This is a genomic window from Chitinophaga sp. 9-1-y (assembly GCF_059511905.2).
This window is the reverse complement of record NZ_CM197955.1, coordinates 1,959,470-2,017,140: the sequence shown is the minus strand read 5'-3', so window position 1 is coordinate 2,017,140 and position 57,671 is coordinate 1,959,470. Positions and strand designations below refer to the sequence as shown.

The 57,671-nt window shown below is 45.1% G+C and carries 46 protein-coding genes (2 of these 46 running past the window's edge); 25 read left to right on the top strand and 21 right to left on the bottom strand.

Going from position 1 to position 57,671, the window contains the following annotated elements; all coding sequences use genetic code 11:
• Positions 1-121 carry the final stretch of a TfoX/Sxy family protein gene (locus AC5ZC7_RS07985; protein WP_496163006.1) on the top strand. The gene continues 224 nt to the left of window position 1, outside the view, so the window shows 121 of its 345 coding nt (coding positions 225-345); its start codon lies off the left edge, out of view; the stop codon is at positions 119-121.
• 119 nt (positions 122-240) lie between these two features.
• Entirely contained in the window at positions 241-1,473 is a 1,233-nt protein-coding gene (locus AC5ZC7_RS07980) for a cation:proton antiporter domain-containing protein (RefSeq protein ID WP_496163007.1), read from the top strand.
• 59 nt (positions 1,474-1,532) lie between these two features.
• Here AC5ZC7_RS07980 and AC5ZC7_RS07975 read toward each other — a convergent pair whose 3' ends face one another.
• Positions 1,533-3,695 carry a glycoside hydrolase family 3 N-terminal domain-containing protein gene (locus AC5ZC7_RS07975; protein WP_496163008.1) on the bottom strand — a complete coding sequence of 721 codons (2,163 nt, stop codon included), beginning with the start codon at positions 3,693-3,695 and terminating at the stop codon, positions 1,533-1,535.
• 146 nt (positions 3,696-3,841) lie between these two features.
• Here AC5ZC7_RS07975 and AC5ZC7_RS07970 point away from each other — a divergent pair, with 146 nt between their 5' ends.
• Positions 3,842-4,957 carry an aminotransferase class V-fold PLP-dependent enzyme gene (locus AC5ZC7_RS07970; protein ID WP_496163009.1) on the top strand — a complete coding sequence of 372 codons (1,116 nt, stop codon included), beginning with the start codon at positions 3,842-3,844 and terminating at the stop codon, positions 4,955-4,957.
• Positions 4,958-5,004: 47 nt separating this feature from the next.
• On the opposite strand, the gene AC5ZC7_RS07965 is transcribed toward AC5ZC7_RS07970, so the two are convergent.
• Positions 5,005-5,838, bottom strand: a complete 834-nt coding sequence (locus tag AC5ZC7_RS07965; protein WP_496163010.1) for an aldo/keto reductase — start codon at positions 5,836-5,838, stop codon at positions 5,005-5,007.
• A gap of 654 nt (positions 5,839-6,492) precedes the next feature.
• Between AC5ZC7_RS07965 and fusA the strand changes: the two genes are divergently transcribed.
• Entirely contained in the window at positions 6,493-8,568 is a 2,076-nt protein-coding gene (gene fusA / locus AC5ZC7_RS07960) for an elongation factor G (RefSeq protein ID WP_496163011.1), read from the top strand.
• 79 nt (positions 8,569-8,647) lie between these two features.
• Here the strand turns inward: fusA and AC5ZC7_RS07955 are convergent, their stop codons facing one another.
• Positions 8,648-9,220: a nuclear transport factor 2 family protein gene (locus AC5ZC7_RS07955; RefSeq protein ID WP_496163012.1), complete on the bottom strand. Its 573-nt coding sequence runs from the start codon at positions 9,218-9,220 to the stop codon at positions 8,648-8,650.
• Between the two features lie 97 nt (positions 9,221-9,317).
• On the bottom strand, positions 9,318-10,355 hold the full coding sequence (dusB, locus tag AC5ZC7_RS07950) for a tRNA dihydrouridine synthase DusB (RefSeq protein ID WP_496163013.1): 1,038 nt from the start codon (positions 10,353-10,355) through the stop codon (positions 9,318-9,320).
• A gap of 221 nt (positions 10,356-10,576) precedes the next feature.
• Here dusB and AC5ZC7_RS07945 point away from each other — a divergent pair, with 221 nt between their 5' ends.
• The 5 genes from AC5ZC7_RS07945 (at position 10,577) to AC5ZC7_RS07925 (ending at position 16,762) form a co-directional block, all read left to right on the top strand.
• The gene (locus AC5ZC7_RS07945; RefSeq protein WP_496163014.1) at positions 10,577-11,956 is read left to right on the top strand and encodes an FAD-dependent oxidoreductase; all 1,380 of its coding nucleotides are present in this window, start codon (positions 10,577-10,579) and stop codon (positions 11,954-11,956) included.
• A 45-nt stretch (positions 11,957-12,001) separates the two neighbouring features.
• A complete protein-coding gene (locus tag AC5ZC7_RS07940; RefSeq protein ID WP_496163015.1) occupies positions 12,002-12,943 on the top strand; it encodes an ATP-binding cassette domain-containing protein in 942 nt (313 codons plus the stop codon).
• A 9-nt stretch (positions 12,944-12,952) separates the two neighbouring features.
• Positions 12,953-14,521, top strand: coding sequence for a glycine betaine ABC transporter substrate-binding protein (locus tag AC5ZC7_RS07935; RefSeq protein WP_496163016.1), 1,569 nt, complete (start codon positions 12,953-12,955; stop codon positions 14,519-14,521).
• 11 nt (positions 14,522-14,532) lie between these two features.
• On the top strand, positions 14,533-15,687 hold the full coding sequence (egtB, locus tag AC5ZC7_RS07930; RefSeq protein WP_496163017.1) for an ergothioneine biosynthesis protein EgtB: 1,155 nt from the start codon (positions 14,533-14,535) through the stop codon (positions 15,685-15,687).
• Positions 15,688-15,775: 88 nt separating this feature from the next.
• Positions 15,776-16,762 carry an L-histidine N(alpha)-methyltransferase gene (locus AC5ZC7_RS07925; RefSeq protein ID WP_496163018.1) on the top strand — a complete coding sequence of 329 codons (987 nt, stop codon included), beginning with the start codon at positions 15,776-15,778 and terminating at the stop codon, positions 16,760-16,762.
• Between the two features lie 6 nt (positions 16,763-16,768).
• Here AC5ZC7_RS07925 and AC5ZC7_RS07920 read toward each other — a convergent pair whose 3' ends face one another.
• Positions 16,769-17,242, bottom strand: coding sequence for a DinB family protein (locus tag AC5ZC7_RS07920; RefSeq protein ID WP_496163019.1), 474 nt, complete (start codon positions 17,240-17,242; stop codon positions 16,769-16,771).
• 247 nt (positions 17,243-17,489) lie between these two features.
• Between AC5ZC7_RS07920 and AC5ZC7_RS07915 the strand changes: the two genes are divergently transcribed.
• Positions 17,490-20,198, top strand: coding sequence for an outer membrane beta-barrel protein (locus tag AC5ZC7_RS07915; RefSeq protein WP_496163020.1), 2,709 nt, complete (start codon positions 17,490-17,492; stop codon positions 20,196-20,198).
• On the opposite strand, the gene AC5ZC7_RS07910 is transcribed toward AC5ZC7_RS07915, so the two are convergent.
• On the bottom strand, positions 20,193-21,110 hold the full coding sequence (locus AC5ZC7_RS07910; protein ID WP_496163022.1) for a DsbA family protein: 918 nt from the start codon (positions 21,108-21,110) through the stop codon (positions 20,193-20,195). The two genes, AC5ZC7_RS07915 and AC5ZC7_RS07910, sit on opposite strands and share 6 nt — an antisense overlap.
• Before the next feature lie 155 nt (positions 21,111-21,265).
• Complete coding sequence (locus AC5ZC7_RS07905; RefSeq protein ID WP_496163023.1) at positions 21,266-22,126, bottom strand: OmpA family protein; 861 nt, start codon at positions 22,124-22,126, stop codon at positions 21,266-21,268.
• A 279-nt stretch (positions 22,127-22,405) separates the two neighbouring features.
• On the opposite strand from AC5ZC7_RS07905, the gene AC5ZC7_RS07900 reads away from it, so the two are divergent.
• The gene (locus tag AC5ZC7_RS07900; RefSeq protein ID WP_496163024.1) at positions 22,406-23,431 is read left to right on the top strand and encodes a substrate-binding domain-containing protein; all 1,026 of its coding nucleotides are present in this window, start codon (positions 22,406-22,408) and stop codon (positions 23,429-23,431) included.
• A gap of 230 nt (positions 23,432-23,661) precedes the next feature.
• Here the strand turns inward: AC5ZC7_RS07900 and AC5ZC7_RS07895 are convergent, their stop codons facing one another.
• From AC5ZC7_RS07895 to AC5ZC7_RS07885, 3 genes are all read right to left on the bottom strand, one after another.
• Positions 23,662-24,891 (bottom strand): alkaline phosphatase family protein, encoded by a 1,230-nt coding sequence (locus AC5ZC7_RS07895; protein WP_496163025.1) that lies wholly within the window; start codon positions 24,889-24,891, stop codon positions 23,662-23,664.
• Positions 24,892-24,997: 106 nt separating this feature from the next.
• Complete coding sequence (locus AC5ZC7_RS07890) at positions 24,998-27,169, bottom strand: DPP IV N-terminal domain-containing protein (RefSeq protein ID WP_496163026.1); 2,172 nt, start codon at positions 27,167-27,169, stop codon at positions 24,998-25,000.
• Positions 27,170-27,281: 112 nt separating this feature from the next.
• Positions 27,282-28,241 carry a hypothetical protein gene (locus AC5ZC7_RS07885; protein WP_496163027.1) on the bottom strand — a complete coding sequence of 320 codons (960 nt, stop codon included), beginning with the start codon at positions 28,239-28,241 and terminating at the stop codon, positions 27,282-27,284.
• Positions 28,242-28,389: 148 nt separating this feature from the next.
• Here AC5ZC7_RS07885 and AC5ZC7_RS07880 point away from each other — a divergent pair, with 148 nt between their 5' ends.
• From AC5ZC7_RS07880 to AC5ZC7_RS07830, 11 genes are all read left to right on the top strand, one after another.
• Entirely contained in the window at positions 28,390-29,655 is a 1,266-nt protein-coding gene (locus AC5ZC7_RS07880; protein ID WP_496163028.1) for a dihydroorotase, read from the top strand.
• A 5-nt stretch (positions 29,656-29,660) separates the two neighbouring features.
• Positions 29,661-30,197: a DUF4199 family protein gene (locus AC5ZC7_RS07875; protein WP_496163029.1), complete on the top strand. Its 537-nt coding sequence runs from the start codon at positions 29,661-29,663 to the stop codon at positions 30,195-30,197.
• A gap of 15 nt (positions 30,198-30,212) precedes the next feature.
• Positions 30,213-31,211, top strand: a complete 999-nt coding sequence (locus AC5ZC7_RS07870; protein WP_496163030.1) for a glycosyltransferase — start codon at positions 30,213-30,215, stop codon at positions 31,209-31,211.
• A 31-nt stretch (positions 31,212-31,242) separates the two neighbouring features.
• Complete coding sequence (locus AC5ZC7_RS07865) at positions 31,243-32,376, top strand: glycosyltransferase (RefSeq protein ID WP_496163031.1); 1,134 nt, start codon at positions 31,243-31,245, stop codon at positions 32,374-32,376.
• Between the two features lie 115 nt (positions 32,377-32,491).
• Positions 32,492-33,517, top strand: a complete 1,026-nt coding sequence (locus AC5ZC7_RS07860) for a GHMP family kinase ATP-binding protein (RefSeq protein WP_496163032.1) — start codon at positions 32,492-32,494, stop codon at positions 33,515-33,517.
• A 29-nt stretch (positions 33,518-33,546) separates the two neighbouring features.
• Entirely contained in the window at positions 33,547-34,122 is a 576-nt protein-coding gene (locus AC5ZC7_RS07855; RefSeq protein WP_496163033.1) for an SIS domain-containing protein, read from the top strand.
• Positions 34,122-34,817 (top strand): sugar phosphate nucleotidyltransferase, encoded by a 696-nt coding sequence (locus AC5ZC7_RS07850; protein WP_496163034.1) that lies wholly within the window; start codon positions 34,122-34,124, stop codon positions 34,815-34,817. The genes AC5ZC7_RS07855 and AC5ZC7_RS07850 overlap by 1 nt, the downstream gene beginning before the upstream one ends.
• Positions 34,814-35,335: an HAD-IIIA family hydrolase gene (locus AC5ZC7_RS07845; protein WP_496163035.1), complete on the top strand. Its 522-nt coding sequence runs from the start codon at positions 34,814-34,816 to the stop codon at positions 35,333-35,335. Before AC5ZC7_RS07850 ends, AC5ZC7_RS07845 begins: the two co-directional genes overlap by 4 nt.
• Before the next feature lie 26 nt (positions 35,336-35,361).
• Positions 35,362-36,333 (top strand): hypothetical protein, encoded by a 972-nt coding sequence (locus tag AC5ZC7_RS07840; protein ID WP_496163036.1) that lies wholly within the window; start codon positions 35,362-35,364, stop codon positions 36,331-36,333.
• A 178-nt stretch (positions 36,334-36,511) separates the two neighbouring features.
• The gene (locus AC5ZC7_RS07835; RefSeq protein WP_496163037.1) at positions 36,512-36,883 is read left to right on the top strand and encodes a VOC family protein; all 372 of its coding nucleotides are present in this window, start codon (positions 36,512-36,514) and stop codon (positions 36,881-36,883) included.
• Positions 36,884-36,891: 8 nt separating this feature from the next.
• The gene (locus AC5ZC7_RS07830; RefSeq protein WP_496163038.1) at positions 36,892-37,317 is read left to right on the top strand and encodes a MarR family winged helix-turn-helix transcriptional regulator; all 426 of its coding nucleotides are present in this window, start codon (positions 36,892-36,894) and stop codon (positions 37,315-37,317) included.
• Positions 37,318-37,450: 133 nt separating this feature from the next.
• Here the strand turns inward: AC5ZC7_RS07830 and AC5ZC7_RS07825 are convergent, their stop codons facing one another.
• The 4 genes from AC5ZC7_RS07825 to AC5ZC7_RS07810 all read right to left on the bottom strand — a co-directional run bounded on the left by AC5ZC7_RS07825 (position 37,451) and on the right by AC5ZC7_RS07810 (position 43,335).
• Positions 37,451-39,988 carry a DNA gyrase/topoisomerase IV subunit A gene (locus AC5ZC7_RS07825; RefSeq protein WP_496163039.1) on the bottom strand — a complete coding sequence of 846 codons (2,538 nt, stop codon included), beginning with the start codon at positions 39,986-39,988 and terminating at the stop codon, positions 37,451-37,453.
• Positions 39,989-40,005: 17 nt separating this feature from the next.
• Positions 40,006-40,410: a hypothetical protein gene (locus tag AC5ZC7_RS07820; protein ID WP_477076327.1), complete on the bottom strand. Its 405-nt coding sequence runs from the start codon at positions 40,408-40,410 to the stop codon at positions 40,006-40,008.
• Positions 40,407-41,303 carry a DUF1835 domain-containing protein gene (locus AC5ZC7_RS07815; protein ID WP_496163040.1) on the bottom strand — a complete coding sequence of 299 codons (897 nt, stop codon included), beginning with the start codon at positions 41,301-41,303 and terminating at the stop codon, positions 40,407-40,409. Before AC5ZC7_RS07815 ends, AC5ZC7_RS07820 begins: the two co-directional genes overlap by 4 nt.
• 124 nt (positions 41,304-41,427) lie before the next feature.
• A complete protein-coding gene (locus AC5ZC7_RS07810) occupies positions 41,428-43,335 on the bottom strand; it encodes a toprim domain-containing protein (protein WP_496163041.1) in 1,908 nt (635 codons plus the stop codon).
• A gap of 336 nt (positions 43,336-43,671) precedes the next feature.
• Here AC5ZC7_RS07810 and AC5ZC7_RS07805 point away from each other — a divergent pair, with 336 nt between their 5' ends.
• Positions 43,672-43,821, top strand: a complete 150-nt coding sequence (locus tag AC5ZC7_RS07805; protein ID WP_496163042.1) for a hypothetical protein — start codon at positions 43,672-43,674, stop codon at positions 43,819-43,821.
• A 336-nt stretch (positions 43,822-44,157) separates the two neighbouring features.
• Here the strand turns inward: AC5ZC7_RS07805 and AC5ZC7_RS07800 are convergent, their stop codons facing one another.
• Together AC5ZC7_RS07800 and AC5ZC7_RS07795 are read right to left on the bottom strand one after the other, a co-directional pair.
• Complete coding sequence (locus AC5ZC7_RS07800; RefSeq protein WP_079468073.1) at positions 44,158-44,826, bottom strand: response regulator transcription factor; 669 nt, start codon at positions 44,824-44,826, stop codon at positions 44,158-44,160.
• Positions 44,827-44,873: 47 nt separating this feature from the next.
• The gene (locus tag AC5ZC7_RS07795) at positions 44,874-47,975 is read right to left on the bottom strand and encodes a triple tyrosine motif-containing protein (RefSeq protein WP_496163043.1); all 3,102 of its coding nucleotides are present in this window, start codon (positions 47,973-47,975) and stop codon (positions 44,874-44,876) included.
• A 144-nt stretch (positions 47,976-48,119) separates the two neighbouring features.
• Between AC5ZC7_RS07795 and AC5ZC7_RS07790 the strand changes: the two genes are divergently transcribed.
• Together AC5ZC7_RS07790 and AC5ZC7_RS07785 are read left to right on the top strand one after the other, a co-directional pair.
• On the top strand, positions 48,120-49,226 hold the full coding sequence (locus AC5ZC7_RS07790; protein WP_496163044.1) for a WD40/YVTN/BNR-like repeat-containing protein: 1,107 nt from the start codon (positions 48,120-48,122) through the stop codon (positions 49,224-49,226).
• Positions 49,227-49,468: 242 nt separating this feature from the next.
• Positions 49,469-51,865, top strand: coding sequence for a TIM-barrel domain-containing protein (locus AC5ZC7_RS07785; RefSeq protein ID WP_496163045.1), 2,397 nt, complete (start codon positions 49,469-49,471; stop codon positions 51,863-51,865).
• Between the two features lie 687 nt (positions 51,866-52,552).
• On the opposite strand, the gene AC5ZC7_RS07780 is transcribed toward AC5ZC7_RS07785, so the two are convergent.
• From AC5ZC7_RS07780 to AC5ZC7_RS07760, 5 genes are all read right to left on the bottom strand, one after another.
• Complete coding sequence (locus AC5ZC7_RS07780; protein WP_496163046.1) at positions 52,553-53,155, bottom strand: toxin-antitoxin system YwqK family antitoxin; 603 nt, start codon at positions 53,153-53,155, stop codon at positions 52,553-52,555.
• Positions 53,156-53,260: 105 nt separating this feature from the next.
• On the bottom strand, positions 53,261-54,169 hold the full coding sequence (locus AC5ZC7_RS07775) for a DUF4382 domain-containing protein (protein ID WP_496163047.1): 909 nt from the start codon (positions 54,167-54,169) through the stop codon (positions 53,261-53,263).
• A 261-nt stretch (positions 54,170-54,430) separates the two neighbouring features.
• Complete coding sequence (gene glgB / locus AC5ZC7_RS07770) at positions 54,431-56,365, bottom strand: 1,4-alpha-glucan branching protein GlgB (RefSeq protein ID WP_496163048.1); 1,935 nt, start codon at positions 56,363-56,365, stop codon at positions 54,431-54,433.
• Positions 56,366-56,505: 140 nt separating this feature from the next.
• Positions 56,506-57,408 carry an IS3 family transposase gene (locus AC5ZC7_RS07765; RefSeq protein WP_496163136.1) on the bottom strand — a complete coding sequence of 301 codons (903 nt, stop codon included), beginning with the start codon at positions 57,406-57,408 and terminating at the stop codon, positions 56,506-56,508.
• A protein-coding gene (locus tag AC5ZC7_RS07760) for a helix-turn-helix domain-containing protein (protein WP_496163135.1) crosses the window boundary here: on the bottom strand, positions 57,324-57,671 show its 3' portion. 207 nt of this gene lie beyond the right edge of the window; 348 of the gene's 555 nt are visible here — the last part of the coding sequence; the start codon falls outside the window, past its right edge; the stop codon is at positions 57,324-57,326. Before AC5ZC7_RS07760 ends, AC5ZC7_RS07765 begins: the two co-directional genes overlap by 85 nt.

The window sequence follows — 57,671 nt, the reverse complement described above, 5'->3', positions numbered from 1 at the left end:
AGTAATGAAAGGATATATTTATATCCAGGAAGAAGCCCTACAAACAAAAAAACAATTACAGCCCTGGATTAAAATGGCATTAAATTTTAATGCAGATGCGAAGTCTTCGAAGAAAAAGTAAACCGAAGCGCCCAGTCAGATAATCATTTGCCACATTTTTTTCTATCTTTAAAGCCCTCCGGAAAAAACTGTAGCATCATTAGGAACCTGATTTTTTAACTGGCATTATTCGATTTGCTTATGAACACTTTTGCACTCATAACGGCTTTAGTCACCATTAGCGCGTTAATTTCCTACATCAATAACCGCTTCATTAAATTACCCGGAACTATAGGCGTGATCGTGGTTTCACTCCTGTTGTCCGTACTCATTCTGTTAACAGGTAAAATATTTCCCGGCGCATTTACCTTCATTAAAGACCTTACCAACGGCATCGATTTCACCGGTACCCTGTTGGATATTATGTTAGGCTTCCTCCTCTTTGCCAGCGCCTTGCATTTCGATTTCAATAAACTGAAAGAACAACGATATCCCGTACTGGTACTCAGTACGGTAGGTGTAATAGGTTCTACCTTCATTTTCGGATTCCTGCTGTATTGGGCTACAACGCTGATGCACATTGATATTCCCCTGGTATATTGCCTGCTCTTTGGCGCCTTGATTTCACCTACCGATCCGGTAGCGGTGCTGTCTATCCTGAAAAAATCAAAGGTCCCTCCTGCGCTGGAAACCATTATTGGTGGAGAATCCTTACTGAATGATGGTACCGGTATCCTCTTGTTTGTGATCCTCAAAGAAGTAGCCGGACAGGCAGATACCCATGTATCTTTATCTCATGCGGCAGCACTGTTTTCACAGGAAGTATTCGGTGGTATTTTATTGGGCGTAATTTCAGCCATCGTCGCTTACCGCACCATGAAACGGGTAGATGATTTCCAGATTATCGTAATGGTATCTTTATCCATGGTGATGGTAATTTCCGTGCTGGGGGCCATGTTACACGTATCTATTCCGCTGGCGGCCGTATCAGCTGGACTCATATTGGGAAATACTTCTCTCGGTACCAAACAGTCGGAAAATATGCAACACTATTTTCATAATGTTTGGAGCCTGATAGATGAATTGCTGAACACCATCCTGTTTGTGATGATAGGCCTGCAGATTGTCATCATGCCATTCTTAAAAAATTACTGGTTCACCGGCCTGCTGGCAGCCTTATTTGTGCTGATTGCCCGTGCACTGAGTATCACGCTACCGGCTATACTGTTAAAACGTAGCCTGGACATTAACTATAAAAGCATCTCTATCCTGGTGTGGGCGGGATTACGCGGGGGTATTTCGGTGGCCCTGGCGATGTCATTACCGGAATCTCCCTACAAAGAAATTATCCTTTCCGCCAGCTATTTCGTGGTATTGTTCTCTATCATCATACAGGGACTCACACTGAAAAAAGTAGTAGACCGCATGGTATAAATGAAGAAGGTTGTCTTATCCGGGATCAACCGGGTAAAACAACCTCTTCTCAACAACTATTAGTTGCCTGTTAAACTAAATGTCTGTGTCAGCACAAATTCCGCTGAACTCTTGCCTATATTAATTTGATAGTTGCCTTTATATATCTCCCATACATGTCGCGTTAAATCCCATTTCTGTAGTTCCGCTACCGGTATCTCCAATTGTACTGTTTCCTGGCCGCCCTGCTTTACATGCACCCGTTTAAATGCCTTCAATTCCTTTATGGGCATCCTGTCCATCTTAGGATAGGTGATATAAGCCTGTACTACTTCATCTCCATCACAGGCGCCGTTATTTTTTACGGATACGGATACACGAATAGTATCACGGTTATTATACTTCTTTGCAGGCATAGCTGCCCAGGCATAGTCAAATTTCGTATAGCTAAGTCCGTAGCCAAACGGGTAGGCTGCATTACCTTTGAAATAGCGGTAAGTGCGGTTTTTCATGCTGTAGTCCTGGTAGTCAGGCAGGTCGTTCAGGGAATGATAAAAGGTGACTGGTAGTCGCCCTGCGGGCGAATATTTTCCGAAGATGATATCCGCCAGGGCATTTCCTCCCTGTTCACCCGGATACCAGGCCAAAATAACGGCATCAGCATACGGTGCAATGGCAGACACGTCTACCGCACTTCCGGATGTAATCACCGCAATAATAGGTTTCTTATGCGCTGCACGCAGCTTCTGCATAAACAGGATCTGCGAGCGGGGCAAACTGAGCGTTTGCTTGTCGCCACCAGAGGCAGATAAAAAGGCATCACCTTCCTCTCCTTCCAGTAAAGGGGTTAAACCGATAACGGCCACCGTTACATCGCAGTTTTCCGAAGCCCAGATACCGCCAAAATGCAAGGTATCCGTAAAATCACATCCCTGGTCATATTGCATGGCCATACCCGGACCAGCAGCTTTTGCCAATCCGGCCGCAAAAGTCACCATATCGCCGGATACACCATGGTAATTGCCCATCAGCGCCTCCAGGGAGGCCGAATTGGACCCTGTTACCAGCATAGACGCATATTTGTCGGGCTGCAGTGGCAATACACCATCATTCTTGAGCAATACCATACTTTCCCGGGCGGCTTCCCGGGCCAGGCCGGCATGGTAAGCATTATTCACGCTGTCAATGCCATAGCGGCTGTAAGGACTTTCTCCAGGAGCATTATACAATCCCAGCTGCAACTGCGTGCGCAAACTGGCGCTCAGCGCGCTGTCTACGTCGGCCTGCGTGAGCCGGCCGTTTTTAATGGCATTCATCACATCATCCTGTAAAATATTGGCGCAGTCAAGGTTTACACCTGCTTTGATAGCCGCTGCCGCTACCTCTTCCCGGGTAGGAATGGCTTTATGCCTTAACCAGATATCATCCAGCGCCCAGCAATCTGTAACTACCTGCCCGCCAAACTTCCACTCATGCCGCAGGATATCCTGCAACAGGGTATTACCTGTACAACAGGGTTCACTGTTAACCCGGTTGTAGGCACACATAATTGAAGATACTTTCCCATCTACCAGCTTTTTAAAAGCATAGAGATAAGTTTCTCTCAAATCTTTCTCATCTATAATCGCATTAAAACTATGACGTCCCGCTTCCGGACCGCTGTGTACCGCAAAGTGTTTAGCGCAGGCGGCGGTTTTCAGCGCCCCCGGCACTTCCCCCTGCAAGCCTTTGACAAAAGCACCGGCCATGGTAGCGGTCAGGAAAGGATCTTCTCCATAGGTTTCCTGCCCACGCCCCCAGCGGGGATCACGGAAAATATTGATGTTAGGGGTCCAGAAATTTAACCCCATATATTGTACATGCCGGTGCTGCTGTACCGCCAGGTTATACTTGGCGCGGGCCTCCGTAGAAATGGTATTGGCCACTTCCTTTGCCAGCGCGGCATTAAAAGTAGCGGAAAGCCCTATGGCCTGCGGGTATACGGTAGCTTCCCCTCCCCTGGCAATACCATGTAGCGCTTCATTCCACCAGTTATAGGCCGGCAGTTGCAGTCGCGGTATAGCCGGACTATTATATCCCAGCAGTGAAATCTTTTCCGCCAGCGTCAGCGTATGCAACAGGTCATTGACCCGCTCATTCACCGGCGCAGCCGGATTTCTGAAAACCGGCTGCTGCTGGGCAACCGCTTTAATAACTGTCAGTAGTACAATTGAACAAAAAGTGAAAAGCTGTTTTCTCCTCATGCTAAAAACCTTGAAATAGTAATGAAATATAACCAACCCGGCTGCAATTTATCACATAAAAAAGATAATCATTCCTGCCCGACGGCTCACTGATTTAATTTGCTTAATATAGTATAGGATTTAATAAAATAGTATAACTCAATGATATGAATAAATGGGAAATAATCAGGGCAGACTATCCGGTAAATGAGAAAAGCGTTTACCTGTTCACCAACGGCGGTGGCCCTGTCAGCAAACCTTTTGTACAGTACGCCCATACCCTGCTCACCGAATTGAGCGAAAAAGGCCGTATGGTGATGCCGGGCTGGAATAACCAGGTAACGGAAGTGCGACAACTGATCGCTAACATGATCCGGGCCGAAGCCGATGACATCGCATTCGTGTCCAACACCGCACATGCCATGACCTTACTCCAGGGCATGTTTCCAAAACATTACGAAATCATCAGCATGCAGAATGATTTTCCCACCAGCTTTGTTGGATGGCTACACCACGGCCACCCGGTACACCTGGTCAATAGCGATGATAACGGTAACATTTCCCTGGAAGCCATCTCACAAAAAATTACACCGGCTACCAAAATACTGATCACCAGTCATGTAATGTTCAGAACAGGTTTCCGCCAGCAGTTGAAAGAAATAGGGGCATTATGCAAAAAACATCAGCTCATACACATCGTAGACGCCACCCAATCATTTGGCGTGAATGAGATCGATGTACAGGAGTGCAATATCGATGTATTGATTTTCCACGGCTATAAATGGGTAACAGCAGGCTATGGCAGCGGTGCTATGTATGTATCAAAACAACTTATAGAGAAATACCCGCCAGCGGCGTTAAGCTGGTATAGCGTAGACTATGAACGGCCTGATTTCGATCTTGTGCAGGACTACACGAAATTTACACCAAAGAAAAATGCACTGGTATTTGAAACCGGTACCCCTCCTTTCATCAACATCCTGTTGCTGGGCTATGCGCTGCAATACCTACAACGTATAGGCATTGCCGATATATCGGCTTACATAGATGAACTGGTTGACTACCTGGGGCAGCAGGCCAAAGCTCATCATATCAAATTATTATCTGATTATGCACCGGAAAACCGCTCTGCCATTCAATTACTGGAGATTACACCAGAGCAGTATGCTAAAGTACAACAGGCAAATATTATGGCGAGGTATAAAAATAACCGGTTAACCGTAGCGCTTAATTTCTATAATAACAAGGAAGACATTAACCGCCTGTTTGCGGCAATTTCCTGAAAAGAAAGATAGTTCCAGGCTGGTAAAGCAGCCTGGAACTGTCACTATTAAAAATCAAAATGATCCGGATCCGGCCCTACACGTTCTCCACGATCCAACGCGGAAATACGCTGCACATCTTCTTCACTGATATTGAAATGGAAAATATCGGCATTGGAAATAACCCGTTCCTTGCGGATACTTTTAGGAATAGTGACCACGCCTTTCTGCAGATCCCAGCGTAGCACCAGCTGAGCCACAGATACGTTGTATTTGGCGGCCAGCTCTTTCAACAACGGCACTTCAAAAGCTTTACCCTGCATTAATGGGCTCCAGGCTTCGTATTGTACCTTGTGCTGCTGGCAAAAGTCCAGCAATGACTGCTGTACCAGGTGAGGATGAAACTCCAGCTGATCTACCATCGGTATCACTTTAGCTGCCTGGAACAAATCTTCCAGGTGATGCTGCAAAAAGTTGCTGACGCCAATCGCTTTCACACGTCCGTCAGCATATAACTGCTCCAACGCCCGCCAGGTTTCTTTGTACTTTCCTTTCACCGGCCAGTGCACCAGGTAAAGATCCAGGTAATCTGTTTTCAATTTGGCCAGCGAAGTATCAAACGCTTTTAAAGTGCTGTCATATCCCTGGTCGGCATTCCATACCTTGGTAGTCAGGAAAATATCCTTACGGTCAGTAGCATTCTTCTCAATCGCGATACCTACGCCTTCTTCATTACCGTAAATGGCAGCGGTATCGATATGACGATAGCCTGCATCCAGCGCATAAGTAACGGAGTCTATTACTTCCTGTCCATCTTTCGTTTTGAAAACGCCTAATCCAAAATAAGGCATCTGTACGCCATTTGCGAGCGACACGGTGCCCTTAAGGTCTGTAATATTCATCTGGGAAGTTTTATGGTGATTAAAAATATAGTCCGATCATGATGAAACACGGCGCATCCGTATTTGTTCATATCATGTTATAAAATAACACGGGTAAATGTTAAAGCGCAAAGGTACATCCCATCTCCTCCGTTACACCTGTAAATAAGAAGGATTTTTTTGTAAAAAGACGTGAAAAAAAACGAGGTGATAACGGACCGTCCTTTGTATCATTGCGTACGAATTAGTTTTTTTCATATAATTAAAGTATCTTTGCGGAGCAATTTCAAAAACATGAAACGTACACTCACATATCAGACAACCAGGCACACAGCTACCGTTATCAGAGCGGTAATTGCAAGTACTTGTATTGTCTTAATTCAAGACGGGGAGGCAAATCCATCCCGGATATGAGAGGTTAATATATAACTCCTGAAATCTTTTCAAGAGGCCTCTTCATCCGAAGAGGCCTTTTTTATTTGCTTCCCCCACACCTCAATTTTCAAGAAAAAATTAATTATAAGTAATGAGCAACTACAACAGGAAATTTATTATTAAAGCATTGTTAGTTACACGGTTCTACCGGTAATGCAGGGCCTCCTGTTGCATGTTTGCAAAAGCCTCTCATTACCAGATGAGAGGCTTTTTTAATTCCCTTTTTAAACAGCAAATTATATGAAACGCTTAGCAGATTTTAGAAATATAGGTATCATGGCTCACGTTGACGCAGGTAAAACAACGCTCACCGAACGCATGCTTTACTTCACCGGCTTTACGCATAAACTGGGTAATGTAGACGAAGGCAATACCGTTATGGACAGCGATCCGCAGGAAGAAAAAAGAGGTATCACTATTTCATCTGCTGCAATTACCACTTACTGGAAACACCAGGATAATACCTGGCAGATTAATATTATTGATACCCCGGGCCACGTGGATTTCACGGCGGAAGTAGAACGTTCCCTGCGCGTGCTCGACAGCGCCATTGCTGTATTCTGTGCCCGCTCAGGTGTGCAACCACAGTCGGAAACAGTATGGCATCAGGCCAATCACTATAACATTCCCCGCATTGCGTTCATCAACAAAATGGACCGGCAGGGCGCCGACTTCCGCAGGGTCGTCAATGAAATACGGGAACGACTAAACGCAAATGCCTTACCCGTGCAAATACCGATTGGTGCAGAAGATGATTTCAGCGGCGTCATTGACCTCATTAACTGGAAAGCAATGATATGGGATACCGCCGACGGTAAAACATTCAACACCGTAGACATTCCCGAAATATTACTGCCCGCTGCCACCGCAGCCCGGCAGGAGCTGCTGGAAGAATTATCCCTGCTGGATGAGTCGCTGTTGAATAAATATACCGATGCACCAGGAAGCATTACGGCGGAGGACCTTTACGCCGCGCTTCGCGGCGCCACGCTCCGTATGGAAGCCGTACCCGTACTGGCCGGTGCAGCCTATAAAAATAAAGGCATACAACCACTGCTGGATGCAGTAGCATTGTACCTGCCCGCACCATCGGACATTGCTACCATAAAAGCCGTCAACCCGGATAATGATGAACCCGTGCTGATACCAGCGAGTGAAACATCTCCACTGGCAGCCCTGGCCTTCAAAATCATCACGGATGATTACGTAGGTAAGTTAACGTTAGTACGCGTATATGCGGGCATCCTGCGCGCTGGTGATACGCTATGGAACAGTCGCACCCAACGCAAAGTCAGGATCAGCCGCTTAATGCGTATCATGTCGGACAAATTTGAAAGCGTGGAAGAAATTGGCGCCGGCGACATTGGCGCCGTAGTAGGACTAAAAGATGTGAAAACAGGGGACTCCCTTTCACATCCGGATCACCCGGTACTATTATCGCCCATCAGCTTCCCCGAACCCATGGTTGGATATGCGATTGAAGCTAAATCGGCGAAAGACAACGACAAACTCGGTGAAGCGCTGGCCCGCCTGCTGGATGAAGATCCTACGCTCAGCGTGGCGGTAGATAACGCCACCGGGCAAACGATCCTGAAAGGAATGGGCGAACTCCACCTGGAAGTGGTGCTGGAAAAACTGGCGTCACAATACCACCTGGAAGTCAACAAAGGCAAGCCGCAGATTGCGTATAAGGAAATATTCACGAAAGCCGTTACCCACCGCGAAACGTATAGAAAACAAAATGGTGGCTCCGGTAATTTTGCGGAAATAGCCTTTGAATTGTCGCCAAAAGTGGATGATACACCCGGACTGGAATTCATCAACGAAATCAAAGGTGGCGCCATACCAAAAGAGTTCATTCCTTCCATCAGCAAAGGATTTGAATCGGCTATGTTCAACGGCGCCCTGGCGGGATACCCGTTGAAATCAATGCGGGTGAGATTACTGGACGGAAAAATCCATGATACCGACTCCCATGCACCGGACTTTGAACAGGTGGCCATCATCGGGTTTAAGAAAATTGCCAAACAGGCGGCTCCCCGCCTGCTGGAACCCTGGATGAAAGTGGTGGTAACCATGCCGGAAGAATATACCGGCGCCATTACCGGTGACCTGAACAGGCGCCGCGGGGTGATTAAACACATCGATATGGAAGCACAGTTGCAAACGATTACCGCCAAGGTGCCGCTGTCTGAATTATTCGGGTATATAACGGCACTGCGTACACTCTCTTCCGGCAGGGCATCCGCCTCGCTTACGTTTGAGGACTACCAAACCGTACCTGAAAACATCAGCAATGGCTTACTGGTGAAATAAAAATGAAAATGGTGAAGGAATTAAATCCTTCACCATTTCTTTTATTGCGAAAAAACCATGCACACTTTAATAACAGCCCTTACTCCGTATCATGATAAAACGCCTTCACCAAACGGCTGTCGGGCAATGAATTCAGCACCGCTATTAACCATTTACCGTCTTTCCGTATAGCCTTCCCTTTATAATAACCTACAGACATCAGCTGTATCTGCCCGGTGGTTAAATCCGTCCATAAACAGGAGCTGTACATACTTACTTTTACAGTATCATTTTCACCGCGAAAAAACTGCATATTCGTAATCATGTGCCGGGGCTGAAAATGCGTATTGCGGGTACTCATCACCAAAGAATCAATTTTGGCCGTCCAGTTCTTCTTCCCCCGCAGCTTCACCCCATCTATTTCTCCCCGGATACTGTCGTCCATAAATTCTACACATTTATCCAGGTTGCCATTATCGAAATGCTCGCAAAATCCGAGTACCACTTTTTCAATTTGGCGTTGCTCTTTAAATGATACATCCTTGTTTTCAAGCTCCTCCGGCACAACAGCCGGATTGGCAGTTACGGGTTTTTCTTTGGGAGATGAATTACAGGAAAAGAGGCTGGTTAAACTACAAACCAGCGCGATGGCAATAAGGGAATATCTGAACATCAGGAACGTTTTATGATATAACAAAACAAATGAATAATAAGTTTTGTCATATCATAAAAAAATCTTCCTATAAAAAAGTATAATAGATGGGAAATCCTTATAAAGGACAATTCTGGTGGTAGTCAATGAGTTCGATAGGTGTATCCGCCAGCTCAATGCCTTTGTAGTACACTTCAATTTCGTCCAGCACGGCTTCTACTTCTTCCACCGTTTTCAGGGTAACCAGGCGGCTCCTGAATTGCTTGATATCCGGCAATCCTTTCAGGTAATTAGCATAGCAGCCACGCATTTCATTAATACCCTGCACCGGTCCTTTCCATTCTACCGATAAACGCAGGTGCTTTTTACTCACGGCAATACGTTCTTCCAGGGTTGGCCCTGCCATCAACTCACCTGTTTTTACGTAGTGTTTGATTTCGCGGAACAGCCATGGATAACCAATTACGGCACGACCAATCATAATGCCGTCTACACCATAACGATTCTTGTATTCCAGTGCTTTCTGCGGACTGTTAATATCGCCATTACCAAAAATGGGAATATGTATACGGGGGTTATTCTTTACTTTTCCGATCAGGTCCCAGTCGGCCTGCCCTTTGTACATCTGGCAGCGGGTACGGCCATGAATAGCCAGTGCTTTAATACCCACATCCTGCAAACGTTCTGCTACTTCTTCAATATTCTTGGAATCTTCATCCCAGCCCAGTCTTGTTTTTACTGTTACCGGCAGCTTGGTGGCCTTTACACAGGCGGCGGTTAAACGCACCATCAGGTCCAGGTCTTTCAACACACCTGCACCAGCGCCTCTTCCGGCTACCTTCTTCACCGGGCACCCGAAATTGATATCCAACAAGTCAGGATTGGTGACATCTACGATTTTAGCGGCCATCGCCAGGCTATCCTCATCTCCGCCAAAAATCTGTATACCCACCGGACGCTCATATTCGAAAATATCCAGTTTCCTTCTGCACTTGATGGCGTCCCGAATCAATCCCTCACTGGAAATAAATTCCGTATACATCAGGTCAGCACCGGCATCCTTGCACACCGCCCGGAACGGGGGATCACTGACATCCTCCATAGGAGCCAGCAGCAAAGGAAAATCGGGGAGCGTTATGTTGTCAATCTTTACCAAAATCAATAATTTTTCGCAGCAGGCGCAAAGATAAGCATTATATAGCTTTTAGCCATTAGCATTTAGCTGTTAGCAAAATGTAGCGAAAATTACCATTTGTTGATCTTTGCTGCATTTTGCTAACAGCTAAATGCTAACGGCTAAAAGCTATTCGTAATTCCCAAATTTTGCCTACTTTCCATTGGTATAATCTTTGGCCTCCGCTCCTTAAAACACTCCATATGCAAAAATTTGATGCAATTGTCATTGGATCCGGTCAGGGTGGTAACCCACTGGCAAAAAAAATGGCAGCAAAAGGCTGGAAAACTGCAATGGTGGAACAACGCTACCCGGGCGGTACCTGTATCAACGACGGCTGTACCCCCACCAAAGCCATGATTGCCTGCGCAAAAGTAGCGCATACCGTTTTTCACAGCAAGCTATGGGGCGTACATAGCCACGGCCTCACCGTAGACCTCCCGTTTATTGTAGCCCGAAAAAATAATATCGTGGCAGAGTTTCGCGAATCAACCGCCAAAGGGTTACATACAAAAGGAGTGACCTTTTTCCACGGTACCGCTACTTTCACGGACCATAAAACCCTGAAAGTAACCATGGATAACAACGAAGAACAATTCCTCACCGCAGATCACATCTTCCTCAATACCGGCACTACACCGCATATTCCACCTATTCCGGGGTTATCAGACATCCCTTACCTCACCTCTACCACTATTCTCGATGAAGTGGTGATTCCCCGCTCGCTGATAATATTGGGAGGTAGTTACATTGCGCTGGAAATGGGGCAACTGTATCAGCGTTTAGGCAGCACCGTTACTATCATTGAAACATCGCCGCAGCTGGTATCCAAAGAAGATCCCGATGTTGCCGCTGTCATCAAAAAAATGCTGGAATCCGAAGGGCTGCAAATCTATACCGGCACCCAGGCTGAACGCATCACGCAAACAGGTAAAAACATCCGGGTAGATATTGTTACCGGCACCAACCGGGAAACACTCACAGGCACACATCTGCTGGTAGCTACCGGCCGTACCCCACAAACCGCTGCATTACAATTACAACACACGCAAATACTCACCGATGAAAAAGGTTATATCCAGGTAAATGATCGGCTGGAAACAACAGCGCCAGGCATTTACGCAATGGGCGATGTAAAAGGAGGCCCTGCTTTCACACATATTTCTTATAACGATCATCTTATTATTTACAAAAATCTGTTTGAAAATGGTACCTTTTCCGTCAAATCACGACAAGTACCTTATTGCATGTTTACCGATCCGCAACTGGGTCGTATAGGCATCACCGAAAAAGAAGCGATGAAAGCAGGCATTCCCATAAAAATTGCCAGCCTCTCCATGGATAAAGTAGCAAGAGCTATTGAAACCGGGCAAACAAGAGGCTTCCTGAAAGCACTGGTGCATCCGGAGACCGACGCAATCCTGGGCGCCGCCGTGATTGGAACAGAGGGCGGAGAAATTATGTCCTTGCTGCAAATGGCCATGTTGGGTGGCATTACGGCTACGCAACTACGTGAAATGGTGTTTGCGCATCCCTTGTATGCAGAATCGTTGAATAACCTCTTTATGACCCTGGAAAAATAGGCTTCAGATTGAGCAAGTTTTTCCCCATATTATCCTATCAAGCAAATGATTAAACTGGATCATGTCTCGAAAAGCTTTGGCCCGGAAAAAAAAGTGGTAAATGATATTTCCTTTGAAGTAGCAGCGGGAGAAACACTGGTATTACTCGGTACCAGCGGTTGCGGAAAAACCACTACCCTGCGCATGATTAACCGGTTACTGGAACCTGGTAGCGGCCACATCTATGTAAATGGAACAGAAGTAAGGCAACTGCCACCGGAAACACTTCGCCGCAGCATTGGCTATGTACTGCAAAATACCGGTTTGTTTCCTCACTATACCGTCAGTGAAAATATAGGCATCGTTCCTACGCTCCTGAAATGGGAGAAAGCACGTATACAGGAACGTACGGTCACGTTAATGAATAAACTACGTTTACCCGCCGCAGATTATGCCGACCTGTATCCACATCAGCTGAGCGGCGGACAACAACAACGCGTAGGCCTTGCCCGTGCACTGGCGGCAGATGCCCCTGCACTGCTGATGGATGAACCTTTCGGCGCACTCGATCCACTTACCCGCATCAGTGTACGAAAAGAATTCAAAGCCCTCGATGAAATCAACAACAAAACAATTATACTGGTGACCCATGATATAGAAGAAGCCTTTGAACTGGGTACCCGCATTTGTCTCATGAACGAAGGACGTATTCAACAAATAGGTGCGCCGGCAGCACTCCTGTTTCACCCCGCCAATGATTTTGTACGCTCTTTCCTCGATCCACAACGCCTGCAGCTGGAACTGAAAGCCCTTACCATAAAAGATCTATGGACATGGCTTCCGGCACATCCCGGCAATGGCAACACGGTAACCCTGACCGCAGACAACACCTGCTGGGAAGCCCTGGAAACGCTGACTTCCAGCCCTGCCACCGTAGTGTATCACCAGGAACAAAAAGTAATTGACGGGAATGGATTAATGGCCGCTATTGCTGCGCGCAAAAAATAATATTGCTGCATGGAAACACCGGAAACATTTTGGGATTTTATACAACAACAATCCGGCAAATTGCTGGAACAAACGCTCACGCATACCGGTCTTACTTTTATATCCGTACTGTTGGCAGTGGCCATCGGCGTGCCTGCCGGTATACTGATTACCCGCAGAAAAAAACTGGCTGCCTGGGTGTTGGGATTTGCCGGCGTTATGCAAACTATTCCCAGCATCGCCCTGCTGGGATTCATGATTCCATTGCTCGGCATAGGCCCCAAACCTGCTATCGTAGCGTTATTTCTCTATGCTTTGCTGCCCATTATACGCAATACCTTCACCGGTATCAACGGCGTAGATCCCAGTGTTACAGAAGCCGCTACCGGCATGGGCCTCAGCAAGCGACAACTCCTCTATAAAGTACAGTTACCACTCGCCCTCCCCGTGATCATGGCCGGCATACGCACCGCTACCGTGATCAATGTTGGTGTAGCTACGCTGGCTGCCTATATTGCCGCCGGCGGACTGGGAGAATTCATTTTCGGAGGCATTGCACTCAATAATACCCACATGATGCTGGCAGGCGCCATACCTGCCGCCTTACTGGCTATCTTATTCGATTGGCTACTGTCGCTGCTGCAACATATCAATGTCCGCAAAGCACGTAAAACATTATACCTGCTACCTGCTATACTCATTGGGCTATCCTCTTTCTATCTGCTGCCGGATACCTATCATTCCAAAATGCTGGCAGGATTTACGCCGGAATTCATGGGCCGGAAAGACGGCTACCTGGGGCTTAAATCCGTATACGGTTTACGTATACCCACACTCGTCATCAGCGATATGATCATGTACAAAGCGGCCTACGAAAAAAAGCTGGATGTGATCAGTGGTAGTAGTACTGATGGCCGTGTAAAGGCATTTGACCTGGTAGTGCTGGAAGATGATAAACATATTTTTCCGCCCTACTACGCCGCTCCTATTGTGCGCAATGAAACCCTGCTGAAATACCCGGAACTGGAACCCACACTTAATCGCCTGTCTGGTACAATTAATGATAGCATTATGACGGAATTAAACTACCACGTAGACTATCTGAAAGAGAATCCGGAGAAAGTGGCCAAAGATTTCCTGGTAGCACAGAAATTATGGAAACCGGCAGGCACCGGCAGCAAAGGCAGCATCCGCATTGGCTCCAAAATATTCGGCGATGGCTACATCCTCGCCAATATGTATAAAATGCTGATTGAAGGATACACGGATCTTTCTGCCGTTACCAAAACAGGACTGGGAGGCACCAAAATAGTATTCGATGCCCTGACTAATAACCAGATAGACATGTACCCGGAATACACCGGCACCGGCCTGCTGGTCATACTGCAAACACCACAACAGGTAACAGACAGTATTATCAGCAACCCGCAAAAGGTATACGATTATGTAAGCACAGGATTTGAAAAACAATATGCTATTAAATGGCTCAAACCCATCGGATTTAATAACACTTACGCATTGATGATGCGTAGAGCAGATGCAGAAAAACTACATATCAGCAGTATTTCCGCATTTACCCATTATGTGAACCAACAGTAACCACCTGTAATATGCTTTTGCAAAAAGAATACGAAACCGTGCGCAGGCGAACAGAAAGTATCTGCGCGCCACTGAAAACAGAAGACTACGTTGTACAGCCAATTGTAGATGTAAGTCCGCCCAAATGGCACCTGGGCCATACCACCTGGTTTTTCGAAACATTTATACTGCTTCCTAACGCTAAAGGATACACGGTATTTGATCCGCAATACAATTATGTATTCAACAGCTACTATGAATCAGTGGGTGCGCGGGTCATCCGCACGAACCGGGGAAATCTCAGTCGCCCGGCGGTAGAAGACATTATGCGTTACCGTAAATACGTAGATGAAGCGATGATGGCTTTCCTGGATAGCACAACGCTTACACCTGAGCTGACCGCGCTCTTTATATTGGGATTAAACCATGAAGAACAGCACCAGGAGTTGCTATATACCGATATTAAATATATTCTCGGGCATAACCCGCTATTTCCGGCGTATGACCCGGCACGGAAAGATATTGTCCCGGTGAACAATCAACCCGGTTCGTGGTTAAATATGAGTGCCGGTATATATGATATTGGATTTTCGGGAGATGGATTTTGTTTTGATAATGAACTGGGCAGACACAAAGTATATCTCGCGGATTACAGCATCAGTCAGGCCCTGGTTACCAATACGGAATACCTCGACTTTATCCAGGCCGGCGGCTACCAGGATTTCCGGTACTGGCATGCAGAAGGCTGGGATTGGGTAAAAAACAACCAGGTAACCACGCCCATGTACTGGTATAATATAGATGGCCAATGGATGCATTATACCTGGCAAGGTTTGCAACCCCTGATGCCGGATGCTCCTGTAACGCACGTAAACTATTATGAGGCTGCGGCCTATGCCGCATGGAAGAACGCCCGGCTACCCACAGAATTTGAATGGGAAGCAGCCGCCCCTCAGCTAAACTGGGGGCTTCGCTGGGAATGGACGGAAAGTGCCTATTTGCCTTATCCCGGCTTTGCCAAAGCACCGGGAGCAATTGGCGAATACAACGGTAAATTCATGGTAAGTCAGATGGTACTAAGAGGTGGCGCAGAAGTGACCTCTCCCAACCACAGCCGTATTACCTATCGCAATTTTTTCCATCCTTCACTGAGATGGCAATTTACCGGGATCAGATTGGCAAGATGATTGAAGCAACCGTTATGAAATGAAAAGAATTGTCTGAAACAAACAACTGTCATCAGGCCAATTCACTTTCGAACATCAAAACCCTTGTATGACTGTAATTCCAACAATGCTGACGTGTAAGCGGAAGCCTGCTACCGACACATTTTACCACGATGTAGTAAAGGGCCTCAGCGCACCGCAGAAATACCTGGACCCTAAATATTTTTATGACGCCACCGGCGATGCCCTTTTTCAACAAATCATGCAATGCCATGAATACTATCTGACTGGTTGCGAAATGGAAATTCTCCGTACCCAATCCGCTCAAATAGCTACCGCATTGCAAAACTATGCAGGTACTTTCGACCTCGTGGAATTAGGCGCCGGCGATGCTACCAAATCAGTACACCTGCTCCGGCAATTGCTCGACAACGGCGTAGATTATACGTATTTCCCCATAGATATTTCCGGGAACGTTATCCAGCAACTGGAAAAATCGCTCCCGGAAACACTACCAGGCCTACAGCTCCATGGCTTACACGGCGAATATTTTCATATGCTGCAACAGGCGAACCAGTTTACCAGCCGCAAAAAAGTGCTGCTGTTTATGGGCGCCAACATCGGCAACTTCAGCGTAACTGCTGCCAGTAATTTCTGCCAGCAGCTACGGCAATACCTTCAGCCAGGCGACTTACTGCTGACCGGGTTTGATCTGAAAAAACATCCGCAGGTAATTTTGAATGCATACAACGACAGCACCGGCATTACCCGCGCCTTTAACTTCAACCTGCTCCATCGCATTAACCGGGAACTACAGGCGGATTTTGATATCACAAAATTTGACCACTTCCCTACTTATGATCCGGGAACCGGCGCCTGTAAGAGTTTTTTAATCAGCCTGGAAGACCAGGTGGTACATATTGGCGATGACTTTGCGGTTAGTTTCGCAGAAAACGAAGCCCTTTATATGGAAATTTCTCAGAAGTATAGCCTGGACGAAATAGATCAACTGGCCGCCTTCGCAGGATTTAAACCAGTAGCCCGTTTCTTCGACAGGAAGCACTGGTTTTCAGATTGCCTCTGGAAATGTGTATAAAGCCGGCTAATGCCAGGCGCCCAACATACGGCGCAGGGTTACAATCTCACCGGTATGATAACTGGTATGATCCAATAACAAAATCGCTTCTCTGAATAAATGCTGCCCGTTTCCCCATGGAAACGGGCTAAATATATCTACCCCCGGCGCTTCCAATAACCCAATAAATGTATGGAGGTCTTTATCTACCTGGGCGACACTATGTTTCCAGGCAGCTTCATCTGCCGGGGCCTTGGCTTCAGGCCAATAAGCCTTGGGCCATTCCATTTCCTTATAATCAGGATTCCGTGAGAAATCAAGGATATCATATTGCGTAATGCGGATATGCTCCACCAGCTGCCAGATACTATACGGCATCTGAGGAGGCACTTCTCCTCTCAGGGCGGCAGGTACCGATTTTACTGCATCTGCAAAAGTTACGTGGGCATTTGCTTTGAGCAACATGTCCTTTAAAGATTTTACCAAAGTTGGAGTATTCATAAAAAATGGGTTTTGAGCCGGATTTTATCAAATAGGGTGTTTACGCTTTCCAAAAGTGAGGACTGTTAACAAAACAGCCCTATAACAATCAATTCCCTATAAAGTTGCTAACGACTTGTTAATCTGTTTTCATTTTCATTATGATTGTATTTTAATCATTTCTATAACATTACGTTTTGATTAACACATTCTCTCCTGCCAGGGATTATCATTGCATAAAAATACAATTCTCAACCAAATCCGTGCAATGGTAAAATTCGCCTTAACGTTAACCATCTTATTAACAAGTATTCATCTCACTTTATTTGCGCAGAGAGAGGTCAAAGGAATGGCGTATGATAAAGATACCAGGAAACCATTGGAAGGAGCGACTGTACTGCTGTTTACAGCTGAAAAATCGATTTTGAAGGGACAGAGTCAATCTGATAAAGCCGGTAATTTCCAGATAACAAATATTCCGCCCGGCAACTTCATGCTTACCATCAGTTATATGGGATATGTAGCAGCCACTATTCCATTATCCCTCACTGAAAAAGGAAAAGTGCATACACTTCCCCTGCAACAAACAGGACTGCAAAGAAACGCCATCAACCTGGCAGGTGTCAGTATTAAAATCATTAAACCCATCTACACTATTCGTAAAGACACCATAGAGTTTTCCGCAGGCGATTTCCAGACCGCAGAAAATGCCTCTCTGAAAAACCTGCTGCAGAAACTCCCGGGCCTGACGGTAGATAGGGAGGGAAATTTTTTCTATATGGGCAAACAAGTCCATGAGCTATATGTGGATGGCAGAGCCGTATTTCAATCATCAACCAACACCTCCGGCGACCCTAAAAAAATATCCAGGATGCTCCAGGCTAACCTGGTAGATAAAATACAGATAGCCGATAAAAAAGGCGTGGATGGCATGCTGGAAGGCGGAAAAAACGAAAAAGTAATTAACATCACGATCAAAAAAGAAATGAAGAAAGGTATCAATGGTGCCGTAGGAGCCGGATACGGCAACCATGACCGTTATAATATTGCCGCCAATGCCAACATGTTCCGCGACGACAAACAGGTAATCGCCAATACCCTGTTCAATAACATAAATGCCATGGCTGCTCCGTTTTCCACAGAAGAAACGCTTAACCAGGTCTCAGCGGGAGGAGGACGATCTAACATAAACAACAGCAACGCCAATATATCGCTGGATCTCACAAAAAAAATTAAACTATCTGCCAATTATACCCATGCGGGCGGCCAACTTGATAACGACCAGGCATTACAGCGCGACAACATTTTACCGGATAGTAATTTTCGCTATAATAGTCGCACAAAAGTCAACAACAAAACATCCATCAATACCTTATTCAGCAACCTTGCTATACAGCTCAATGAGCGCAACAACCTCTTCATTGATCTCGCGGGAGGGCAGGATCAAAAACATCTTCTCTCCGGGAATACATATACTTCGCTGGGAGGGAAAAGAAATGACATTATTAACAAGGGCAATACGATGAATGATGAAACCGAAAAAAATAAATACCTGAATATAGGTGCCATGTATATCCATATACTAAGCAAGAAACAGGGTAGTATAAGTGTCAATATTAATATAGATCATAATAATGCACAGAATAACCAGGGCAATCATAACCTGAATTTTGTAGCCGCATCCCAGCACACGGATACTGTCAATCAACAATTATCCAACCGGCTAAACACCCGGAAAATTGCTGCAAATGTGGGTTATACACGTCCCTTGAGTGATGAATTTTCCGTTAATACAGGCTACAAGTATACTAACAACCTTACAAAAAACAACCAGGAAGTATTTGATTTCGATAATATCAAAAATGGGTACGATATTGTCAATAAAGATTTGACTTATACGTTTCAAAACAGGTATATCGTCCATTCATTCAGCATGGGCCTTCTAATTAACAAAACTAAACTACAGGGGCAATTGCAAATTTCTTATAATAACGCCAAATCTGTCAGTAACATTTATTCAGACCAAAAAGAATATCAGCAGCAAATAAACTACTTCGCCCCCAACCTGAATTTGACTTATAAAATTAATAACTACAAATCCATTACCCTCAATGCCGCCCGCGAAACCCAGGTACCCAATACCGGCACCGCGCTCGTTCCGGTAATATCTGTACAAAATCCATTGTATGTACAACTCGGCAACCCGGATCTTAAACCAATCATTTATAACACAACCTCTTTCAGCTATCAATCTTATAGCGTAGAGGGCCTTACCTTCAATACAAATCTATCCCTGGCTGCACCTCAAAACGCTACCACCCCATCCATATCTTCCGATTCTACCGGCAAACAAATTTCCAGACCAATGAATGTAAATGGGAACTATGACATTGGTCACAGTATAACCATAGGAAAAAGATTTAAAAAGTCCGGACTCACTTTAAATTATACCCTGAACAACCACTACGGTTACTTCAAAAACATCATCAACCAACAAACCAGCAATACCTCAGACATCAACATCGGACAACAACTAAGCAGCTCCTGGACCTATAAAAAACTATTGGAACTGAACAGCTCCATGTACATGTCATATTTCGGGAACAAGTACGCCATTCAGAACAATACCTATTACGACTACACCATGTACCTCCTGTCGTTATCTGCCAATCTTTTTCTACCACTCGACATCAACTTCGGTACTGTTGCTAACTACATCAACATCACCAGCCAACGACAACAATATGTCATCGTAAACACCTGGATCTCCAAATCCTTTCTTCCCGATAAAAGTATCCTGTTAAAAGCATATATATATGACCTGTTCAGGAAAAATCAGGCGCTGCTTACGATGCAATCATTCACTTACATAGAACAACAACGCAACACTGTACTATCCCGCTATGGTTTGCTCAGTGCCACGTGGTTCTTTGGTAAGAAAAAAGCGGCTGCAACGCCTGGTTCCCCCACATTATAATGTACCCGTCAGCCCCCAGAGCTGCCCGCTCCCAATCGTATTTACCCACACCTTACTTCTCTCCAGGTAACCTTTTAATTGTGCTTCCGCAGCTTCAAAAGAAATGTCATTCAATACCGCATACTCTTTAGTGGTAAGCGTAGGGAAATAAGTAAACAATTCCAGGTTGCCGGCATAAGTCCTGGCCGTTGCTTCCGGCAATAACTTATGTAGGGCGGTGGTAAATACCTGGTAAGGCTTCGCGCCATATACCAATTCTGAGCGGCCGCTTTGATCAATAAAAAAGATAGATGGAAACCCACGCACCCCCAGTTGTCTGCCCAAAGCCAGATCAGCTTCAAACAATGCAGGCCCCTTTTGGTCAAAATCTTTCTGTAACTGCAAAATATCCAGCCCCGCAAACGCCGCTGATTTCAGCACCGGCTCCGGCTTACAGATGTTTTGCTTTTCCATAAACAACAGCTCCCGCATACGCCGTAAAAAGATCACCGCCCGGTGTTTATCCTGCAGCTGGGCCGCCTTAAACCAGATGGAGGGCGGATAAGAAGAGGGTAATGGATCTTCCAGCCACACATTACCATCTATAGGCATCTGGTAATGGCGACTTACCTCATCCCAGTGATGCGCTACATCCGACGGACCACTGATGCCCCCGGAATTATATACATCCCAGCCTGGCAACAAACCACCCATATGATAGCTGATATCCAGCACATGCCCGTATTCGAGTTTTAAGCGACGCCATTGCGGCTCTATTCCCCAGCAAGTGGAGCAGATCGGATCTGTAAAATAAATCAGTTTTAATGGCTTATCAGCCGACTGTAAGCCATTCGTTGCAGTAGCATCTGTAATAGCCAGTCCAGGGATTTCACAAACTCCGCTCACCGGATCACAAAACATAGGTTCTTTCATACTTATACATTTATGCCGGGCAAAGATAGCAGAAAGGATAAAGCTAAAAGCAAAAAGCTATAGTAGTGAATGATTGAAGCGTAGGATTAAATATCCGCTCTGACCATTCGCTACTATAGCTTTTTGCTTTTAGCTTACTGCTTTCTGCGCTATAATTAGTTCGCTGGTTTCTCCAGTAACTTGAAGAACTGATCCAACTGTGGTAATATCACGATCCTTGTTCTGCGGTTCGCTGCTTTACCTTCTGGTGTGTCGTTGGACGCTACCGGCAGGTATTCACTTCTACCAGCGGCAGTCATACGTGCCGGCGGAATGTTATACTGATTCTGCAGGATACGTACTACCGAGGTAGCTCTCTTCACACTCAGATCCCAGTTGTCCAGTAATACATTCGGACGGTAAGGAACATTGTCAGTATGACCCTCCACCATGAACTCAATATCAGGCTGCGCAATCAGCACCTTGGCAACTTTACCAAGTACTTCTTTTGCTCTCTCGTTGATATCATAGCTACCACTCTTAAACAACAGTTTATCAGAGATATCAATGTAAACCACACCTTTATCTACCTTAATATTGATGTCTTTATCATCCATATTACCAATAGCGCCTTTCAGGTTCATTACCAGTTGCATATTCAGGGAATCCTTACGGGCAATAGCTGATTGCAGGTCCTTGATATACGCGTCTTTTGCGCCAATATTATCAAGTGATTTCTTGATACTTTCTGCCTGGGAACTGGAGATTACAGACAACTCTTTCAGGTGATCCAGCATCTGGGAGTTGTTCGTTTTTAATTGTTCTTGCTGCTCTGTCAGATTGGTCACTTTATCTTTATACGAAGCAGCCGCGCGTGCAGCATCTTCTTCGCAATTTCTCAGCTTACCATAGGTAGCTCGGTAAAGACTATCCAATTGCGCATTTCTTGCTTGTGACTCCCGTAATTTCCGCGGAGCGGAACAAGAAGCGAGAATGGTTACTAAAGCTACCGGCAAGGCTAATTGTACGACTTTCATAAAAATGTTATATTTTAATAATCTAACAAAAAGGTATATATGATTTATCAGGGATGCAATGGAGATAGTCGCTGTACAGCAAATAACAGGCCGAAGCACCCATCAGTTCGTTATAAAGAGGTTAAAAAACAAGAAAAGTTGCACCCGGAAACATAGAAACATCCTCCACGCCTGTTAAATCATCTTTATTCATAAAAAAAAGTTAATGTTTTCCAATATCTAAGTAACTTGTCCGGCAGAGTACATGCTGTATCTATTTTCTATTAATTGCTGAAATGTATGAGAAAGGTGGTTTCTTCGGGTCAACCAACAATAAAGGAAATTGCAAAAAGGCTGAATATCTCTGTATCTACGGTATCTAGAGCGTTACATGATCATCACAGTATAGGGCTGAGAACCAAAACAAGGGTAAAAGAACTGGCCGCTGAACTGAATTATGAGCGCAATCAAACAGCTATCTATTTCCAGCAAGGTAAAACCTTCACCATAGGGATTCTTTTACCGGAACTGTCGGAAGCTTTTTTTGCCAGCGCTATCAGCGGTATTGAAGATACCGCCTATAGTAACAATTATACCGTACTGCTGGGCCAGTCGCACGACGATGAAGCCCGCGAAAAACAAATCATCCAAAGCATGAAACAGCACCGGGTCGACGGCTGCATTGTTTCTATCGGAAAAAATACCAGTAACTACGAACACTTTGAAATGCTGCAACAGGCACGCATCCCGGTGGTATTCTTTGACCGCATCCCGGATTTGCCGAACATGCATTCCGTGTCCTGCAACCTGGAATCCGGCACTGTTCAGGCCGTTGACTTCCTGCTGAAACAAGGCCATCGCGTCATCGGCATGATCAACGGACCAGAAACCATGGTCGCCAGTAAAGAACGTGCAGCCGGCTATAGCCGCGCACTACACAAGCATCGCCTGAAATATGATCCCAAACTGATCGTCAATGCCGATCTCACCGCTGCCGGCACCGAAGAAGCCATGCAATACCTGCTGTCGCTCAAAAGAAAAGTAACAGCCATCGTTACATTCAACGACTACGTAGCCATGGATGCTGTACAATACGCCCTGAAACAAAAATTGGAAATAAATAAGGATATAACTTTTGTATCTTACGCCAATACACCGGTAAGCGGTTATACGGCATTTCCTCCTGCTGCGTCTGTGGAGCAGTTCCCTTACGAACAAGGACAGGCCGCCACTAATATGTTATTGGCTATTTTGAATGGAGAACATGCGCTGAATGATTATCAACGCACCATCATGGAGTCGCAACTGGTGATTCATCACCGTTAAGGCTTATCGACAACCTTGCCACAGCAAACCACCATGGCACAGGTTTATCGACTTCATTGTTCGCTGTCTGTTATGCTGCTTTTCGGGCTAAATTCACTGTTCTAAAAAAGTTCACTGTTCTACTTAATTGCTACAACGATTCTACACGTTTTTTTTAACATTCCATGTACGCAAACGCTTGCGTTATCAGCGCAAGCGTTTGCGTAAAGCCCTTAAAATGCCTTTATCTGCTATTTCTGTACTACCCAACGATTAACCGTATTCAACGGCGCCTCCAGCACCACCTTGTAAAACCCTGCCGGCAAGCCTTTCACACTTATTGTTGCTTTTTCCGCTGATACTGGAACCGCTCCCAACAACTGATAGGTATCATGACCACCGGTTTTATAGTGATTGGTAGTGGTAACCCATATTTTCACCTTGCCCTTTTTATCATACGACTTCCACCCTAACTGCAACACATCCCCCGTGATACCCGCTGTTGGCTGCGCCAGCGAAATAGCACCTGTAAGTGGCACGCCATCCAGCTCCCTCAGATTCTCTACCGGGATCTTAATATCCATGAAACGGGCAATAGAAGGTAGTATATCAACAATACCAGGTTGCGCGGTCTTGAAATAAGTATTCAATCCTTTGGCGTTGGTAACCATCCAGGTAGTACGCTCGCGATCCGACTGCCCGCCATGGCCATGGCCTCCATGTGCATCACGCCCGTGATCAGTGGTAATATAAATCTGCCAGTCTTCATTAAAATGCTGACGGCGATATTCAATGGCATCCCAGATTTTTCCTACCATGTCATCTGTCATCCGCACTGCCGTATCCAATCGCTCTCCGGTGCCATAACGATGCCCCATATCATCACTGTATTCAAGATACACCCAGGTCATATCCGGTGCATCACGCTTTACATATTCCGCAGCTTTGGTTGCTACTGTTTCGTCAATCAAATGGGTATACCAGCTATCTTTATCATGCGGAAACTGCACCGTGTCATGCTCCAGTCCGTCCACGGCATGATCTATATGCAGTCCACCAGTTTGAGGTAATCCATCTCCCACCAACTTTGTTCTGTTATCTAACCACGTAGAAAAAATAGCCGTAGTGCCTTTTGGATAAGCCGATTTAAAAAAACGGAATATGCTGGGATAATTGTAATTCTGCGCCGCAATATCATTATCCCATACATTGTGTTTATTCACCCAGGTACTGGTGAGCAAACTGTTGTAACCTACTGCAGAAATGGTCGGTGTTTGCGAATACCCATCTTTCTCACCCCCTACATATGCCCTGCAATAGCCACCCTCTTTAGCAATACGTTTCAGATTAGGCGTAGGTTGCGATTCAATCACATCTGCGGGTATTCCATCTGCAATAATGAATAATACTTTGTGCTTCTTCTGTTGCGCACATAACGTAGAAAATGACAGCAAACCAACTGCCAGGAATAAATATTTCATTGTCGACTGTTTTTAGGTAAGACAAGATAATAAAATACCATAAAGCAAAAAGCTATTGTTGCGGGTAATCATCCGCGACAATAGCTTTTTTGCTTTATGCTTTCTGCTATTTCAACTGTGCATCAAAATAGTCCGTTATCTTCTGCATCAGGTGTACCCTGTCTTTTCCTAACACATTATGTAAATGTCCCGGGTATACGAAATAATCCACCTGCACCTCATTATCTACACAAGCCCTGATGAAATCGAGCGAATGTTGCCATACCACTACATCATCATTGGTACCATGAATCAGCATCAGGTGCCCCTGCAGATTTTTAGTTTTTGTGAGCAAATTAGCATTGGCATAACCTTCCGGATTTTCCTGGGGAGTATCCATGTAGCGTTCGGTATACATAATTTCATACATGCTCCAGTCAATCACCGGCCCGCCTGCTACTGCTGCCTGAAACACACCAGGATGGCGCAACATCAGGGAAGTAGTCATGAAGCCACCAAAACTCCAGCCATGCACGCCCATTTTCTTTTGATTAATATAAGGCAGTGATTTCAGGTAAGCCACGCCCTGTAACTGGTCATTCATCTCCACTGTTCCCAGCTGCCGGAAAGTAGCCTGTTCAAAGGCCTTTCCGCGGTTATCGCTACCACGACCATCCATCGTGAAAATAACATAGCCATGCTGCGCCATGTATTCGTACCAGAGATTACCACTGAATGGGAACGTGTTACGGATCAACTGTACATTAGGACCATTATACAGGTACACAATCACCGGGTAGTTTTTGGTAGAATCAAAGTTCACCGGCAATATCAGTTTGCCATACAAAGGCGTACCATCATCTGCCTTCAGTGTTACCTGCCTGATTTGAGGACGTTGAAAATCTTTCAGCGGGTCTGCGGCGGTAATCAGGTTTTGTTCCCATTTACCGGAAGTAGCAGCTATTCTCGCCACATAAGGAGTAGTACCGGAACTATAAGCATCCAATAGGTAACTACCATCGCTGCTCACCTGTACATCATGCCATCCGGCAGCTTTGTCAAGGCGCACATAAGGTGTGCCTTTGGAAGGTTTGCGGTAATTAGTGGCATAAATATGCTTTTCCATCGGCCCTTCTTTCGAAGCGGTAAAAATCACCTCGTTTTGTTTCACATCTACCAACTCATTTACTAACCACTCACCGGCAGTAATTTGTTTTAAGAGCTTTCCCTCGTTATTATAGAGATATAAATGTTGGTAGCCACTCCTTTCACTGAACCAGATAAATTCATCCGGCTTGCCTGGTACGAAAGTAAGAGGGTGCGTAGGATGTACATACTTCACATCCGTTTCTTCAAACAGCGTTTTCACCAAATCACCGGTACTTGCGTTGTACTGGTTCAACCACAGGTGGTTTTGCTCACGATTCAACAACCCAACATATACAGATTGCTGATCCGGCGACCAGGTCACGCAAGTCAGGTAATGATCTGCTGGGCCACCGGTTTTCAGGAAAATAGTTTTTTGGGTAGATGGCTGATAAACACCCAGTGTTACTTCATGAGATGTGCCACCTGCCATCGGGTATTTGATATTGTTGTTGTGCGCCGGGGTAACAGACCAGTCGATGATTGGATAATCCTTTACCATGCGTTGATCCATGCGATAAAATGCCAGCAGATCACCCTGGGGAGAAAAGAAAATTCCTTTGTCGATGCCGAATTCCTCCCGGTGTACACTTTTACCATTCACAATATTCTCATCTGCATCGTTGGTAACTGCCTGTACGGCGCCATCAGCTGTGCGGATAAAGAGATTATTTTTTACGGTCCAGGCAACCTGCCCGCTATTGGTGTTAACGGTAATATTTTCTGCTGTTTCAGGCAGTTCGCACCAGCGGGAGAATTGCATCGCGCCATTTTGCAAAGTGCCTTTATACAACACATTGCCCAGGGCAAACCAGGCATCACCAGCGGAAATCCAGTGCAGTGGTGGTAATCCACGCAGCGGCTTTGCCGCAAATAATTGTTGATTAAGATCTGCGAGGCGCAGTAAAGTATCTGTTTTAATGGCACTGCCAGTGAGGGTATTCTTCACCCAGGCCACATTCCCATTTGTTGCCACCATCTGGCTATAGGCATTTTGACCAGGCACCCACTCAAACAGTTTCAGTCGTTCCGGCGCCAGTTGTAGACGAAGCCCGTTGGTAGCTTCCGCCATGGTATACTGACGCTGTTGTGCTGTTACATACAAGCCACTTGTCATCCATCCTGTCAAAAGCAATAGAAAAGCTTTCTTCATCTCTCTTTTTGGGAAGCTAAATTAAGGCATTAGGTGTTAGCTTCCGGCCCTTAATAAAAAATGCAGCGAGGAAACAGGTCCCCCACTGCATTTTAGCTATCATTAGAAATGTTTATGCCTGTTGGTTACTTACCAAATGTCTTCTTACCCACTCTTTCTCTTCCGGGAGTAAATAATCCGCTCTCGTTTCCGTGATCCAGGAGAATGTTTTTTTGATTTCCGCTTTTGCGGTACGGAACCGGAATAGAAACTCCATCCCCAGCATCAGGTCAGTGAATCCATTTTTCACGGTTTCTATGGTCATACGGGCACTGCTTCTTCTTTTCGATAACAGCTCTGTAATCCGGGTAGTCACCGCCTGTATTGCCTTTTCATCTGCATATTTGTAGATGGCTTCCATGGCCTCAAACTTCAATTGCCCACGGAGGAGATAGCGCTGGTAAAACATGGCTTCTTTTTCCTTTTCAATATCAGCCATGGTGGCGAAAGCAAGACTTTTAACATCTTGCCGGTGATATTCCAGTAGCCTGCGTAAAGCCGGAACACTTTTTTGGGTACCTATCTTATGCAGTAATAAAGTAATATAGTAGATGTCGTATTCGTTGGATGTTCGTTTTAACAGGGACAATGCCCAGTCTTCCACTGCCGGGTTATGGGTTCCTCTAAGGGCCAGCAGGGCTGAACGGCGTATATTATTATTAACAGATAAAGTGTTATTGAACAACGGTTCCAGGTTGATATATCCCGGAATGGCAAGCCCCCGTTCAAGATCTTGTTGAATAGCCGTAATCATATCTGCATCCTGCTCAATTCTGAGGCGATCTAATAAAAACCGGATTACTTCAGGGTCATTGGTGTTCCTGGAGAGCTGGGAGATGATAAATAAAGCCGCACGGCGTTTATCTTTGTCGGATTCCTGGTCAATGTATTGGTACAGCAGGGGAATATATGCATGATTAGCGAGTTGTTCGGCTTCGCGAAGTGCCTGCCAGCTGATGGTCTGGCCATTATGCAATTGATCCGAGCGGTCGCATATCCGAGCTACGAGGTGAGTAAGATAGTCAATCATCATTAGTTATTTTGATCTGCTACCTCTGCATTTTCAATTATCATACCAACCTGAAGGAGACCCTGAAAAGTCCCGATGGTCCAACTTCATCAATTAACAGTTTTATGTTACATTTGCCCCTGTATTTTCGGACAGGTATAGAACGTAAAGCATGCACATACTACTCAAGAACGTAAAGATTATAGCGCCTTCCTCTCCCTTGCACGGGCAGCAAAAAGACATTTCTATTCAAAACGGCATCATTCAACAGGTGGCAAACAACCTTGAAGATGCCCGGGCAACGGTCATTTCAGGTAACAACCTGCATGTTTCCGCCGGATGGATGGATGTTTTCGCACACTTCTGCGACCCCGGACAAGAACACAAAGAGGATTTGCAAAGCGGTATCAAAGCAGCAGCTACTGGTGGGTATACAACCGTAATGATTGTGCCTAACACCCAGCCGGCACTGCATACCAAGCCACAAATCGAATATGTACTGAGCAGAACGCGCCATTCGGCCGCTACCATCCTGCCAATTGGCGCCGCCACTAAGAATGTGGAAGGCACCGGCCTGGCAGAAATGTACGAAATGCAACAGGCAGGCGCCGTCGCATTCTCTGATGGGCTCAAACCTTTACAGTCGCCCGGATTAATGCTGAAAGCCCTCCAATACATCAAAGCATTTGACGGCACCCTCATACAATTACCTGACGATCAGAGCATTTCCGCCCACGGACTCATGAACGAGGGTATTTACTCTACCCAGCTCGGCATGCCGGGAAAACCAGCACTGGCTGAAGAACTGATCATACAACGTGATATTGAACTGGCTAAATACACCGACTCCCGCATTCACTTTACCGGCATCAGCACCCGCAAAGCAGTGGAACTGATTGCTGCCGCGAAAGCAGACGGCGTAAAAGTAACCTGCTCCGTTACCCCTTATCACCTGTCGCTTACTGATGCCCGCCTCGTCAATTACGATACCCACCTGAAAGTAAATCCGCCACTGCGTACTGCTGATGACGTGAAAGCTTTGCAGGAAGCCGTATTACATGGCACTATCGACTGTATAGCTACCCATCACCTGCCGCAGGACTGGGATGCCAAACAACTGGAATTTGAATATGCTAAAAATGGCATGATCGGCCTGGAAAGCACGTTTGGTGTACTCAGACAATACCTGCCGCAATTACCACTGGAACAGCTAATCAATATGCTGACTACCCAGCCGCGTAAGATATTCGGACTCACCCAACCCATGCTGCAGGAAGGCGCCACCGCCAATCTTACGGTATTTGATCCGGAAACTACCTGGCAGTTCACCACGGCGCATATCGCTTCCCGGTCCAAAAATTCAGCGTATATTGGCGAACAACTGAAGGGTAAAGTATATGCCACTGTGAATGGACCTGTTTTTCATATAAATAATTAACCTGTATGCAGCAAAACGCTAACCCAGGATTAAAATGGGGAATAGTAGGTGGCATTGTCATCGTATTTTTAAATGTATTGACTTACATAACGGGACCTGAAATATTATTCTCCTGGTGGAATGGTCTTATCCAACTGGCTGTTTTTATTGCATTTGCAGTACTGGCTGGTAAAGAAAAGAAAAAGCAACTGGGTGGGTTCATCTCTTTCAAAGAGGCACTGCAACCGGTATTTACTACTTTTATTATCGGCGCGGCGATCATCACTGTTTATCAGTATATCCTGTATAAATACATTGATCCGCAACTGGTAGATGCCCTGAAACAGAACCTGTTGGAATCTACTGCCAAATTACTGCGCAGATTTAAGGCACCACAGGAGGAAATAGACAAACAACTGGATGAACTGGCGAAAACAGATTTCCATGTGGGCTTAGCCAAATCATTCATGGATTTCCTGAAATTGGTTATTTCTTACTTTGTGATAGCAGCTATTATTTCACTGATCATACGTAAAAAACCAGCCTTAGGGCAGCACTTATAATACTATTCTATTAAGATGAACATATCCGTAATCGTTCCTTTAAAAAACGAAGAAGAATCTTTACCAGAGCTGGCCGCATGGATTGAGAAAGTCATGGATGCACATCACTTCACTTATGAAGTATGGATGATAGATGATGGTAGTACTGACGATTCGTGGGGAGTAATTCAGCAACTGGCTGCCAGAAACCCACAGATCAAAGGCATCAAATTTCAACGCAACTATGGTAAATCTGCCGCACTGAACGAAGGTTTCAGCGCTGCCCAGGGAGATGTTGTCATCACCATGGATGCTGACCTACAGGATAGCCCCGATGAAATTCCGGAATTGTACCGGATGATTATGGAAGATGGATACGACCTCGTGAGCGGCTGGAAAAAGAAACGTTACGACAATGCCTTTACCAAAAACCTCCCTTCTAAATTATACAACTTTACCACTACCCGCATGAGCGGTGTAAAGCTGCACGACATGAACTGTGGTTTGAAGTCGTACCGCAAAAAAGTAGTGAAATCAATAGAAGTATACGGTGAAATGCACCGCTATATCCCGGTAATTGCCAAATGGAACGGCTTCCGTAAAATCGGGGAGAAAGTGGTAGAACACCGTGCCCGCAAATACGGTGTTACCAAATTTGGGCTGGAACGCTTTATCAACGGCTTCCTGGATCTGGCTACCATTATGTTCATCGGCAAATTCGGCAAACGCCCTATGCACCTGTTTGGTGCCCTGGGTTCCCTGTCGTTTTTCGTAGGGTTTGTAATTGCCCTTTACCTGGCGCTTGCCAAAATCTTTTTTGATAAAGTGAATATGACAGAGAGACCCCTGTTTTATCTTGGACTGTTGTGCATGATCATCGGTTCTCAATTATTCCTGACCGGGTTTATCGGTGAACTGGTAACCCGCAACGCTACCGAACGTAATAGTTACCTGGTAGAAGAACGGATGGATCATACCAAAAATATTACGGATGACGATTTACAACTGTCGAAGCTTGCCGACCGCCAGCTTTAATCCGGTAATTCATTATTCGTAATTTGTAACTATGGCTAACAAGAAGAAAATACTTATTTTAGGTACAGCCTATCCTTTCCGGGGTGGGCTGGCTGCTTATAACGAGCGACTGGCAGAAGAACTACAGCAAACCAACGAGGTGGAAATATGGACGTTTACACTTCAGTATCCGAAACTGTTTTTTCCTGGTAAAAGCCAGTTTTCTACTGACCCTGCACCCAAACATCTGACCATCAAACGGCTGATCAACTCTGTCAACCCATTAAACTGGTTAATCGTCGGTCGCAAAATCCGGAAAATGAACCCGGATATCATCATCACCAAATACTGGCTGCCTATTATGGGGCCTGCGCTGGGCTCACTCCTGCGCTTAGGTAAACGTAAACACACCAAAGTAATCGCAGTACTGGATAACGTGGTGCCGCACGAAAAACGCCCCGGCGACGTGGCTTTTACCAAATACTTCCTGAAACCGGTAGATGCTTTCGTGGCCATGAGCCAGTCTGTATTGAACGATTTACGCGTGTTTGAGCCGGTGAAAAAAGCTTCACTCATCCCCCATCCTATTTACGACAACTACGGTGCACTGATTACCAAAGAAGCCGCCCGTGAACAGTTGAAACTCCAGCCCGGCAAACGATACATCCTGTTTTTTGGATTCATTCGCCAGTATAAGGGACTGGATTTATTACTGGAAGCAATGGCAGACGAACGCCTGAAAAAACTGGATGTCCACGCCATTGTTGCCGGTGAATATTACGAAGATGCCGCTCCTTACCTGGAGCTGTTGAATAAACTGCAATTGGGAAACCGGGTACTCATGCATACCGATTTCATTCCCAATGATGCCGTAAAAAATTATTTCTGTGCTGCCGACCTGGTGGTACAACCTTACAAAAGTGCTACCCAAAGCGGCATTTCACAGATTGCCTACCATTTCGAAAAACCGATGGTGGTAACAAACGTAGGCGGATTGGTGGAAATGGTACCAGATGGCGTAGTAGGCTTTCAGGCCGAACCCGATCCCGCTTCCATTGCTGCAGCGATTGAAAAATACTTCACAGACAACCGGGAAGCCGATATGGTAGCCGCGCTGCGCCAGGAAAAATTACAATATTCCTGGAGCAGGTTAGGGAACGAAATACTTAAATTAGCGGAAAGCTAAAGGCATAAAGCACAAAGCTATTGAAGCGAATGATAGTAGCGGATTTTAAAAGACCATTATTCGCGTCCATCATTCGCTTCAATAGCTTTTTGCTTTCAACTCTAAAAAAACGACCATGATATACAGAAGCAAAGCTCCTTTACGAATTGGCCTCGCAGGTGGTGGCACAGATGTAAGTCCGTACTCGGATTTATACGGTGGCGCCATTCTCAACGCAACCATCTCTTTATATGCCCGTGCTGCCATAGAACCACGTACAGATGGCAAAATTATTTTTGAATGCGCTGACCGGAGAGAAACTGCTTCCTACGATGCCGTATATCCTTTACCGTTAGATGGCACACTGGATATCCTCAAAGGAGTCATCAACCGGGTACAACAGGACTATGGCTCGCTGCCGGCCACCGGCTTTAAACTCACTACCTTCGTGGATGCACCCGCCGGATCGGGATTGGGCACCTCTTCTACCCTGGTAGTGGCGGTACTCGGCGCTTTTGCTGAATGGCTCAAATTGCCACTGGGAGAGTATGACATGGCGCACCTGGCGTATTCTATTGAGCGGGAAGACCTTCTGCAGGCCGGTGGTAAACAGGATCAGTATGCGGCCACTTTCGGCGGCGTAAACTTCATGGAGTTTTACAAAGGCGATAAAGTAATTGTAAACCCGCTCCGCATCAAGGAAACAAACCTACATGAACTGGAAAACAACCTGGTATTATTCTACACCTCTACCAGCCGCTTGTCTTCCACTATCATCTCAGAACAACAGAAAAATGTAACCGATAAAAAAGATGCTTCCATTGAAGCCATGCACCACCTGAAAGAACAGGCGGTGATGATGAAAGAAGCATTATTACGGGGTACCATCGACAAAATCGGTGAAATCCTGGATTACGGATTTGAATATAAAAAGAAGATGGCCAAAGGCATCACCAATCCCCAACTCGATGAAATATACGACGCTGCCCGCAAAGCCGGCGCCAGCGGTGGTAAAATTTCAGGTGCAGGCGGTGGCGGATTTATGATCTTCTATTGCCCTAAAAATACCCGCTTCGCAGTAGTAGATGCCCTGAGCGGTTTTGGTGGCGATGTAAAACGCTATACCTTTACCAACCACGGTATTCAAACGTGGAGTATTTAAGGCTATACACCAAATCAAAAAACTGTTTCATGAAACAACATATTATCAACAAGCTCCGCGAAAGTATAACGGTAAAAGAGGCGATTTGCCAGGATGAGCCACTGTTGAACACCATAAAAGTGGTAGCTGATACCATTACCCACAGCCTGCAAACCGACCACAAGATTCTCTTTTGCGGCAACGGCGGTAGTGCCGCTGATGCACAACACCTGGCCGCTGAATTTTCCGGTCGTTTTTATAAAGACCGCATGCCCTTGTATGCAGAAGCACTCCACTGCAACTCCTCTTATATGACGGCAGTAGGCAACGACTATGGCTATGACCAGGTATATGCCCGCATCCTGAGAGGAATAGGCCGCCCTGGCGATGTGCTGGTGGCAATTTCTACTTCCGGCAATTCTGCCAATTTATTGGAAGCCATTAAAGTGGCGAAAGAGCAGGGCATGATCGTAGTGAGCATGACAGGCAGCACCGGAGGGAAAATGAAAGCCGGCAGCGACTACCTGATCAATATTCCGTCTACCGACACGCCACGCATACAGGAAGCGCATATTACCGTAGGACATATCATTTGCGAAATAGTAGAAAACAACCTGTTTGCATAATGGTACGCGAATGCATTATACTTGCCGGAGGTTTAGGTACACGCCTGCGCAGTGTGGTAGCTGATAAGCCCAAATGTATGGCGCCTTTGGGCGATCATCCGTTTTTATACTACCTGCTCCAATATCTCCATAAACAAGGTGTTACCCATGCGGTATTATCCCTGGGTTACTTATCTGAACAAGTAATTAACTGGTGCAATAACACGCCATTACCATTGCGTGTATCCTTTACCGTTGAACCAACCCCGCTGGGTACCGGTGGAGGCATCCTGCATGCTTTACCAGCATTGGAAGGCAAAGAAGTATTCATTGTAAATGGTGACACCTATTTCGATGTGGACCTGGCAGCATTTTCCGCGTTCCACCACGAACGGCAAAGTCCTCTGTCGCTGGCGCTGAAGCCCATGCTGCAATTTGACCGCTATGGTAGCATAGAACTGGATGCACAGCAGCGAATCACGGCTTTTCATGAGAAAAAGTTTTGCGCAGCAGGCCTGATCAATGGTGGCATTTACATCACCAATACGGACTTTTTACATCGCCTGGCGCTACCGGAAAAATTTTCTTTTGAGAAGGAAGTCCTGGAGCCCGGAGCTGCTGCGGGCCACCTATACGGCTTTATCAGCGATACATATTTCATCGATATCGGCATTCCGGAAGATTACGAAGCCGCACAAAAAGTATTGGTATCATGACGTTATTTCTCGACAGAGATGGAGTGATCAATGAGGAGATCCGTGATGGATACGTGTTACGTCCGGATATGTTTCAATTCAGTGAAGGGGTACTGGCCGCGATGCCATTACTGGCCAAACGTTTTGAGCGTATCCTCGTAGTCACCAATCAACGCTGCATTGGCCGTGGCTTACTGACCGTAGAAGGACTACGGGAAATTCACCGGTATATGTTACAGGCAATTGAGCAACAGGGCGGACGAATCGATAACATCTATTTTTGCCCTGACCTGGATAGTACCAGTCCTTGCCGTAAACCAGCCATTGGCATGGGCTTACAGGCAAAACAGGATTTTCCGGCAATCGATTTTACCCAGGCGGTGATGGTAGGCAATACATTAAGCGATATGCAATTTGGGAAAAGCCTGGGCATGCAAACCGTATTTATTCCTTCCACCCGCCCGGAAGTACCGTTTCCGCATCCGCTGATTGATCAGCGATGCCAAAACCTGTTGCAGTTTGCACAATCCATACAATAATTCCTGTCCCGAACCGTATAATAGATATGGCAAAAAAATCATTACTGTCACTGTTACTGCTGATAACTAGTTTACTGACCTACGCGCAGCAACCGGATGCCGCAGGTATGAAACAATTGAAACGGGACCAGGATACACTGCAGGTACTCAGCAGGCTTATCTTCGATGGCAAAGGTGATGATGGCCGTGAAAGGGCGAAAGATGCGTTTATTCCCCTGCTGGTGCGGGCATTAAAAACCAAACACTCCTTCAAATTCCCTTTTGACTCGCTGAAAACCATTTCCATTCAATATCCGCAAGACAGCGCCTTCCGGATATTTACCTGGGCACTGGAAAGAGAAAATGGCTTTTACCGGCACTTTGGCGCCATACAAATGAATACAACAGATGGTGCACTCAAGCTGTTCCCACTCTTCGACGCCTCCGATTATATCACCAATACTGATACTATTACCGATAATAAATACTGGTATGGCTGCCTGTATTACAACATTATACATCGCCATTACTTCAACCAGGAGTTTTATACCCTCTTTGGCTGGGATGCCAATAATCCCCGGAGCCAGAAGAAAATCGTAGAAATGCTCACCTTCAAAAACGGCCTGCCTGTGCTGGGCGGACCATTTTTCAGCTTTGCAGAAGATAGCACGCCGAAGCCTACCCAAAACCGCTTTATCATAGAATTTAAGAAGGAAAGCACGGCTACCCTCAATTATAACAAAGAGCTGAATATGATTGTGTATGACCATCTTATATCAGAGACCAATGAACCCATGAAGAAGTTTACTTACGTGTCTGATATGGACTACGAAGGCTTTAAGTGGCTGGCCGGCAAATGGATGCATGTCAACAAGGTCTTTAATGATGCCATTCCAATGGGCAAGGGTGCTCCTACTCCACAGCCACTGGATCAAAAGAAAAAGATTATGACCCAACCTAAATCTGCAGAAGATTACCAGGAAACACCTAAACAACCCCTGCAAAAGAAAAAGCAATAGCCCACCCGGATAATAGCCTTTTGCCTGCTGCTGCTATCTTTCCATGAGCGACGAGGGCCAGCCACAGCTCCGTTATCTATCTCCGGAAAAAAAATTTGGGCTTTTTAGTAAAAAGAATGATTGTTCGATTATATTTGCACTATAAAAGAGCGAACATTCATTTATTACCTTTACACTTATGCAACTCAATCACTTAAACCTCACTGTAAAAGATGTGCCTGCAACGCGCACCTTCTTTGAAACCTATTTTAATTTCCGTTGCACCGACCCAAAACTCAATGATAGCTTATCCGTGTTAACCGGACCCGATGGTTTTTTGCTTGTACTCATGCATCAACGCTTCAACGACAAAGAAAACCATACTTATCCGGATGCTTTTCATATAGGCTTTTACCTGGACAACCAGGAAGCGGTAATGGCTATGTATCAGCGCCTGCAGGATGGTGGTATTGTATTGGAACAACCACCACAGCCCATGCGCAAAACATTTGGCTTTTATATGCACTTCGATAGCATCATGATTGAAATTACCACACCCGTTAAAGATTAATATATTATATGCCATCTGACATTAAACAGAAACTACCTATCGGCTGGTACCTGAAAGAAGCTGACAGCCTGATTACACAATACATCAACAACGCCTTTGAAACTTTTGGGATCAACAGGTTTCACTGGCAGGTACTCAAACAAATTGACACACACGGAAAAATCAGCCGGGAGCTGTATTACTACCAGGTTAACAGGTTCCTCACAGAATCTGCACTGGACGAGATATTAGCTTCACTGGTAGCCCGCAACTGGGTGCAACAAAATGAGGACATGTATTCATTTACACCACTCGGAGCTGCCGAATTTGCGAAAATAGCCGCCGACCAGGACGAGAACTACAAAAAAATCCTCAACGGCACTTCTATAGAAGCCTATCTCGCTACGATCGACTTCCTGGAAATCATTATCAGGAACATGGGAGGCAAGATCTAGTAGAAGCAGAAAGCATAAGGCATAAAGCAAAAAGTTATTAAAGCGATTGATAAAAGTGGATGAGTAACATTGATACTCGCTTTTATCAATCGCTTTAATAACTTTTTGCTTTATGCCTTATGCTTTCTGCTTCTTAAAACAATTCGCCTTGCCCTCCAGCTGGTCCTTCTTCGTTCGGATCCGGATCTTCGTCTTCCGACAGCAACTCTGCACTAATCAGGTCATCGCCGGCAATCCTTGTTCCTACTGCTTTCCAGCCGGTCACTTCCACAAATTCAGAGAGATCAATTTCCTCTTCTTCCGGACTCCGTTTCTTACCGGTTTTCAGCAATACGATTGGCTGGGTATGGGTTGTCACCATTTCCAGGTAGTTCGCTGCACCTTCTTTAATGAAGAGGAATTTATTATTCAATGTCTGCGTTTCAATACGGAAACGTTTCACATTAAACTGCTTCTTATCTGCATCAAAATAGATAGCGGTCACTGTTTTTTCCGGGTTGAATTTCTCGATGTATACTACATCTCCGGATTCATAACGGTTGGTGAGATCGTAGTTGGTAAGCTCGTAAGTACCGTTCTTAAAGGCTACAAATATCTTGTCTTCCCCTTCAAAGGCACCAATGTATACACCACGTTCTTCCGTATTTAAACGACCTGTTTCTGTATCATACCAGATTTTTTGTCCGGCTAATGTAGATACACCTTTCTCTTTGAACTTCACACTGCGGATCGGGTATTTGGTGACCACATTCCCCATGGAGCTACGTCCTTTGATGGCAATCGTTTCAAAGAACATGTCAAATTCTTTGTTACGTGCACTACAGTTCGGGCTAAGCTTAATGGTGACTACTTCCGCCTCTCCGTTAGGATTGGAAGAGAAGTAATGTACTTTGGAATTCTTCTCGCCTTTGTGCGCCAGCTCATATTCCTTGTCGCGGGTAACACCCGTTACATTGAAACGTTTCGCATAGCTCACACCCGTTTTACCTTCTACGTAAATCATGTTGTAGGTAGTACGTTCATCATTCTTGCGGAAGATGTCCACATGAATAATATCCTTCCCTACAAAGGTTTTGTCGGCTACTTTCGTTACCAGCATTTTACCATCCCGGCGGAACACGATGATATTATCGAGGTCAGAACAATCTGCCACAAATTCATCTTTCTTCAGCGAGGTACCAATAAACCCATCTGCACGGTTTACATATATCTTAGTATTGGCAATCGCCACCTGTGCTACCTGTATAGTATCAAAAGTTTTGATCACTGTTTTACGTTCGCGGCCTTTACCAAATTTCTTCAGCAGGTTGTCGTAGTAAGCAACAGTATAATCAACCAGGTTGGCCAGGTGATGCTTTACTTCTTTGATTTCTGCTTCGATATTTTTGATTTGTTCATTCAGCTCATTGATATCAAGGCGGTAAATTCTACGTACAGGCTTCTCCGTTAATTTCACAATATCTTCACGGGTGATCTCGCGTTTCAATTGTTTTTTATATGGATTAAATCCTTTGTCGATCGCCACCAGTACTGCTTCCCAGTCCTTGTGTTTTTGCTCCAGCTCCTTGTAAATACCTTTTTCGAAGAAGATTTTTTCCAGGGAGGTGTAATGCCATTTTTCCTGCAGCTCTGCCAATTTGATTTCCAGCTCCTGTTTGAGCAGGTCTTTGGTGTAATCAGCAGATGCTTTCAATAAATCAGAAGCGGTGAGGAACTGCGGTTTATCATTTACAATAACGCAGGCATTTGGAGAAATCGATATTTCACAATCCGTGAATGCGTACAATGCGTCAATGGTAATATCCGGCGAAATACCTGGTGCCAGCTGCACTTCAATTTCCACTTCTGCGGCGGTATTATCCACCACTTTACGAATCTTGATTTTACCACTGTCGTTAGCTTTCACGATAGACTCCATCAGCTGGGTGGTGGTAATACCATGCGGTACATCCTTTATCAGCAGGGTCTTTTTATCTTTCTCTTCGATATGTGCGCGTACACGTACTTTACCACCGCGTTTACCATCGTTGTAGTTGGCTACATCCACCATGCCGCCGGTACTGAAATCGGGAAACAGCTCAAATTTCTTACCACGTAAATACTTTACAGAAGCATCTATCAGCTCTATAAAGTTGTGTGGTAATATTTTGGTAGATAAACCTACCGCGATACCTTCCGCTCCCTGTGCCAATAACAGCGGGAACTTCATCGGTAATGCGAGGGGCTCGTTTTTACGGCCATCGTAGCTCAGTTGCCAGGAAGTGGTTTTAGGATTAAACCCTACCTCCAGTGCAAACTTCGACAAGCGTGCTTCAATATACCTGGCAGCTGCTGCATCATCTCCGGTTCTGACATCGCCCCAGTTACCCTGCGTTTCAATGAGCAGGTCTTTCTGACCGAGGTTTACAATAGCATCACTGATGGAAGCATCCCCGTGTGGGTGATACTGCATCGTTTGCCCGATAACGTTTGCCACTTTATTAAAACGGCCGTCATCCATTTCTTTCATGGCGTGCAGGATACGACGCTGTACGGGCTTCAACCCATCTTCCACGCTGGGCACTGCCCGCTCCAGGATTACATAAGAAGCGTAATCCAGGAACCAGCTCTCATACATGCCCCCCACGTGGATGACATTGTGCAGAGATTCGTCTGGTGTTTTATTTTCCATGTCCATGTATAATACACTTACGGTTTTACGTTAATCATTTTTTCAAAATCTTCCCTCCATATACGAATACTGTCCTTTTGCACATCTTCGAGAGAGTTCAGTTCAATAAAGCAACAATCTGTTATCGCTATCAGCTGATGCCAAACATTCACCGGCACTTCTACCCTGGCCGGCGCTGTTATTTCCGTGACCACAATTTCTTTTCCATCCAGTGGACACCAATGCATGGCGGCCTTACCGGTAAAAAGATAGAGTACTTCCGGATTTTTGTTATCACTTTTGCCTTCGTGGTAATGCTGTCCGCTACTGCTGCCGGCATTACGGTAACAAACCATAAAATCGCCGGTGCGGTTGCAATTCCAGAAATAACCGCTGCCGCGGTCATCTGCTCCCAACAGGTCAAGGGATGTTACCTTTATCATAGGGTAGTTGGATTTTCAGTGTTTTCTGTTGGGGTAGTTTCTCCTCCGCCCTCACCAGGTAATTTCACTTCAAAATCGCGGATTGTTTTTAATTCTCCCCTGCTATCCAGTTTGCCTTCGCGGATCAGCTCTTTCAGCCGCCAACCCAGGAACTGGTCCATCACAGGATATTTCAATTTACCGGTTACCTGTTGTACTACCCGCCATGCTTTCACAAAGTCTTTCCCACTTTGTGCCAGCAATTCTTTATCATAAAACAGGGTCGGCTCTCCCTTTATTTTTTTGCCGCCTTCCAGTAAACGGATACCGGCATTTTCATTCATCATTCGATGCCATTCATCTCCATCCAGCTCATACTCTGCCAGCGAAACAGCACGGGCCAGTTTCTTCGCCTTCAGGAATTCCTTTGGCAATATCTGGTGCAGATGAGTAGGATAAAATACCGCACCCTTCTCATTCAGGAAAGGCAGGTTATTGAGATAAATGATATGTATACGTCCGGCAAAGTCATAACATTGACTCACCAGCCAGTAATAACCACAAACATCACGGGCGTTTTGTCCGGCCCAGATCCATACTTCCTGTTCCGGATTTTCCTTCAGCTGAGCCTTCAGCGCGCTAAAGCGATCCGCATCTTCCGGCTCCTCTTCTACAACAAGTGCAGGCGCCACTGCGTCTCCTTCCTGGGCGGGTGCCGGCGAAATACCCGCCAGTTGCTGCCAGAACATTTTTCGTCCTGCCCTGCCTTCTTTAGTGTCCAGTATGAACAAGGGTCCAACAGACAGATCATCTTCAAAACAAAGTATCTCTCCGCTCATTTTCTCATCCATCGCAATCGCTTCTCCCAGCACCGGAACCGAAGATTGACCAAAAACAATGTGTATTAAGCCCATACAATGAAGTTAATTACGAATTTCAAATTACGAATTACGGATTTGTGGGGAGATAGTAGAAGAAGATATTCGCGTTCTTCTTCCCATAAATCTGTAATTCGTAATTTGAAATTCGTAATTCTTTTTATACTGTTTCTTCAACTAAATCTTTTTCATACCGCAGGTTGTTAATGATAAACTCCTGACGGGTCTGGGTATTTTTACCCATATAGTATTCCAGCAACTTCTGGACATGGATATCTTTCGATAAAATGATCGGCTCAATACGGATATCTTCCCCAATAAAACGGCCAAATTCATCCGGAGAAATTTCTCCCAATCCTTTAAAACGGGTGATCTCCGGTTTACTACCCAGTTTCTTCACCGCTTTCTGTTTCTCCTCTTCCGTATAACAGTAAATAGTTTCCTGCTTGTTACGCACCCGGAACAATGGTGTTTCCAGGATATATACGTGTCCGTTCTTTACCAGGTCAGGGAAGAACTGCAGGAAGAAGGTCAGCAGCAGCAAACGGATGTGCATACCGTCCACATCGGCATCAGTTGCTACCACAATATTGTTGTAGCGCAATCCTTCCAGGCCTTCTTCAATATTCAGTGCGTGTTGCAGGAGGTTGAATTCCTCATTCTCATACACAATCTTCTTGGTCAAACCGAAGCTGTTCAGCGGTTTACCACGTAAGCTAAATACTGCCTGTGTTTCCACGTTGCGGGATTTAGTAATGGAACCACTCGCAGAATCACCCTCTGTAATAAAGATGGTAGAATCCAGGCGGCGTGCCTCCTGTTCTGCTTTGTCTTTTCCGGTTAACTCATCATTGAGGTGTAAACGGCAGTCGCGCAGTTTCCTGTTATGCAGGTTGGCTTTCTTTGCTCTTTCGTTGGCAAGCTTTTTAATACCTGCCAGCTCCTTGCGTTCACGCTCACTTTGTTCGATGCGTTTCTTCAACGCATCGGCAATAGCGGAGTTACGATGCAGGTAATCATCCAGGTGTTTGGACAGGAATTCCAGTACAAATGCCTTTACAGAAGGACCTCCGTCTGACACCACCTGGGAACCCAACTTGGTTTTAGTTTGCGATTCAAATACCGGCTCCTGTACCCTGATGGCTACTGCAGCGCAGATAGAAGCCCGGATATCAGTAGCTTCATAATCCTTTTTATAAAAGTCGCGGACAGTTTTTACAAATGCCTCGCGGAAAGCCGCCAGATGCGTACCTCCCTGGGTGGTATGCTGCCCGTTCACGAATGAATAATACTCTTCTCCGTATTGGCTTTCATGGGTGATCGCCACTTCAATATCCTCTCCTTTCAGGTGAATGATCGGATAGCGCAGGTCTTCTTCATTGGTTTTACGCTGTAACAAGTCCAGCAAACCATTCTTGGAAATATATTTTTTCCCGTTGAAGTTGACGGTCAGACCCGCATTCAAAAAGCAATAGTTCCAGATCTGGTTTTCCAGGAATTCCGGGATAAAGCGATAATTTTTAAATACGGTATCATCCGGTGTAAACGTTACCAGCGTACCATTAGGTTCGGTGGTAGCTGCTTCCTTATGTTCTTTTATCAGTACACCTCTTTCAAACTCCGCCACTTTCATACGGCCATCGCGAACGGATTGTACGCGGAAATAGCTCGACAAAGCGTTCACTGCTTTGGTACCCACCCCGTTCAATCCCACTGACTTCTGGAAAGCTTTGCTGTCGTATTTGGCGCCGGTATTGATTTTACTCACTACATCCACTACTTTTCCCAACGGGATACCACGTCCATAGTCGCGGATCGTAACATGATGTTCTGTTACTTTGATGTCTATCTGCTTACCAAAGCCCATAGTATGCTCATCAATACAGTTATCCGTTACCTCTTTAAGCAGGATGTAAATACCATCATCCATACTGGAGCCGTCTCCCAGCTTACCGATGTACATACCAGGCCGGAGGCGGATATGCTCCCGCCAGTCCAGCGACCGTATGGAGTCTTCCGTATAGGAAGCAAATAGATCTTTGTTATCCGTTTTGTCCGTATTTGCCATAATATATTAAAATTTCCTAAATATTACTGTTTCAAGGGTTCATTCATGATCTGCAAGGATACTAAATCTTTTAGCAAAATCAGATTGCTGGCAAAAATAACGGATTCATTGAATCATCCCAAGTATAAGTTATGCACTATGCTTACACTATTGATAATCAATTTATTAAGACTTATAAATTTTGTATTTTCGGGAAAAATCCATCTTTTTAGGGTATTTTAAAAATCGATCACATGAAAATGGTATAAAAAAAATTTATTTGAAATAAATGTTATATCAATAAATTATCTATATTTACGTAAGTCAACTTTACAGAGAGAACCTAACCTAATCCTTATGAAAATACTATTCCTTACCCTACTCACCGTAGTAGTTTTAGTAGCATTTGTAGCTACCTATTTCATCAAAAAAGAACAGGATAACAGCATTGGTAACAAATTCCTCCGCCTGATCCGGAAATTTGATTCCTGGCAAATGATGCGCTAATCCGCTATTACTATTTATAACCGGCTTTTTACAATATCCGCAACAAGTTTCATCAGTCTGGCAATAGCCATCAGGGAGTGTTATGTCTAATATTGAAGGTATCCAACCTATTAACCGTATAATCCCTATCCTATGAAAACTGGTTTAGTATTCAAACTTGCTTGTTTATTGATTGCAGCAGTAGTGCTAACAGTGCATTTGCTGAAGAGAAGCATGACGCTGAAGCAGAAAGCATAAAGCAGAAAACAAAAAGCTATTGTGGCGAATGATCAAATTGTATTAATAATGTTCGCTACAATAGCTTTTTGCTTTCTGCTTTATGCTTTCTACTTTCAATTATCTGTTATAATATTTATTCACCGCATCTGTACGGCTTCTTACGTGCAGTTTTTCGTAGATGTTGTGTACGTGGCGTCTTACCGTTTCAATACTGATAAACAGGTTGCTGGCAATTTCTTTGTATAGGTATCCTTTGGACAGTTGGTCCAAGATTTCCTTTTCACGTGTTGTTAATGCTTCCAGCGCAGGATTGGGTTTTGCCTGTTTCTGGAAAAACGCTACCACCCTTCTGGCAATTTGCGAACTCATGGGCGAACCACCATCGTACAAATCACGGATGGCTTCGAGTAATTCACCCGGTGATGTTTTCTTGAGAATATATCCACTCGCACCCGCCTCCAGCGCCATGAAGATTTTATCATCATCTTCATAAACTGTCAGCATCATAAATTGCATATCGGGATGTTCCCGCTTCAACTGCGCAATACATTCAATACCATTCATACCACCCGGCAAATTGAAATCCATCAGCACTACATTTGGCATCAATTGAGGGATCTGTTCTACTGCGGTTTCTGCATTATTAAAAGTCCCTACACAGGCATAACCGTCAGAACCATTAATCAGCAATTCCATAGCCGTGCGGATATCATGATTATCTTCTACTATCGCAATAGTGATAGTGTCCATGTTATCCTGGGACTTCTTCTTTGAGTATACCGTCATGTTTTAAGGAATTATAACACTTAAATGTTATTAAAAACAAATGTATGTTAATTTAGTGGGATATCGAGAAAAACTATTGTTCCATTGTTCGAGGAGATATCCGCATTCCCCCCTACTGATATCATTCTCTTCTGAATATTTTTCAAGCCATTACCAAATAACCTCACCTTTTCCTGATCAAATCCTTTACCATTATCCTTGATCATGATCGTCATATTTTTGTGCACTTTTACTTCTACAATCACCTCTGTTGCCTTGGCATGCTTGACTACGTTGTGCAACGATTCTTTCACCGCCAGGTAAATGTTTCTCCTGGTCCCCCCACTCAGCTTGATATTGGGAATACTTTCCGGTATGTAAAACTGATGCGTAATATGCGCATGCTCCAGGAACTCTGCTGCAAAACTTCTCATATAGGCGATCAGGTTAGCCAGTGAATCATTGGAAGAACTCATCGCCCAGATGATTTCACTCATCTTATCCACCATCTCTCCTGCTGTTTCAGAAATACGCTCTACTTCCCTGGTTTGCGCAGGATCCTGTATTTTCCGTTTGGCCACCTCACTCAGCAAACGAATCGTTGATAACCCCGATCCCAGGTCGTCATGCATATCACTCGAAATACGCGCCCGCTCCTGGTCTACCGCCTGCTCTTTCTCCAGTTTCAATTTCTCATGCCGGATCTTATAATCCAGGTACAGGGTGGAAAAATAATACGCAATTCCCAGCAACAGCAACAATAACAGGAAGCGGAACCATAACGATTGCCAGAATGGAATCCGGATCACAATTTCCAGCGTGGTCGGAATAGTACTCCAGATATCATCATTATTGGATCCCCTTACTTTAAAAGTGTAACTACCAGGATGCAGATTCGTATAACGGGCCATCCTGAAGGTACCCGCCTGCACCCAATCCTCATCTGCGCCTTCCAGCTTATACTGCACCTTGTTTTTCAATGGATTAGTATATTCTAATGGCACAAATTCAATGGCAATGGTATTCTGGTTATATGGCAACTCCACTTTCTTCAGCAGGGAAATAGCCGTATCTGATTCATACGGCTTATCCAGCACTTCCATACGCCGGATAATCACTTTGGAATTAGACAGGTTGTCGCGGAAGTTTTTTGGATAAAATCCGTTTACCCCGCGAATACCACCAAAAAACAGCTCTCCGTCAATAGATTTGTAAAATGCTCCGGTATTAAACTCGTTCGATTGTAGCCCATCTTCGTAATTATATGTAGTGATCTCTCCTGATAACGGATTAATCTGCGATAACCCCTTATTGTGACTCACCCAAATTCTATCTTTATCATCTAATAGCACGCCATACATGTAGTCATTGATCAGCTTGGGGTTATCATAACTATTATAATGCTGCTTGATCCGCCCCGCTTCATCAATGATGAATAATCCCTTGTTAGTGGCTACCAGCAACTCTTTATGTGCATTCTTATTGATGGATTTCACCGTGGTACCCGACGGTAACGGGATCGATTTCCAGCGGGAATCCACCGCATTTTTTGCATACAACGCCGATTTCGTACCCACGTACTGGTTACCCATGAAGTCTTCATAATAGGTGGTCAGCATTTCGTCCGCAAAATTATGCACCACCGATACTTCATAGCCTTTGCCAGTATTGTCGTACATCAGCAGGTAGCCCCCATAGTTGAAATATATTTCACTATTGGTACGCTTGAACAGGAAAGGAAACGGATCCCGCTGTGCCGGTAGTCCCAATGCGGTTACCTTACCCGTGAGGTCCTGGTAAGACTTGGTTTGTACATTAAATAACCCGATGTGCATGCCTGCAAAGTGCAGCCATAAATGATCTGCATTTTCCCGGCAAATAGCGCCCAGGTCATTTCCCGGAAACTTCCCGGGGTATAATTCATTGGAAATACGCTCCAGGAATTTTCCGCCATCTTCATAAATATTCATCCCGTCGCGCATCAGGCCCACATAGAGTTTGCCGTCGTCATGCTTATACACGGCCTGCACCATATTATGCGTGATATAAGGCGACCGGAAAAGGTTAAATACTTTTTTATGGGGAGAATATTTTTTCAGTCCGTCGCCATCAGTGCCTACCCACATGTTGTCGGAAATATCACGATACAGGCAGGAAACATTATTGAAAGAGCGGGTTTCGAATGTATTGAAGCTCACAATATGCCGCAAAATTTCGTTGCGGGTAATACTATATACCAGCACACCATCATTGCCGCCGATCCATACATTTCCAAACTGATCCACCTCAGATACGCCCGGGATAAAAGGTTCTCCCTTTTCGTTTCTCATATCGAAAGCCAGGTCACTGAATTTATTCCGTTGTTTGTTGAAGATGGTAATATGCCCGGCACTGATGATAATCATCGAATCCTTATTGAGATTCCGCATAACAGGCTCAGGGCCTATTCCCGGCAGGCAATAAGTCGACAGCCGCAGGTTTTTAGTATTGAGAGAAAAAAGTTCTCCTGGCTCACCATTCATCCAGATCGTATTCCCATCTTTCATTACCACGGTAGGCAATACTCCCCGCTGGCGGAACTGTGGCGGATAAAGAATAATACGACGCACTGCATAAGTGGTATTATCCAACACATACAGCCCTTTCATGGGGCGCCATATCCATAAAGAATTGCTGGCAGTGTCTTCTCCCAGGATAGTGAACTTTACATTATTATCACGTTCCCGGGCGTTTACATTAGAGGTATCCTCCAGCAACGTCCGGAAGCTGTTACGATATTTATCATACACACTGATGCCGTTGTTGTGGGCCAGCAGCAGCTGTTGACGACTGTCTTTATAAAAAGAGAATCCTTTATATCCTTTAAGGTCGAAGCGGTTAATCACCGCCCTGTTGCCGGTAGAACCACGGGGCACCAGCTCTCCTTTACCTTCTCCTGCTTTGTAGAGGGTGCTCGGTTTGTACCGGTATTCATTGAAGGTGTAGCCATCGAAACGGTTAATACCATCTCGCGTGGCAATCCACATAAATCCCTGGTCGTCCCTGGTAATATCGAATACAGTACTTTGAGAAAGGCCATCATTAACACTATAGCTGTCGAAAATGTATGGTTTGTCCTGTGCATGCAGCTCCCCGGAGAAGAGCCCCCAAATACAGCATAGGATGAACATTTTTAAACGATGCGGTTGATGCACTATAGTTATTTATTGAGTAAGCAGGTTAGGTAATCTGCAAATATATAAATCTGTACCACACTTTGTAGCAATTTTGTAATTTTCTTCCCGATAACAGATTGGGAATAAATGATATACTTTATGAAGACAAGCAGCTATTACGCCCGCTTAAACACCTTAAATTCTTTACAGTGGCGCATTACCGCTAACAAGCGCGGGCGCATGGCTTACCGGGTGCTCCTGGCCATGTTTTATTTCGGGTGTGCCGGTTTACCGGTGGTAGCGCAACAGCAGGCTGCCAATTACCAGATTAACGTCATTGCACATCCTCCTACGAAAAGTATCCGGGGCCTCAGTGTGGTAACTAATGATATTATATGGGCTTCCGGTACCGGCGGCCAGGTAGGCAAAAGCACTGACGGCGGTGCTCATTGGAACTGGACAGTGGTACCAGGTTGCGATAGTTGCGACTGGCGCTCACTTTATGCTTTTGATGCCCGCAAAGCTATTGTCCTGAATGCCGGTGCTCCTGCCAATATTTTTTTAACGGAAGATGGAGGTACGTCGTGGAAACGGGTATACTACGATGACCGCCCGGGCATTTTCTTTGACGCCATGCAGTTTTTTAATGACCAGGAAGGTATCGCCATTGGTGATCCTTTAGCGGATAAATTTGTGGTCATTCGCACGCATAACGGTGGTTTGTCCTGGGAATCCGATGCAGCCGGCTCCTCTCCCACGGCTACGGCAGGAGAATCTATTTTTGCTGCCAGCGGCACCAGTATGGTCACCTTTCCGGGGAAGAAAGTGTATTTTGCCACCGGTGGCAGCGTAGCACGCCTTTTTGTATCCGGTAATAACTGGCAGGCCTATACGATTCCCGTGATACAGGGTACCAGCACCACGGGTGCTTTTTCCATTGCATTCCTGGATAATCAAACGGGGATTGCCGTAGGCGGTGACTATAAGCTTGATACCGCCCGTAAAGGTAATTGTATGCTCACCAACAATGGCGGTCGCACCTGGTATGCACCTGTTACTGCTCCGGGCGGATTCCGCTCCGGTGTGACGTACATCTCACCCAAATTATTAATAGCTACCGGCACATCCGGCACTGATATTTCCGAAGATGGTGGCCGCAACTGGAAAAGCGTGGGTGGTAATTTTAATGTGGTGGCCCGGGCCAGAAAAGGAACCAAAGTATTCCTGGCGGGAAAGGATATTGCCCAATTAAGCAGTAACCGGTAACTGCTAATAAAAAGGTGCTCCTGGAAAGGTGCACCCATTAAAATAGGTTAAAGCAAAAAGTAAATTTATTGATATGAAGTTAATAAGTAATTTATTCATTACACAGTATTTTTTGTCAAGCAAGCGATTTAAAGGGTAAACGCAGAAATATGGGCATCTAACGCGAATAGACTATAACTACTCTGATTTTTTATGTAATTTAAGACCTGTTAGATATTACCAGGGATCCAGAAAAAGAGATTATGCAAGTTGAAACCTCCTCAAGTAAATACGGCGCCAAGCACTATCCCGATAGTATCAGGGAATGGAAAAAAGAAGGAAATTACTTTTGCTTTTATACTACCGAAACCATACTGGAAATAAGGGTCATTGCCGATAAGATCATTCGCTTCAGATATGCTGCAGACGGCACTTTCCAGCGAGACTTCTCCTACGCTACCAGCGACACACTCGAAGAATCTCCTATCTCCTTTGGAATCAAGGAATGGGAGGAGACTTTTGAGATATATACCGATGCGCTCCGGGTGTTTATTGCCAGGGATAATCTGCGCATCACCATTTCCGATAAGGATGGAAAAGTAATCAACCAGGATGAAATGGGTTACCACTGGCAGCATTACCTGCTAAAGGGTGGTAAAATCCAGTATTGCAGCAAGCTGGTACAGGAAGGCGAATGTTTTTATGGTTTGGGAGATAAGCCTACAGAGTTGAATCTCCGGGGCAAACGATTGGAAAATTATGGTACAGATGCATATGGCTACCAAAAGGATACCGATCCACTTTACCGCAATATCCCCTTCTACTATGGCCTGCACCATGGCATTGGCTATGGTATTTTCTTCGATAACACCTTCCGCACCATTTTCGATTTTGGCAAGGAAAGGGAAGATGCATGCAGCTTTTGGGCACGCGGCGGAGAAATGAACTACTACTTTATTTATGGCCCTGACCTGCTGGAGGTGGCCGAATCTTATACTAAAATCACCGGCACCCCGGAACTCCCCCCGCTGTGGGCATTGGGATACCACCAGTGCCGCTGGAGCTACTACCCTGATACGCGGGTAAAGGAAATTGCCAAAGAATTCAGAACCCGGAACATTCCCTGCGACGTGATCTACCTGGACATCGACTACATGGATGGCTTCCGCTGCTTTACCTGGAATAAAGAATGGTTCCCAGATCCGGTTGGCCTGATTAAAGACCTGGCGGCAGAAGGGTTCAAAGTGGTGGTGATCATTGATCCCGGTATCAAAGTAGATCCCGACTATAGCGTATATAAAGAAGGTATCAAAAACAACTACTTCTGTAAGCGGGCCGATGGCGCCCTGATGGAGGGAGATGTTTGGCCGGGCAAATGTGTATTCCCTGATTATACCAACCCGGAAGTCCGCGAATGGTGGAGCAGCCTGTTTAAAAGCCTGGCAGAAACCGGCGTACGTGGTGTGTGGAACGACATGAACGAACCGGCAGTATTCGAAATGGGCTCCTTCCCGGAAGACGTACGCCATGACTACGATGGAGAAGAAGTGAGTCACCGGAAAGCACATAATATATACGGTCACCTGATGAGTAAGGCTACGGCTGCCGGCATGAAAAAATACCTGATGCCGCACCGCTCCTTCCTCATTACCCGCTCCTGCTATTCAGGTGCACAGCGTTGGTCTTCTGTATGGACCGGCGACAATGTATCCAGCTGGGAGCACTTATGGCTGGCCAGCGTTCAGTGTCAGCGTTTATCCGTTTCCGGTATTTCTTTTACCGGTAGTGATATTGGTGGTTTCATCGGGGAACCGGACGGAGAACTTTACACCCGCTGGATTCAACTGGCTGTATTTCATCCGCTGATGCGTACCCACTCCGCCAGCAATGAAACTGGCTTTAACCAGGAGCCATGGAGCTTTGGGCCTGATTACGAAAAAGTAGTGACTAAGTTTATCCAATTAAGATACCGGCTGTTACCTTATTTATATACCACCTTCTGGCAGTATGCTACCCATGGTACACCGATGCTGCGCCCACTGGCCTTTGTGGCACAACAGGATGCGGCCACCCATAACTGCTCTCACGAGTTTATGTTTGGGGATGCTTTGCTGCTCAGTCATGTGAGTGAAAAAGGCATGAAACAAAAATCTGTTTACCTACCGGCCGGCAACTGGTATTACTTCTGGAATGACCACAAATATACCGGCGCCCAGGCAGTAACGGTAGATACCCCGCTGGAGGAAATGCCGCTGTTTGTAAAAGCAGGTGCCGTGCTGCCACAATTCCCGGATATGCAATACACGCAGGAAAAGCCCGTAACGGAGATGCTCCTCCATGTATATTATGGCGACCAGGAAGTTAAAAGCGTATTGTATGAAGATGCAGGTGATCATTATGGCTATAAAAACGGGCAGTACAATGTTATCCGCTTCAGACAACAGTCTACACCACAGCAATTCCATCTGAAGAAACAGTTTTACGTGAATTATGAAACGTCCTATACGCACCATCGCATTACTGTACATGGCCTGCCGTTTAAACCTGTTTCATTGCTGATAGATGGACAAACGATCGCATTATTGCCAGAAAATCTGCTGGCAGACCATACCGTATCCTTTTTGGCGCCAAGAAATTTTGAAGAAATTATGATGAGTTGACAGGCAGCTAAGGTAGGTTGCTAAATGGAAAAAGAAAAGGCACTTCAGATAGAGATCTCGCGCCGGTTTCATAACCTATGCCAACTTTAGAGATACGAAAGTAGATGCTAAATCTGAGTGTACAAAATGTCTGTAGCCCTGAAAGGCACAATGAACAAAATGAATAGGTTGTTAACATTGAATTAAGAATGTCTAACTAACATTTAAAAAAATATTCATCGCAAACCCTTTACAACAGGGGATTGTAGAAGAAAAAATCAATTTAGCAACTGCTTCAGATAGGTATCCAAACAAACGGCGCCACGCGGAAAATCCACGTAGCGCCGTTTGTTTTTGCGTGTAGCGAACTACAACACTTTTTAAATATTTTGATTAATATAAAACAGACAGGAAAATAATCGATGTTAATGCACAAAACACCAAAAAGATAAAAATGGCCCTGAACAGGATCTCCATTTTGTCAGTCGCGTTATAGTCTATTCCGTGCAATTCTTGCGGATTTTCTCCGTGGTTGATACTTAGGCTTTTCATACAAACAAATTAAAAGGATTAAGCGATAAAAAATATTCGTGGACTTGGGGTTCCAAAAGATCAACATCCTAAAATGAAATTACAGAAAAAAAGCTAAAATGGACAAATCTTTTTGTTCATTTTAGCTTTTCCGCTGTTCATTTCTAAATAAAGTAATTATCCTTTCTTCTTATGCCGGCCTTCATTTTCATGAGGCAGCTGCAACACCGCCTTCTTCACCGGGGGCGCCGCCTCCGTGGTGCTATCTCCCAACTCCCCGGCAGTAACGGTTTCACCACGTTTGTAATATTCCTTTACCATTTTACCAGTTTCTTCATCATATAATTTCCATACCCCGTTACGCACAGAATTTCCCTTGCGGATAATTTCCGTAGGTGTTTCCACATTGGTGACCGGGTCAATAATCATAATGGTATCCCGCTGCCCTTCTACCTCTGTAGAAATGTAGGCGCCTTCCTCACTTGGTTTTCCATTGGAATAAAAATACCGGCAATAGCCGTCCAGCACATTATTCTTAAAGGTTTCTTCGGCTATTAAATTCCCGATAGACGTTGTTTTTTTCCACACCCCCTCTTTACGGTCGTTCTTATAGGTGCCTTCCCAGCTATAGCCAGGTTCTCCCCTGATTTCTCCTACTTCCTCCACCCAACGCCCCTGCTTCCGTCCCTGTGCATCGCGCTGATTGGTTTTCACCTGTGCTACACAGCTGCCGATTACCACTATCTGCAGCAATAGGTATAAAAACGCTTTTTGTATCATCTTGAAATCTTTTGCACAAGTTAAATATTTTCCACATATAAAAAACATCCTGCTGCCGGCGAATAACCGCCAACAACAGGATGCCATAGGGTTTATCTCAATAATTTATTTATGCAACTGAATATCGCCAACCCTGGTGTCTTTACCACGTTCTACCTTCACATTGGTAATGGTAGTGTCTTTGTAACCATTGGAAGCATTTACAAATACATTCCAGTTGCCTACTTTCAGACCACGTACTTTATAATCACCATTTCTCCATGGCAGCGCATATAAAGTATCATTATTATTGTTATACACAGAAATCACCGGATAAGCATCCCATGGAGTTACACGGCCAGAGAGGCTGCCCATTTTCAGGATGGTAAACACATTAATATACGGTCTGAGAATGAATTGTCCTCTCCAGGTTTGGATGATAGACCGTTGAACATCAAAGTCTAACCACAGTTGCAGGTCGTCGGAAGTCAGCTGATCCCACTCATCATGACGCACCCTTACAATAATTTTTGTTTGACCAGATACAGATTTCAACGGATAGGTTACGCCATTTTTCACCAGGGAATTCTGGTCACCAACGGTAATACGGATACGCTCCATGGTGCCTTTGTGAACATGACCACCAGCTAACAGCGTATCAGCGCCGTTACGCAAGGTCAGCACATCGTAGATACCCGGATGAATACCTAATGAATCCCATGCCTGGCAAGTATCCGGCTTAGGCTTTCTGTCGTGGTCGGAATCCTCGTCCCACCAGCATCTGTCTCTATCGTTCCATCCTTCGTCGTCTATTTTACCACACGTATCTACCAACACTTCCACTTTCCGAATGTCCAATAATACCTTGTCGAAAAGGCCCGGATCATCAGAAAGGAACAAGCTCACTTTTTGTTGATTGGCCGACGTATTGGGGGAGGAAGCTGAATTATCCTTTTTACAGGCTTCCATTATGGAAAAGGCAACTACAATTGCCATTGCTAAACCAAGCCCCGGCTTGCGGAGAAAGTTTTTCATAAATGAATGGTTTTTAGTGTCTAATAAAAATATATGGTTTGTACTGATTTGGCTGAACGATTACGCATTATATCAAACGTTCCATCCTTTGGCATTATTGCTGTTCCGGAGCAGTCTGATAATAGATAAGATTAAAACCGGAAAGTTTAAAGGCAACAAAAATTTAGCCGAAAAAAAAGGCCTGTCTCTTGCGAAACAGGCCTCCGGCCTATAATTACATTATTTTTAATACGGAATAGTATACCAGGATGACGTTCCTGCCTACTGCAACTTCAGTATCGTTGCCCCCAATGGTGGCAAACGTAAAGAAAGCGTATAGTCTCTACCGTTATACGTTTGTTTCACTGTTCTTAATACCCCTGTATTCACCACACCACTTCCATAATATACCGGTGCATCGCTGTTCAACACTTCCACCCACGCTCCCGCTACCGGTAAGCCTACCAGGTAGTTCTCTCTCACTACCGGTGTCATGTTCAGCACCACCAGTAACACATCTCCCGGCTCTACGCCTTTTCTGACATATCCCAATACACAATTATCATAATCATTTACGGTTATCCATTCAAATCCAGCGGGATCAAACTGCTGTTCATATAACGCAGTAGCACTGGTATACAATCCGTTGAGATCTGTTACAAATGCCTTCAAACCTTTGTGGGTGGCATATTGCATCAGGTGCCAGTCTAACTCGCCTTTGAAGTTCCATTCTGAAGTTTGTCCAAACTCATCTCCCATAAACAACAACTTCGTACCTGGATGCGTGTACATATAACTATACAGCAAACGGAGATTGGCAAACTTCTGCCAGTCATCTCCCGGCATTTTATACAACATCGGCGATTTGCCATGTACCACTTCATCATGGCTCAACGGCAACATGAAATTTTCGCCGAAAGCATATACCAAACTAAAAGTCAGGTCGTTCTGATACCACTTACGATGAATCGGATCCTTCTTAAAATAATCCAGCGTATCATTCATCCAGCCCATCATCCATTTCATCCCAAAACCCAATCCCCCCATAAACGTAGGCCTGGACACACCATAATGCGAAGTGGAATCTTCTGCAATGGTTTGAACATCCGGAAACAACGCATAGATGGTTTCATTTAATTTTTTCAGGAAACTAATCGCCTCCAGGTTTTCATTGCCACCCAGTTCATTAGGTACCCAGGCATCCCGTTGCCGGGAATAATCCAGGTGAATCATAGAAGCAATGGCATCCACCCGCAAACCGTCGGCATGGAACCGATCCAGCCAGAACACGGCGTTACTCAGCAGGAACGACCTCACCTCATTACGCGCATAATTGAAAATATAACTGTTCCAATCCGGATGGTACCCCTTACGCATATCTGCATATTCATACACATGTGAGCCATCGAAGCGATACAATCCATGGGCATCATATGGAAAATGCGAAGGCACCCAGTCGAGGATAACGCCAATATCAGCCAGGTGAAAAGCTTCCACCATTTCCATGAAATCCTGTGGCGTACCATACCTGGAAGTAGGTGCAAAATAACCGGTGAGCTGATATCCCCAGGAACCATCGAACGGATGCTCCATCACCGGCATCAGTTCCACATGGGTAAAGCCCATTTCTTTCACATAAGGTACCAACATCTCTGCTATTTCCTGGTAAGAATACACCCGCTCCGGATCAGTTGGATCCGGCCGGCGCCAGGAACCCAGGTGCACCTCATATACTGCAAAAGGACTGCTGAGCGAATTACGCTTCGCCCGCTGGCTCATCCACTTCTTATCATCCCACTCATAATCCAGCGGATACACAATGGAAGCCGTTTTAGGGCGTACTTCCCAGTAATTGGCGTAAGGATCTCCTTTCATCAGCTCCTCTCCACTATTCGATCGGATAAAATACTTGTAAAGCGAACCCGCTTTTACCCCGGGTACAAATCCCTCCCAGATCCCCGAGTTATCCCAACGGGGCAACAGGGTATGACTGTAATGGTCCCACTCATTAAAATCGCCCATGACAGCTACGAAGGCCGCATTCGGCGCCCACACTGCGAAATAGGTTCCGTTGGCCCCCTCCACCTCCATGGGGTGTGCACCAAATTTTTCGTATAACCGGTAATGTGATCCCGCCTGAAAAAGGGTAATATCCGTGGAAGAAAATAGGGAAAACGGTTCAACATACTGTAAAGCGCGATTAGTATCTCCGATCATAGTAACGTGTGAATTGGATGTGTTCTAAACAAGGTAGTTAAATTTTGGGAAAATGGGGGATCCCGGGAAACAGTTATTTTAAAAAGAAAAGAGGCTGCCTTATTTTGAAGTGAACCCAAAAGTTTAGACAGCTTTTTTGATTAAGCGGCTTGAGTTCGGTATTGTACTGGGCTCAAGCCGTTAAGTTTTTGTTTGATTCTGTCGTTATTGTAATAGTGAATATAATTGACAATATTCTTTTTAAGCGTTTCGATTGATGTAAATTTTTTCAGATGGAACATTTCAGATTTCAGAATGGCGAAGAAGCTTTCCATAGCTGCATTATCCAGGCAATTGCCTCTTCTTGACATGCTTTGCCTTATTCTTCTTTTTCGCAGCCTTTGTTGATACCCTTTCATTTGATATTGCCATCCTTGATCAGAATGGAGGATCGGTCTGGATTTTTCAGGCAACTTTTTTAGCGCCATTTCAAGCATATCCATAGTCTGATGGAACGTTGCCCGTTTCGATAGGGTGTAGCTGATTATCTCACCATTGTAAAGGTCCATAATTGGCGATAAATACAACTTTTTACCTGACACACTGAACTCCGTTACATCGGTCACCCACTTTTGATTAGGCTTCCGGGCGTTAAAATCTCTATTCAGCAGATTCCGGGCAATTTTTCCTTGCTGCCCTTTATAAGATTTGTACTTCTTCCTTCTAACAAGGCTTTTTAGACCGCACTCTTTCATTAGTCTGGCAACACGTTTATGGTTGATTTGCATCCCACTGCTCTTTAGAGCATCCGTTATTCGGCGATAACCATATCTACCCTTATGTTGACGATAAATAGCTATTATTGACGTTTTAACGTGATTATCCTTATCAGGTTGTACCGATTTTTTCAAGTAATAGTAAAAAGTACTCCGTGCCATCCCCGCTACTTTTAGCAATATTTCCTGATCGTAGGACCGCCTTAATTCCTGGATGGCTTTTGCTGCCTGGCTTGTGCTTTGGCAGCTTTTTCCTGCTGAATTAAGGCGTCTAACTTTTTTAAAAATGCAAGCTCTGTGCGCAAATACTCGTTCTCTGCCTGCAAGGCAGCAAGCTTTTCCGCTTCGGGGTTAGACGCTATTCTAGTGGTCTTTTTTTTCTTATTAGGCATTGCTGACTTTTTTCTACCTCTGTTTTCCATCAGTAAACCGCCTACTCCCTGGCTTTCATATATCTTTAACCAACGGCCTACTACACTGTCGTTAGCAATACCAAAGAGTGCTGATGTCTGCAATAAAGATAGGTGCTTTTTTAGCATATATTTTATAAC

What these genes read in the sequence shown, in the direction of transcription:
- AC5ZC7_RS07980 (WP_496163007.1), top strand. Translation starts at nt 241, where the DNA reads ATGAACACTTTTGCACTCATAACGGCTTTAGTCACCATTAGCGCGTTA.
- AC5ZC7_RS07975 (WP_496163008.1), bottom strand. Translation starts at nt 3,695, where the DNA reads ATGAGGAGAAAACAGCTTTTCACTTTTTGTTCAATTGTACTACTGACA.
- AC5ZC7_RS07970 (WP_496163009.1), top strand. Translation starts at nt 3,842, where the DNA reads ATGAATAAATGGGAAATAATCAGGGCAGACTATCCGGTAAATGAGAAA.
- AC5ZC7_RS07965 (WP_496163010.1), bottom strand. Translation starts at nt 5,838, where the DNA reads ATGAATATTACAGACCTTAAGGGCACCGTGTCGCTCGCAAATGGCGTA.
- fusA (WP_496163011.1), top strand. Translation starts at nt 6,493, where the DNA reads ATGAAACGCTTAGCAGATTTTAGAAATATAGGTATCATGGCTCACGTT.
- AC5ZC7_RS07955 (WP_496163012.1), bottom strand. Translation starts at nt 9,220, where the DNA reads ATGTTCAGATATTCCCTTATTGCCATCGCGCTGGTTTGTAGTTTAACC.
- AC5ZC7_RS07945 (WP_496163014.1), top strand. Translation starts at nt 10,577, where the DNA reads ATGCAAAAATTTGATGCAATTGTCATTGGATCCGGTCAGGGTGGTAAC.
- AC5ZC7_RS07940 (WP_496163015.1), top strand. Translation starts at nt 12,002, where the DNA reads ATGATTAAACTGGATCATGTCTCGAAAAGCTTTGGCCCGGAAAAAAAA.
- AC5ZC7_RS07935 (WP_496163016.1), top strand. Translation starts at nt 12,953, where the DNA reads ATGGAAACACCGGAAACATTTTGGGATTTTATACAACAACAATCCGGC.
- egtB (WP_496163017.1), top strand. Translation starts at nt 14,533, where the DNA reads ATGCTTTTGCAAAAAGAATACGAAACCGTGCGCAGGCGAACAGAAAGT.
- AC5ZC7_RS07925 (WP_496163018.1), top strand. Translation starts at nt 15,776, where the DNA reads ATGACTGTAATTCCAACAATGCTGACGTGTAAGCGGAAGCCTGCTACC.
- AC5ZC7_RS07920 (WP_496163019.1), bottom strand. Translation starts at nt 17,242, where the DNA reads ATGAATACTCCAACTTTGGTAAAATCTTTAAAGGACATGTTGCTCAAA.
- AC5ZC7_RS07915 (WP_496163020.1), top strand. Translation starts at nt 17,490, where the DNA reads ATGGTAAAATTCGCCTTAACGTTAACCATCTTATTAACAAGTATTCAT.
- AC5ZC7_RS07910 (WP_496163022.1), bottom strand. Translation starts at nt 21,110, where the DNA reads ATGAAAGAACCTATGTTTTGTGATCCGGTGAGCGGAGTTTGTGAAATC.
- AC5ZC7_RS07905 (WP_496163023.1), bottom strand. Translation starts at nt 22,126, where the DNA reads ATGAAAGTCGTACAATTAGCCTTGCCGGTAGCTTTAGTAACCATTCTC.
- AC5ZC7_RS07900 (WP_496163024.1), top strand. Translation starts at nt 22,406, where the DNA reads ATGAGAAAGGTGGTTTCTTCGGGTCAACCAACAATAAAGGAAATTGCA.
- AC5ZC7_RS07895 (WP_496163025.1), bottom strand. Translation starts at nt 24,891, where the DNA reads ATGAAATATTTATTCCTGGCAGTTGGTTTGCTGTCATTTTCTACGTTA.
- AC5ZC7_RS07890 (WP_496163026.1), bottom strand. Translation starts at nt 27,169, where the DNA reads ATGAAGAAAGCTTTTCTATTGCTTTTGACAGGATGGATGACAAGTGGC.
- AC5ZC7_RS07885 (WP_496163027.1), bottom strand. Translation starts at nt 28,241, where the DNA reads ATGATGATTGACTATCTTACTCACCTCGTAGCTCGGATATGCGACCGC.
- AC5ZC7_RS07880 (WP_496163028.1), top strand. Translation starts at nt 28,390, where the DNA reads ATGCACATACTACTCAAGAACGTAAAGATTATAGCGCCTTCCTCTCCC.
- AC5ZC7_RS07875 (WP_496163029.1), top strand. Translation starts at nt 29,661, where the DNA reads ATGCAGCAAAACGCTAACCCAGGATTAAAATGGGGAATAGTAGGTGGC.
- AC5ZC7_RS07870 (WP_496163030.1), top strand. Translation starts at nt 30,213, where the DNA reads ATGAACATATCCGTAATCGTTCCTTTAAAAAACGAAGAAGAATCTTTA.
- AC5ZC7_RS07865 (WP_496163031.1), top strand. Translation starts at nt 31,243, where the DNA reads ATGGCTAACAAGAAGAAAATACTTATTTTAGGTACAGCCTATCCTTTC.
- AC5ZC7_RS07860 (WP_496163032.1), top strand. Translation starts at nt 32,492, where the DNA reads ATGATATACAGAAGCAAAGCTCCTTTACGAATTGGCCTCGCAGGTGGT.
- AC5ZC7_RS07855 (WP_496163033.1), top strand. Translation starts at nt 33,547, where the DNA reads ATGAAACAACATATTATCAACAAGCTCCGCGAAAGTATAACGGTAAAA.
- AC5ZC7_RS07850 (WP_496163034.1), top strand. Translation starts at nt 34,122, where the DNA reads ATGGTACGCGAATGCATTATACTTGCCGGAGGTTTAGGTACACGCCTG.
- AC5ZC7_RS07845 (WP_496163035.1), top strand. Translation starts at nt 34,814, where the DNA reads ATGACGTTATTTCTCGACAGAGATGGAGTGATCAATGAGGAGATCCGT.
- AC5ZC7_RS07840 (WP_496163036.1), top strand. Translation starts at nt 35,362, where the DNA reads ATGGCAAAAAAATCATTACTGTCACTGTTACTGCTGATAACTAGTTTA.
- AC5ZC7_RS07835 (WP_496163037.1), top strand. Translation starts at nt 36,512, where the DNA reads ATGCAACTCAATCACTTAAACCTCACTGTAAAAGATGTGCCTGCAACG.
- AC5ZC7_RS07830 (WP_496163038.1), top strand. Translation starts at nt 36,892, where the DNA reads ATGCCATCTGACATTAAACAGAAACTACCTATCGGCTGGTACCTGAAA.
- AC5ZC7_RS07825 (WP_496163039.1), bottom strand. Translation starts at nt 39,988, where the DNA reads ATGGAAAATAAAACACCAGACGAATCTCTGCACAATGTCATCCACGTG.
- AC5ZC7_RS07820 (WP_477076327.1), bottom strand. Translation starts at nt 40,410, where the DNA reads ATGATAAAGGTAACATCCCTTGACCTGTTGGGAGCAGATGACCGCGGC.
- AC5ZC7_RS07815 (WP_496163040.1), bottom strand. Translation starts at nt 41,303, where the DNA reads ATGGGCTTAATACACATTGTTTTTGGTCAATCTTCGGTTCCGGTGCTG.
- AC5ZC7_RS07810 (WP_496163041.1), bottom strand. Translation starts at nt 43,335, where the DNA reads ATGGCAAATACGGACAAAACGGATAACAAAGATCTATTTGCTTCCTAT.
- AC5ZC7_RS07805 (WP_496163042.1), top strand. Translation starts at nt 43,672, where the DNA reads ATGAAAATACTATTCCTTACCCTACTCACCGTAGTAGTTTTAGTAGCA.
- AC5ZC7_RS07800 (WP_079468073.1), bottom strand. Translation starts at nt 44,826, where the DNA reads ATGACGGTATACTCAAAGAAGAAGTCCCAGGATAACATGGACACTATC.
- AC5ZC7_RS07795 (WP_496163043.1), bottom strand. Translation starts at nt 47,975, where the DNA reads ATGTTCATCCTATGCTGTATTTGGGGGCTCTTCTCCGGGGAGCTGCAT.
- AC5ZC7_RS07790 (WP_496163044.1), top strand. Translation starts at nt 48,120, where the DNA reads ATGAAGACAAGCAGCTATTACGCCCGCTTAAACACCTTAAATTCTTTA.
- AC5ZC7_RS07785 (WP_496163045.1), top strand. Translation starts at nt 49,469, where the DNA reads ATGCAAGTTGAAACCTCCTCAAGTAAATACGGCGCCAAGCACTATCCC.
- AC5ZC7_RS07780 (WP_496163046.1), bottom strand. Translation starts at nt 53,155, where the DNA reads ATGATACAAAAAGCGTTTTTATACCTATTGCTGCAGATAGTGGTAATC.
- AC5ZC7_RS07775 (WP_496163047.1), bottom strand. Translation starts at nt 54,169, where the DNA reads ATGAAAAACTTTCTCCGCAAGCCGGGGCTTGGTTTAGCAATGGCAATT.
- glgB (WP_496163048.1), bottom strand. Translation starts at nt 56,365, where the DNA reads ATGATCGGAGATACTAATCGCGCTTTACAGTATGTTGAACCGTTTTCC.